We start from the raw sequence: 53,524 nt of genomic DNA on the forward strand, positions 1-53,524 counted from the left end.
TCGGCGGCGTGGCAGGGCGAGTCGGGTTCGGTGGCGGCCGATTTCCTCGACCGGCATTGTGCTACCGGCGCGGCGGTGGCCCGCGCGCTGCATGCGGCTGTCGCGGCCTGCGAGACGTTGCGGGACGGACTGGGCCGGTTGATCGATGAAAAGGTCAGCGCGGCAATGTCAATCGACGGCCGCCGCGCTGGTGAGCGGCCGGCCTGGCTGGCGGCCGCGGCCACCGTGACAAGCGGGGGAGCGGCACGCGACGAGGCGGTTGAGGTGGTCACCGCGCAGATCACTCCGTATGTCGACGCCGACATCCGTACCGAATGGGTGGCCGCGATGCGTTCGACGACGGCATCGGTGACGGCCGCCTACGACGACGCGATTCGCCAATTGAGTTCCTCTCCGGCAGTGCATTTCGATGTTCCTGGACAGTTCGGCGGGCCGCCGATTCCAGCGCCCCCTGCGGTACCGTCCGCTGCGGCGCCTGCCGCTGTGGCAACGGTGCCCGCTGCGGCGATGCCTGCCCCGTCGGCGACGCTGCCGCCGCCGGTTGCCGAGCCCCTGCCGGCGCCCGCACCCGAGCCACTGCCACCGCCAATGGGCACCGGGTCAGCCCAACCGGTTCCGCCGGCGGAGTCGCCGGCAGGGATGGCGGCCATGCCCGACGCCGCAGGAGGGCTGTCCGGCCTGGTGGGCCAGATCGCCGACCTGCTCGGCGGTCTGTTCGACGGGTTGCCGGACACCGCGGTCAACGACGACGTGCCCGGGTTCGACGACCCGGTGGAGCAAGACGAGGACACGCCTGACGATGACGTCGTCGACCCCGACACCGAAGAGGATGTGCCCGAAGAGATTCCGGTCGCCGAGGAAGCGGCTGCCGAGGAACCGCAGCCGGTCGAGGAGCCGCCAGTCGCTGCTGTCGCGCCACCGCCTCCGGAACCCGAACCGCTGGCGGCCGAGCAACCCGAGCAGCCCGAGCAGCCCGACGAGCAGCCCGACGAGCAGACACCGTGTGAGATCGCCGCCGACGAACTAGCGCAGGTCGGCCAGTGACCGCCGAGCGTCCCGCCGTGCCCGCGGCCCAGCGTCGGCTGCTGCGCCCGGCCGACGAACAGCGGGCCGCGCGCCCACCGGTGATCAGGGCAGCAGCTGCTGCAATTCCTCGACCCACCTGATGTATTCGGCCGGGTCGGTGGTGGTGGGGGTTGCCAGCAGAGTGGTCACCCCGGCCTGGGCAAAAGCGGCGATGCGTTCCTTGACGAACCCTCGCGGGCCGATCAGGTTCACCTGGCGCACCAGCTCGTCGGGCACCGCGGCGATCGCCTCGGCCTTGCGCCCGGACAGGAACAGGTCCTGGATGTGGTCGGCCACTTCGCCGTAGCCGTACCGGGTGGCCAGCTTGTGGTAGAAGTTCTGGCCCCGTGCGCCCATCCCGCCGATATAGAGCGCCAGATGTGGCTTGGCCCAGTTGAGTCGTTCCTCGACGTCGTCGCCGATGGCCAGCGACACCCCGACCATCACGTCGAGTTCACCAAGTGTGCTGTCGCGCTTGGCTTTTCCGGTCCGCAGTGCGTCACCCCAGACGTCGTCGGCCTTCTCGGGGTAGAAGAACACCGGCTGCCAGCCCTCGGCGATCTCCGCCGTCAACTCCACGTTCTTGGGTCCCAGTGCGGCGATGGTGATCGGAATCCGCTCGCGCACCGGATGATTGATGATCTGCAGTGGCTTACCCAGCCCGGTGCCCCGGTCGGCCGGCAGCGGGATCTGGTAGCTACGGCCCTGGTGTTGCACGCGCTCGCGGCGCCAGACCTGGCGGCAGATGTCCACGACCTCGCGGGTGCGGCCGAGTGGGGCGTCGAACGGCACCCCGTGAAAGCCCTCGACCACCTGCGGGCCGGACGTGCCGATGCCGAGCCGGAAGCGGCCGTCGGACACGAAGTCCAGACCGGCGGCCGTCATCGCCAGCAGCGACGGGGTACGGGTGTAGATGGGGAAGACGCCCGAGCCCAGTTCGATGGTCGAGGTCTTGGCCGCCAGATAGCCCAGCTGGCTGACGGCGTCGAACGAGTAGGCCTCGGCGACCAGGGCGATATCCACCCCGGCCTTCTCCAACACCACGATGTGCTCGACGGCCTCGCGGAAGCCGCCCGAATAGTCCAGAAAGATCCCGGTACGCATCCGAAAGGTATATCACCAACCAGTTGGTTGGGTGACATCGGCTCTACTTGAGCAGCGCGACGATCTGCTCTTCGGGCGTCACCGGCGGCGCCTCGGGATCGAGCGCCTCGGTCTTGGGCAACACGGCCTCGGGATCGGCGAACTCCTTGTAGTCCTTGTCGCCGGTCAGGTGATAGAGCAGGAAACCGGTCAAGAGCGCTCGCGCCGTCTTCTGGGTCCGTCGATCCGAACCCGGCAGGCCCAACGCCCCGGCGAACCGGCGCTTCTCCGCCAGCCCGGCCGATTCGGCCTTGCTGACGATGCGCAGCACCGACCCCTTCCAGGCGCCGGCGAGGTCCAGGGCGTCGGTGCGCAGCGACTGCGCGTCATCGGGCGCGCTGAGCACCAGGCCAGGCGTCTTCAGCGACGCTGCGGCCTCCTTGGCGGCAGGCTTGGTCACCGACGGGAAGAGCGCCGCGACGGCCTTGGGTGCGCTCGCACCCGCCCCGGACAGACCCGCGGCGGCGAACACCGCCGCCGAACCTCCGACGCCATGCCCGGCGACCCCCAGTTTGGTGGGGTGCACGCTGATCTGGCCGGGACCCAGCCGCACCCCGGTGATGATGTCGAGAGTGGTGCCCAGGTCGAACGCCAGGTTCAGCACCGAGGGCGCCACGCCGCGCTCGGTGTTCGGTGCGGCGGCGACGATGCCCCACGACGCGAGATGTTCCAGCGTTTTGAGGTAGTGGTCGACATCTGTGAGCCAATCGTGGCCGAAGGCCACACCGGGCAGATTGAAGCCCGACGCGGGGGTGTAGACGGTGCCGGCTAACCCGGCAAAGGCCAGGTCACCGCGCAGAACCTGATGTCGACCACGGCGCGTCAGCGCCGCGAAGAGCTTGCGTGTCCTGGCCACCCCACGAACCTAGTCCACTGAGGTGGCCCCGCTGCTGCACTACCCTGGATGACCATGTGCGGAATCGTGGCCTACGTAGGGCATCGCCCTGCCCGCGGTGTCGTCGTCGATGCCCTGCGGCGCATGGAGTACCGCGGCTACGACTCGTCCGGGATCGCCCTGCTCGACGGTGACGGCGGCCTGACTGTGCGCCGCCGCGCCGGCCGGCTGACCAACCTCGAGGAAGCGCTGGCCGAAACCGAACCGGACGCGCTGGCCGGCGTCGCGGGCATGGGCCACACCCGCTGGGCCACCCACGGCCGGCCCACCGACCGCAACGCCCACCCGCACCGCGACGCGGCCGGCAAGTTCGCCGTCGTCCACAACGGCATCATCGAGAACTTCGCCACCCTGCGTCAGGAACTCGAGGCCGATGGTGTGGAGTTCGCCAGCGACACCGACTCCGAGGTGGCCGTGCACCTGGTCGCCCGCGCTTACGCCCACGGCCCGACCGCGGGCGACTTCGAGGCATCGGTGCTCGCGGTGCTGCGTCGGCTGGAGGGCCACTTCACCCTGGTCTTCGCCCACGCCGACGACCCCGGCACCATCATCGCCGCCCGCCGGTCCACCCCGTTGGTGGTCGGGATCGGCGACGGCGAGATGTTCATCGGCTCGGACGTCGCCGCGTTCATCGAGTTCACCAGGGATGCCGTCGAGCTCGGTCAGGACCAGGCCGTGGCCATCACCGCCGACGGATACCGGATCACCGACTTCAACGGCGCCGATGACACCGCGAATGCTCGTGAATTCCACATCGACTGGGATCTGTCGGCTGCCGAAAAGGGTGGCTACGAGTACTTCATGCTCAAAGAGATCGCCGAGCAGCCGGCCGCGGTCGCGGACACCCTGCTCGGCCATTTCGTCGACGGCCGCATCGTGCTCGACGAACAGCGCCTCTCCGATCAGGAGTTGCGCGAGATCGACAAGGTGTTCATCGTCGCTTGCGGTACGGCGTTCCACTCCGGGCTGCTGGCCAAGTACGCGATCGAGCACTGGACCCGCCTGCCGGTGGAAGTGGAACTGGCCAGTGAATTCAGATACCGGGACCCCGTTCTGGACCGCGGCACACTGGTGATCGCGATCTCCCAATCCGGTGAGACCGCCGACACCCTCGAAGCCGTCCGGCACGCCAAGAGCCAGAAGGCCAAAGTCCTGGCGATCTGCAACACCAACGGCAGCCAGATCCCGCGCGAAGCCGACGCCGTGCTCTACACCAGGGCCGGACCCGAGATCGGGGTCGCGGCCACCAAGACGTTCCTGGCCCAGATCGCCGCCAACTACCTCGTCGGTCTGGCGCTGGCGCAGGCCCGCGGCACCAAATACCCCGACGAGGTCGAGCGCGAGTACCACGAGCTGGAGTCGATGCCCGACCTGGTGGCTCGCACGCTCGACCACCTGGGCCCGATCACCGAGCTGGCGCAGCGATTCGCGTCGGCGCCGACCGTGCTCTTCCTGGGCCGCCACGTCGGCTACCCGGTGGCGCTCGAGGGTGCGCTCAAGCTCAAGGAACTGGCCTACATGCACGCCGAGGGCTTCGCCGCCGGTGAGCTCAAGCACGGCCCGATCGCGCTGATCGAAGAGGGCCTGCCCGTCATCGTGGTGATGCCGTCGCCGAAGAACGCGGCAACCCTGCACGCCAAGCTGCTGAGCAACATCCGGGAGATCCAGGCCCGCGGAGCGGTCACCATCGTCATCGCCGAGGAGGGTGACGACACGGTGCGCCCGTACGCCGACCACATCTTCGAAATACCGGCGGTGTCAACGCTTTTCCAGCCGCTACTGTCGACGGTCCCGCTGCAGGTGTTCGCCGCGGCGGTGGCGCGGGCCCGCGGCTACGACGTCGACAAGCCGCGCAACCTGGCCAAGTCGGTCACGGTCGAATAGGCCGGTGTCGTCTGTCAATCGACTGTGCGCTGATGGCATCGAGTGTGCGCCAGGGGCGGAGTTTCATCCGAATTCCCGCCCTCAATGCACAGTCGGATGGATGAATAGCCTGTCGGAGTTCGCCGCCAACGCGCGTCCAGCACGTAACCTTGGTGCCGATGCGGCACTACTACACGGCCGACGCAATCCGCGCCGCCGAGGCGCCTTTGCTGGCCAGCCTGCCCGATGGTGTGCTGATGCGTCGTGCCGCCTACGGGCTGGCCACCGCGATCGGCGCCGAACTGCGGGCCCGCACCGGGGCGCTGGCCGGTCGCCAGGTCTGCGCGGTCGTCGGATCGGGTGACAACGGTGGTGACGCGTTGTGGGGGGCGACATTGCTGCGCCGCCGTGGTGTGGCCGCGACCGCCGTCCTGCTGAATCCCGAGCGCACCCATGCCAAGGCGCTGGCGGCGTTTCGTAGCGCCGGTGGCCGGCTGGTGGAGGCCGTGCCGCCCGCGGCGGATCTGGTGATCGACGGGGTCGTCGGCATCTCGGGCAAGGGCCCGCTGCGCGAGGTCGCCGCCGGGGTGTTCGCCGCCGTCGAGGCCGCCGGCATTCCGGTGGTCGCAGTCGACATTCCCAGCGGCATCGACGTGCAGACCGGTGCGATCACCGGGCCCGCGGTGCGTGCCGCGCTCACCGTCACCTTCGGCGGCCTCAAACCCGTGCACGCGCTGGCCGACTGTGGCCGGGTAGTGCTCGTCGACATCGGATTGGACCTGCCGCTCACCGAGCTGTTGGGTTTCGAGGCCGCGGACGTCAAGGCCCGCTGGCCGGTCCCCGGCGTGCATGACGACAAGTACACCCAGGGCGTCACCGGCATCATGGCCGGTTCGTCCACCTATCCCGGTGCCGCGATCCTGTGCACCGGGGCCGCGGTGGCAACGACGTCGGGCATGAAGCGCTACGCCGGCTCCGCGGCGGCCGAGGTGGTGTCGCACTGGCCCGAGGTGGTGGCCGCGCCCAACCCGCACGCCGCGGGCCGGGTACAGGCCTGGGTGGTCGGGCCCGGTCTCGGCACTGATGAAAAGGCCTTCGGCGCTTTGACTTTCGCGCTCGGTACGGCTCTTCCGGTGGTGGTCGACGCCGACGCGCTGACCCTGCTGGCCGCCCAGCCGGACCTGGTGTCGGGTCGTAAGGCACCGACGGTGCTGACCCCGCACGCCGGTGAGTTCGCCCGTCTGGCGGGGTCGCCGCCCGGCGAGGACCGGGTGGCGGCCACCCGCAGGCTTGCCGACGCGTTCGGGGCCACGGTGCTGCTGAAGGGCAATGTGACCGTCATCGCCGACTCGTCTGGAAACGTTTACCTGAACCCGGCTGGCGGGTCGTGGGCGGCAACGGCAGGATCCGGTGATGTGTTGTCCGGCATGATCGGTGCGCTGCTGGCCTCCGGTCTGCCGCCCGGGGAGGCCGCTGCCGCGGCGGCATTCGTGCACGCCCGCGCCGCCAACGCATCGGCCGCCGACCCCGGGCCGGCGCCGGTGCCCACGTCCGCCTCGCGCATCCTCGCCCACATTCGTCAAGCCATCGCAGGACTGTAGAAAGGACCACTGTGCCCCACGTCAAATACCGTTCCCCATCGATCGCACCGGCCTACACCGGGCGGCTGTCCACCGACCCCATCCCGTCGTTGCGGTTGCCCGACGAGGCGATGGAACCCTCTGCGGCATACCGGTTCATCCACGATGAGCTGATGCTCGACGGCAGCTCCCGGCTCAACCTCGCGACGTTCGTGACGACGTGGATGGACCCCGAGGCCGAGAAACTGATGGCCGAGACGTTCGACAAGAACATGATCGACAAGGACGAGTACCCGGCCACCGCTGCCATCGAGTCACGTTGTGTGGCAATGGTTGCCGACCTGTTCCACGCCGAGAACCTGCGCGACGACGACGCCTCCACCGCAGTCGGAGTGTCGACGATCGGATCGTCGGAGGCCGTGATGCTCGGCGGGCTGGCGCTGAAGTGGCGGTGGAAGGCGCGCGTCGGGGACAAGTGGAAGACCCGCACCCCCAACCTGGTGATGGGCTCCAACGTCCAGGTGGTGTGGGAGAAGTTCTGCCGCTACTTCGAAGTCGAGCCGCGTTATATCCCGATGGCCGAGGATCGCTACGTCATCACCCCCGAGCAGGTGCTCTCCTACGTCGACGAGGACACCATCGGCGTGGTCGCCATCCTGGGCACCACCTACACCGGTGAACTCGAACCGATCGCCGAAATCTGTGCGGCCCTGGACGAACTGGCGAAGGACAAAGGACTCGACATCCCGGTACACGTCGACGCCGCCAGCGGTGGCTTCGTGGTGCCGTTCCTGCACCCCGATCTCAAATGGGACTTCCGGCTGCCGCGGGTGGCCTCGATCAACGTCAGCGGCCACAAGTACGGATTGACCTATCCCGGTATCGGATTCGTGGTGTGGCGCAACGCCGATTGTCTCCCCGAAGAGCTGGTGTTCCGGGTCAACTATCTCGGCGGTGACATGCCGACGTTCACGCTGAACTTCTCCCGGCCCGGCAATCAGGTGGTCGGCCAGTACTACAACTTCCTGCGCCTGGGCCGAGCCGGCTACACCCATGTGATGCAGTGCCTGTCGAGCACCGCGCGCTGGCTGTCCGATCAACTGGCGGGTTGTCAGCATTTCGAGGTGATCTCGGACGGCTCCGCGATCCCGGTGGTGGCGTTCCGCCTCAAGAATGGCTTCGACTACAACGAGTTCGACGTGTCGACAGCGCTGAGGTCCTACGGCTGGCAGGTGCCCGCCTACACGATGCCCGAAGGGGCCGAGGACATCGCGGTGCTGCGAGTGGTGGTGCGCGAAGGATTCTCCGCCGACCTGGCGCGCTCGCTGTGGGAGGACCTCAACGCGGTTCTCACGCACATGGATGCGATCAAGCCCGGCGGGTACTTCACCCAGGAACACTTCGCACACTGATGGCCGACTCAGACGCTGCAGCACTACGCGCCAGCCGTGCCGATTGGGCGGCCCAGCACCTCGCGACCTACCTCGACAGCGGTGGCACTCAGGGACACGTCCTCGACCTGAGCGATGTCGGTGGTCGGCACTTCACCACTCATTGCCTGATCCGCTATACCGGCCGCAAGTCGGGTCAGCGCTACGTCAAGCCGCTGATCTACGGCAACTTCGGCGGTGAGATCGTGATCGTCGGATCGAAGGGCGGGGCCGACAGCCATCCGGCGTGGTACCTGAACATCCAGGCCTGCGAAACGCTGGAGGTACAGATCGCGACACAGGCGTTCGAGGCCTCGTGGCGTGAACCGGAAGGCGATGAACGGCATCAGGTGTGGGAGTACATGTGTCACCTGTATCCGCCGTACATCAGCTATCAGCAGTCGACGAGTCGACGCATTCCGCTCGTCATGCTGAATCCGCTCACGCCCACGGCGATCTTCAGCGCACCCGCTGATTAGCCGGGTCGTAGATTGCCTTGAGCGACACGGTGATCGGGTAGGTGTCGCCGCCGACGTTGACAGCGTAGGAGCCTGCCCGCACCCAGTCGGGGGTGACGACTGCGTCGTCCGGGGACCGGACGTACCCCAGCCCGACGCACGCGCCGGTGGTGGCACCCCACGCGGCCGAACTGACCTGTCCGGCAACGGCACCGTCGCGCAGGATCAGCTCACCGCCCCATAGCATCGGCTCTGCGGAATCGACGGCGAAGCTGACCAGCCGCCGGCGCGGCCCCTGCGCCTTGGCCTTCTCCACCGCAGCGCGCCCGAGGAAGTCGATGTCGGAGGAGAGCTTGCAGGCGAACAGCAGGCCCGCCTCGACGGGATTCTCGCTGGGGGTCAGTTCCCGGCCGAACGCCCGATAGCCCTTCTCCAGCCGCATCGATTCGATGGCGTAGTAGCCGCCGCGGGCGATGCCGAGCCGCTCGCCGGCCGACAACAGGTCCTCGTAGACACCGACCGCGAACTCGGCGGGAACGTAGAGTTCCCAACCCAGTTCGCCGACGTAGGTGATTCGGGTGGCCCGCACCGTCGCGTAGCCCAGCGAGATCAACTGGCTGGTGGCGAACGGGAAGGCGGCATCGGACAGGTCCGCGTCGGTGAGGCCGGCCAGCAGCTCGCGGGATTTGGGGCCCATGACCCCGAATACCGCCATCGACGACGTGACGTCCACCAACTCGGCGTGTGCCCGGGCCGGCAAGTTCTTGCGGATGTGGTCCTTGTCCCGCTCGGTGGTGGCCGCACTGCTGACGATCAGGTACTCCTGCGCCCCGGTGCGGGTGACAGTGACATCGGACTCGTAGGTGCCGCGCTCGTTGAGCATGCCGGTGTACACCGACTTACCCACCGGCACAGCGACATCGGCAGTGCACAGCCACTGCAGGGCTGCCTCGGCTCCCGGTCCGGCCAGCACGTACTTGGAGAACGAGGTCTGGTCGAAGACCGTGACACCGGTACGTGTGCTGATCTGCTCGGCGGCCGACCACGGCAGCCAGTTCTGCTTGCCCCACGAGTATTCGATCACCGGATCGCTGCCCGGTGGGGCGAAGAAATTGGCCCGCTCCCAGCCCATCCTGCTACCGAAATTGGCGTTTGCCTCGACCAGCAGATGGTGCACCGGTGAGCGGCGGAACGGCCGTGCGGTCGCGAGTTCGCGATTGGGCCAGGGGATCTCGTAGTGCACGCCGAGGATCTCGGCGACCCGGTCGTGCAGCCAGGCGACGTTGCCATTGAACGGAGCGAAGCGGCGGATGTCGACGCCGGTGAGATCGGAGGTGGCCGACCCGTTGACGATCCACTCCGCCAGCGCGCGCCCGGCACCGCCCGCCGAGGCGATGCCCACCGAGTTGAAACCTGCCCCGACGAAGAAGTTCGCGCACTCGGGTGCTTCGCCGAGGATGAACTGGTTGTCCGGGGTGAAACTCTCCGGCCCGTTGTAGAGCTTCTTCAAACCGGTGTGCTCCAGCGCCGGAATCCGGAGCAGCGCATTGTCCATCAGGATTTCGAAGTGTTCCCAGTCCTCGTCGAGCAGTTGGAACTCGAACGGGTAGGGGATCTTGTCGGGGGCCACCCACGGCTTGGCCTCCGGCTCGAAGCCGCCGATGACCAGCCCGCCGACCTCTTCCTTGAAGTAGGTGTAGCCGTCGGGGTCGCGCAGGATCGGCAGGTCGGGATGCACGCCGGTGATGGTTTCGGTGACCACGTAGAAGTGCTCGGCGGAGTACAGCGGAACGTTCACTCCGGCCATCGCGCCGATCGCCTTGGCCCACTGCCCGGCGCAGTTGACGACGACCTCGGCTTCGATGTCGCCGGCGTCGGTGCGCACGCCGGTAGCGCGGCCCCCGGCGGTGAGCACGTCGAGCACCCGGACGTGCTCGACGACTTTGGCACCGCGCTGCCGCGCGCCCTTGGCCAACGCCATGGTCAGGTCGGTCGGGTTGGCCTTGCCGTCGGCGGGCAGCCAGATCGCACCGACCAGATCGTCGGTTCGCATCACCGGATAGCGCTCGAAAGCTTCGTCGGGGCTGAGCAGTTCGCAGTCCAGCTGGTAGGCGGCCGCGTTGGCGGCGGTGCGGCGCAGCTGCGTCATCCGGTCCTCGGTTCGGGCCACCGTCACGCCGCCGCACTGCTTGTAGCCGGCGCTGAGCCCCGTCTCGGCCTCCAGCTCGGCGTACAGCTGGGTGGAGTACTGCACCAGCCGGGTGCCGCTCTCCGACGCGCGCAGCTGACCGACCAGACCCGCTGCGTGCCAGGTGGTTCCACACGACAGCTGACCTTGCTCGAGCAGCACGACATCGGCGCGGCCGAGCCTGGTCAGGTGGTAGGCGACGCTGGTGCCGATGACGCCGCCCCCGATGATGACGATCTGGGCGCGGTCGGGCAGCTCTTGGGTCGGCATGAGTTCCTATCGGTCGTCAGTCGGATGCTTGTGCGTCGGCGAGCAGTCGGGGAAAGTCGGGGCCGCGGAACTCGGCGATCGCCGACTCGTAGCGTTCCATCGCCCATTCCCAGAAGTCGAAATCCAAAGAGCTGGAGCCATTCTGGATGCAGCCCCACAGGGTCCACCCGTACTTGCCGATGATTCCCTGCAGTCGGGCCCGCGCCGTCTTGTGGCGTAGCCGGCGGCCGTAGTACATCGTGACGAGTTCGTCGAGCTGGTCAGTGGACAGCCCGCACTCGGCCCCGATGTTGCCCAGCTCGAAACACGGATCGTTGTTGCCGGAGTACTCGTAGTCGATCAGCCAGACCTTCTCGCCGGTGTCGACGAAGTTGCCGGCCAGCAGATCGTTGTTGCAGGGCACGGTGAGGTGCTCGGACGGGCCGAGAATCCGCTTCACGGCATGGAATTCGCGGGTGTAGTACAGGTAGTCGGTCGGGATCCGGAAGCCGCGCTCCTGCACCACCTTCAGGTAGGCGGGCTGGCGTTCGAACATGTCGAACCGGTCGCGGAAGCGCGGTCCGGCATGCAGGGCCCGGCAACCCGCCGCCACCCGCGCCAGTACATCGGGTCGCTGCAGGTCGGCGTTGGTCAATGTGGTGCCCTCGAGGAACCCGACCAGCAGGATCCCCAGATCGGGGCGGTAGTCGATCACCGGCGCGCCGACACCGGCCTGCTCGGCGGCCTTGCTGTTGACGTACTCGTTGTCGCGGTCGATGCCGAGAAGGTTCGTCGCGTTGACGCTGCACCGGGCGACGTACGTTCCGGTCGCCGTGGTGATCTTGATGTTGCGATTGGTCAGGCCGCCGGAGAGTTCCTCGAGTTGGCGCGGCCGTCCGGCCAGGACCGGCAATTGGTCCAGCAGTGCATCCAGTTCCGGATCAGACAGGAACGGCATACAGACATCCTCGCGCCGGAACGGGCATCGCGTCTAAAAGACTAGACTATTGGACTGTGCCGGAACCAATGCTTGCCCATGCGGTGATGTCGGACTGGGCCACCGCCGCGCGCCCGGCCGTGATCTTCGATTTCAACGGGACGCTCTCCGATGACGAGCCGATCCTGTTCCGCATCTTCAGTGAGCTGTTCAGCGCCCATTTGGGCTGGTCGATGACCCAGCAGGACTACGACAGCCAGCTTCTGGGCCACAGCGATCGCGAAATCGTCGAGAAGGCGCTGGAGATCACCGGCGTCGAGCGTGACGTCGACGCGCTGCTCGAACTGCGTAAGGGGCGCTACCGCGAACTGGTGGCCGACGACAACCCGATCCAGCCTGACACGGTGCGGCTAGTGCAGCTTCTCGCCGAGCACGGGGTGCCATTGGCCATCGTCACCGGAGCCCAGCGCGACGACGTCCGCGCCGTCCTGGCAAGCAGTCCGGTCGGTGAGCTGATCGGCGTCGTGGTCGCCGAAGAGGATGTCACCCGCGGCAAGCCGGACCCGGAGGGATTCCTTACCGGCGCTGCTCAACTCGATTGTGCGCCAACCGACATCGTGGTCTTCGAGGATTCGGTGCCCGGGGTGCGGGGCGCACTCGCGGCGGGTATGCGCTGCATCGCCGTCGGTGTGGCGCCCAGCGCCGAGCTGACCGCGGTCGCTCCGGTGATGATCCCGCGGCTGTCCGCCGACGTCGTCGAGCATGTACTGCCCTTGCTGCGGGCCTAAGAGGCCGGCGAGCTCTCCACCTCGGCGTCCGGACCCCGGTCCACGCTGGACTTCACCCGGATGCGGGTGCGGTCGGAGCGGAAGAAGTCGTGGGAGAACTCCACCGGCACGCCATTGCGGTCGTACGCGGTCCGCGTCACCACCAGCAGCGGGTCGCCGACGGCCACCCCCAGCAGCTCGGCCGACGACTCGGACGCCGAGGCGGCCTCGATGTGCTCGTCGGCCGAGAACACCGGGGTGTCGAAGTTCTCGGCCATCAGCGTGTACACCGACCCGGTGAGATCGGAGGTCAGCAGGCGCGGAAACCGGGCCGCTGGCAGGTAGGTCTCCTCCAGCAGCACGGGAGTGTTGTTGGCTGAGCGGATACGGATGATCTCGTGCACCGGAGCACCGCTTTTGAGCCGCAGCGCGTGCCGGACATTGGCGGTCGGCTGCCGGGTCAGGGCCCGGATCACCCGAGCGCCGGCGGCCAGGTCGAGCCGGCGCAACTGCTCGGTGAAGCCCGGCAGCCCGGTGTGGTCGAACTCCAGGCGGGGCGTCTCGACGAAATTTCCCCCGAAGCGGCCCCGGCTGCGGCGGATCAGCCCCTTGGCCTCGATGGCCGCCAGCGCCTGCCGCAGCGTCATCCTGCTCACGCCCAGCGCACCGGCGATCTCGACCTCGGAGGGCAGCTTGTCACCGGGCGACAACCGGCCGGAAACGATCAGTTTCTCCAGCCAGACCGAGATCCGGGAGTGTGCAGGCTGCTCGGACGGGCCGCCGAGGTCCGGCCGCGTCGCCAGCACTCCGTCGTCCATCGACAGCACCCGCATTCCGATGACTCTACCGTCCCCGCGGCGACGAAATAACAGGTCAGCGCCCTATGCGGGCTTCTGCGCCGGCTTCTGGGACAATTGGCGGCGGTGACATGAACATGCACACGACATCGTTGACCCCGTCGACGCACACCCAGGCTTCCGGTCCAGGCGCCGAAGCGCTCGTCGATCTCGGGGCGATCGCCCACAACGTGCGCGTTTTGCGTGAGCACGCGGGATCGGCCCAGGTGATGGCGGTCGTCAAGGCCGACGCGTACGGCCACGGCGCCACCCAGGCCGGCCGCGCGGCAATCGCTGCCGGCGCGGCCGAGCTCGGCGTCGCGACCATCGACGAGGCGGTGGCGCTGCGCGACGGCGGCATCACCGCACCCGTGCTGGCCTGGCTGCATCCGCCCGGCACCGACTTCGCCCCGGCGCTGTCGGCCGATGTCCAGGTCGCGGTGTCGTCGGCGCGCCAGGTCGCCGAAGTGCTCGACGCGGTCGAGCGGACCGGGCGCACGGCCGAGGTCACCGTCAAGGTCGACACCGGGCTCAACCGCAACGGCGTCAGTATCGCCGACTTCCCGGCGGTGCTGAGCGAACTGCAGCGCGCCGTCGCCGCCGATGCGATCCGCCTGCGGGGCATCATGTCGCACCTGGCCAACGGCGACTCTCCGGATGATCCGCTCAATGACCTTCAGGCGCAGCGCTTTACCGACGTGATCGCTGAAGCACGCAGGCGCGGAGTCGAATTCGAGGTTGCCCACCTGTCGAACTCGCCATCGGCGATGACACGACCGGATCTGGGTTTCGACATGGTCCGACCCGGCATCGCCGTCTACGGCCTCAGTCCCATCCCGGAACGCGGCGACATGGGCCTGCGCCCGGCGATGACGCTGAAATGCGCGGTGACGATGGTCAAACCGGTCAAGGCCGGCGACGGGGTGTCCTATGGACACACCTGGATCGCTGAGCGGGACACCACCCTGGCGCTGCTGCCGATCGGCTATGCCGACGGGCTGTACCGTCCGCTGGGTGGCCGGATCGACGTGCTGATCAACCGCAGGCTGCGTCCCAGCGTCGGGCGGGTGTGCATGGACCAGTTCGTCGTCGACCTCGGCCCGGGGGAGCCCGACGTGAGCGAGGGCGACGAGGCAATCCTGTTCGGCCCGGGCACATCCGGTGAGCCGACCGCCCAAACATGGGCCGATCTGCTCGGCACGATCCACTACGAGGTGGTCACCAGCCCGCGCGGGCGAGTGGTGCGTACGTATCGGGAGGCCGACGCCGGTGGGCAGTGATGGCGAGAAGGACCCCAAGCGCGCTCGCGGGATCGACGAAAGGTTGGTCCGCCGCGCCGAGAAGAGCGCGGCGAAGCTGGCCCGCAAGGCCGACAACCCCGGTCTCGGCGTCGGCAGGAAGGCCGGATTGCTCGCCGGAATGGCCGGGCTGAGCGCGGTCGGCACTGTCGCCGGGGTATCGATGGCCCGCGCATTGGGACACCGTTCCTACATCCAAGACGCCTACCAGGGCGAGGATTTCGGGCTGCTCGAAGCAGATCGCGGCTGTGTGATCACCACGCCGGACGGTATCCCGTTGGTGGTGCGCGAGGTCGGACCGATCACCGCCCCGCTGACCGTGGTCTTCGCCCACGGGTTCTGTCTGCGAATGGGGTCATTTCACTTCCAGCGCGCGGCGCTGGCGGCCCGCTGGGGCGATCAGGTCCGCATGGTGTTCTACGATCAGCGCGGCCACGGCCAATCCGGCCCGGCCCCGGTCGACACCTACACCGTGACCCAGCTGGGCCAGGATCTGGAAACCGTTCTGCAAGTGATGGTTCCGCGCGGCCCGATCGTCCTCGTCGGGCATTCGATGGGCGGCATGACGGTGCTGTCACACGCCCGCCAGTTCCCCGAGCAGTACGGCAGCAGAATCGTCGGTGCGGCGCTGATCTCGTCGGCGTCCGAAGGGCTGTCCCGCTCACCGCTGGGCGAGATCCTGCAGAACCCCGCACTCGAGGCCATGCGCTTCGCCGCGCGCTACGCACCGAAGCTGGTGCACCGCACCCGAGGCGCGGCCCGGTCGGTGATCCGCCCGATCCTGCGCGCTGCCTCCTACGGCGACGACCACATGAGCCCGCGCGTTGTGGCGTTCTCCGAGGAGATGATTCACGACACTCCCATCGCCACCCTGGTCGAGTTCCTGCACGCGCTGGAAGTTCACGACGAGAGCGCGGCGTTACCCGTCCTGGCCCGCATTCCGACGTTGATCGCCTGCGGCGACCACGATGTGCTGACCCCGATCGTGCATTCAGAGGAAATGGCTGCGGTGTTGCCGAACAGCGAATTACTGATCGTCGGCGGAGCAGGACATCTGGTGCAGCTCGAACAGCCCGAGCTGATCAATGACGCGCTGGTGCATCTGGTCGAGCGCGCGACCCCGTCGAAACTGATCGCGTTCGCCCGCCGGCTCAAGGACCGAGCCCGTGGATAGGACGCAGGTGCGCAGCGGCACGATCGAGTTGCCGACCGTCGAGGACACCATCGCGCTGGGCGAGCAGCTGGGCCGACAACTGCGCGCCGGCGATGTCGTCGTCCTCTCCGGGCCGTTGGGGGCCGGAAAGACGGCTTTCACCAAGGGGATTGCCCTCGGCATGGATGTCGAGGGGCCGGTGACCTCGCCGACGTTCGTGCTGGCCCGTGTGCATCGGGCGCGCCGGCCGGGGCGGCCCGAACTGGTGCATGTCGATGTCTACCGGCTGCTCGAACACACCGGTGCCGACCTGCTGGCCGAACTGGATTCGCTGGACCTCGACGCCGATCTCGACGACGCGGTGGTGGTGGTCGAATGGGGCGAGGGCCTGGCCGAGCGGCTCTCCCAGAACCATCTCGACATCACGCTGACCCGAGACGCGGACAGCGATGTGCGCACCGCGACCTGGCAGTGGAACCACGAATGATCCGCAACGTCTTGGTCATTGACACCGCGACACCGGCCGTCACCGCTGCGGTGGCGGTCCGTGACGGCGGCGTCGAGGTGACCGGAGAGCGGATCACCCTGGATGCGCGGGCCCATGCCGAGACGCTGACGCCCAATGTGGTGGCGGCAGTCGCCGAGGCGGGGCTGACGATGGCCGATCTCGATGCGGTCGTCGTTGGTTGCGGCCCGGGGCCGTTCACCGGTTTGCGGGTCGGCATGGCGACCGCCGCGGCGTACGGCCACGCGCTGGCCGTGCCCGTCTACGGTGTCTGCAGCCTGGATGCGATCGGGGTGCTGACCACCGGTGAGGTGCTGGTGGTCACCGACGCCCGCCGCCGCGAGGTGTACTGGGCGCGGTATCACGACGGCGTGCGCATCGACGGCCCGGACGTCGCCGCCCCCGCCGACGTGCCGGTCGGTACGGCCGGTGCCGTCGCGGGATCACCGGATCACGCCGCCCTGTTCGCCCTGCCGGTCGTCGAACCCGCGTACCCGACCGCGGTGGGTCTGGTTGCCGCCGTTGCAGATTGGTCCGCCGAACCCGCCGCGCTGGTGCCGTTGTATCTGCGCCGCCCCGACGCCAAGACGCTGGCCGAGCGGGGAGTCTTGCGGTGAACGTTCACTACGGTCCGATGCACGAGACCGACGCCGCCCGCTGCGCCGAACTGGAGAACCAGCTGTTCGACGGTGACGACCCGTGGCCGGATTTCGCGTTCGTCCGTGAGCTCGCCGCCCCGCACAACCGCTACGTGGCTGCCCGGGTGGACGACAAACTGGTCGGCTATGCCGGCATCTCCCGCCTGGGCCGCAAACCACCGTTCGAGTACGAAATCCACACCGTCGGTGTCGATCCCGCCTACCAGGGGCACGGGATCGGGCGGCAGATGATGACCGAGCTGCTCGACGCGATCGGCCCGGACTCGGTGGTGTATTTGGAGGTCCGCACCGACAACGAGCCGGCGATCGCGCTGTACGCCAGCCTGGGCTTCAAGAAGGTCGGCGTGCGTAAGCGTTACTACCGGGTCAGCGGCGCTGACGCCTACACGATGCGACGGGATCCCGTGAAGTGATAATTCTGGCCATCGAAAGCTCTTGTGACGAAACAGGAGTCGGCATCGCGCGGCTGGACGACGACGGCACCGTCACGCTGCTGGCCGACGAGGTGGCCTCCAGTGTCGACGAGCACGCCCGGTTCGGTGGCGTGGTTCCGGAGATCGCCTCACGCGCGCACCTCGAAGCCCTCGGCCCGACGATGCGCCGCGCGCTGCAGACCGCGGGCATCGGTACGCCCGACATCGTCGCGGCCACCATCGGGCCGGGGCTTGCCGGGGCGCTGCTGGTCGGAGTGGCCGCGGCCAAGGCGTATGCCGCCGCGTGGGGGGTGCCGTTCTACGCCGTCAACCACCTCGGCGGACATCTGGCCGCCGACGTCTACGACCACGGTCCGCTGCCTGAATGCGTTGGCCTGTTGGTGTCCGGCGGACACACCCACCTGCTGCACGTGCGCTCACTGGGTGAGCCGATCCTCGAACTCGGCAGCACCGTCGACGACGCGGCAGGGGAGGCCTATGACAAGGTGGCCCGGCTGCTGGGCCTGGGCTATCCGGGCGGACGGCCCCTCGACGAGCTGGCCCGGACCGGTGACCGCGACGCAATTGTCTTCCCGCGCGGCATGACCGGCCCGCGTGACGAGCCGTTCGCGTTCTCCTTCTCCGGGCTCAAGACCGCGGTGGCCCGCTACGTCGAACGCCATCCCGACGCGCCGACCGCCGACGTCGCCGCGGGATTCCAGGAGGCCGTCGCCGATGTGCTCACCGCCAAGGCGGTACGGGCGGCGAAGGGGCTCGGGGTGTCGACACTGCTGATCGCCGGCGGGGTGGCCGCCAACTCGCGGCTGCGCGAGCTGGCCGAAGAACGTTGTGCGGCAGCGGGTTTGACGCTTCGCATTCCGCGACCACGGTTGTGCACCGACAACGGAGCGATGATCGCCTCGTTCGCCGCGCACCTCATCGCCGCCGGAGCGTCGCCGTCGCCGCTGGACGCCCGAAGCGATCCCGGCCTGCCGGTGCTGCGCGGTCAAGTCGCGTAATCGCCACGTTCCCGGCGCGAACCGGCGAGACTTCCTCCCGTGCACTACGACCTGCGTCTGCGTCCCGCCCAGCCGGCCGCCCCGGCGGCCGATGCGTTCACCATCCACCGCTCCGGTGTACCGCCGACACCAGGCCGCGACGGGCTGACACTGGCCTACGTCCATGAGGGAATCGGCGGCTATCCCTTGCTGTTATTGCACGGCTACCCGGAGACCAAGCGGATCTGGTGGCGCAACATCGCTGCGCTGGCGGCGGCCGGGTTCGAGGTGATCGCCCCCGACCTGCGCGGGCACGGCGACTCCGACCTGTCCCAGGACGACGTCTATGACATCGCGGCCTACAGCCGAGACGTCTACCTGTTGGTCCACGACATCCTGGGCCACGAGCGCTGTGGCGTGGTCGGCGGCGACGTCGGCGGCGCGGTCGCGGTGGATCTGCTGCACCGGTACCCCGGGTTCGTCGACAAGCTGGTCTTCTTCGACACCGTGCCGCCGCTGGTCTTCGACGACTACGTGGCCGCGGGGATCGACCCGGCCGCCATCCTGAGCGACGGGCCGACCGGCGACTACCGGCAAAGGCAAGGCGAAACCCCCGATGAACTGGCCGCCGAGTTGGACACGATCGACAAACGGCGGCGCTACATCGGCGAGATGTACGGCCACCGGCTGTGGGCCTCACCGGGCACGTTCAGTTCTCACGACGTCGACTTCATGACCGAACCCTGGGACAGCGAGGAGCGGCTGCGAGCGGGCTGGGCCGTCTACGGGTTGGCCTACGGCAGGCCGTTCAGCGAGCCGCCGATCATGGACCGCAAGGTCGAGGTGCCGACGCTGATCCTCTACGGCATGGATGACAACGTCGTCGGCCCCGAGTTCGTGCACCTGTGCGAGGTGGCTTTCACGAACCGCACCGGACCCGTGGTGCTGCCCGGAGCCGGGCACTTCCTGCAGTGGGAACGCGCCGATCTGTTCAATGCCCTGGTCATCGCCTTTTTCGGGGACCTGCGCGTCCGCCACGAGCGCCGAACTCGAGCGCCGGCGTCCGCTCTGGGCGAATCCGCAGCGGGCCACCCTTGAGTGCTAGCACTCGCATGTATAGAGTGCTAGGTGGCTTGCGGACACACCCCCTGTGCCGGCACCCGCGACGACGGCGCGAGGGCATGGACGTATGCCGAACACCTGGTATTTCCAACTGGTCCGGGCACAGGCCCCGGCCCGCAAGTGAACTAAGTGGAGGACTCCATCGTGGCCGTGAACATCAAGCCACTCGAGGACAAGATCCTCGTACAGGCCAATGAGGCCGAGACGACCACCGCATCCGGTCTGGTCATCCCGGACACCGCCAAGGAGAAGCCGCAGGAAGGCACCGTCGTCGCAGTTGGCCCCGGCCGCTGGGACGAGGATGGCGAGAAGCGGATTCCCCTGGATGTTGCCGAGGGCGACACCGTCATCTACAGCAAGTACGGCGGCACCGAGATCAAGTACGGCGGCGAAGAGTACTTGATCCTGTCGGCCCGCGACGTGCTGGCGGTCGTCAACAAGTAGCAGTCGTGAACCGCCCCGGAGATCCCCGTAATTCGTGCGGGCGGCCTCCGGGGCGGAACGCGCTGGAACGAAGTCAGGACTGATATATGAGCAAGCAGATTGAGTTCAACGAGACTGCGCGCCGGGCCATGGAAGTCGGCGTCGACAAGCTCGCCGACGCGGTCAAGGTGACGCTGGGCCCGCGTGGTCGCCACGTGGTGCTCGCCAAGGCATTCGGTGGCCCGACGGTCACCAACGACGGTGTGACCATCGCCCGTGAGATCGAGCTGGAGGATCCCTTCCAGAATCTCGGCGCACAGCTGGTGAAGTCGGTGGCCACCAAGACCAACGACGTCGCCGGTGACGGCACCACCACGGCCACCGTGCTGGCACAGGCCATCATCAAGAACGGCCTGCGCAACGTCGCGGCGGGTGCCAACCCGATCGCGCTGGGCGCGGGCATCGGCCGGGCCGCGGACGCCGTGTCCGAGGCGCTGCTGGCGGCGGCCACTCCGGTGGCCGGCAAGACCGGCATCGCCCAGATCGCCACTGTCTCCTCGCGTGACGAGGAGGTCGGCGAACTGGTCGGCGAGGCGATGACCAAGGTCGGCACCGACGGTGTCGTCAGCGTCGAGGAGTCCTCGACGATGAACACCGAGCTGGAGATCACCGACGGTGTCGGTTTCGACAAGGGCTTCATCTCCGCCTACTTCGTCACCGATTTCGATTCGCAGGAGGCCGTCCTCGAGGACGCGCTGGTGCTGCTGCACCGCGACAAGATCAGCTCGCTGCCCGACCTGCTGCCGCTGCTGGAGAAGGTGGCCCAGGACGGTAAGCCGCTGCTGATCGTCGCCGAGGACGTCGAGGGTGAGGCGCTGTCGACGCTGGTTGTCAACGCAATTCGCAAGACGCTCAAGGCCGTCGCGGTCAAGGCGCCGTTCTTCGGTGATCGTCGCAAGGCGTTCCTCGACGACCTGGCGGTCGTGACCGGCGGCCAGGTGGTCAACCCGGACGTCGGCCTGCTGTTGCGTGATGTCGGGCTCGAGGTACTGGGTACCGCGCGTCGCGTCGTGGTCAGCAAGGACTCCACCGTCATCGTCGACGGCGGCGGTTCCGCCGATGACATCGCGGGCCGCGTCAAGCAGCTCAAGAGCGAGATCGAGGCGAGCGACTCCGACTGGGACCGCGAGAAGCTGCAGGAGCGGCTGGCCAAGCTGGCCGGCGGCGTCGCGGTGATCAAGGTCGGCGCAGCCACCGAGACCGCGCTCAAGGAGCGCAAGCACCGGGTCGAGGACGCCGTGTCGGCGGCCAAGGCCGCGGTCGAGGAGGGCATTGTCGCCGGCGGCGGCAGCGCCCTGGTGCAGGCCGGCAAGGCGCTCGATTCACTGCGGGCATCGGTGTCCGGCGACGAGGCGCTCGGCGTCGAGGTGTTCGCCTCGTCGTTGTCGGCCCCGCTGTTCTGGATCGCCACCAACGCCGGCTTCGACGGGGCCGTCGTGGTCAGCAAGGTCGGCGAATTGCCTGCCGGACATGGCTTCAACGCCGCGACGCTGGTCTATGGCGACCTGATCGCCGACGGTGTGATCGATCCGGTCAAGGTGACCCGCTCTGCGGTGCTCAACGCCGCGTCGGTGGCCCGGATGGTGCTCACCACCGAGACGGCGATCGTCGACAAGCCGGTTGAGGTCGACGAGCATGCCGGCCACGGTCATCACGGTCACGCGCACTAAGTAGTTCTCTGCCGAGCAGACACAAAATCCCCCATTTCCTCGCTGAAATGGGGGATTTTGCGTCTGCTCGCACCCGGTCCTGTTGGGCCGGGGGTGTTTTCGTGTGGGCGTGATCAGCGGGCCTGGCTCGCCACTTTGGCTCGAACATTCAGTGCATACGCGCTCAGCACGATCCGCCTATATTCGAAACATGCGACGGTTGGACGTTGAACCAGACGGGCTGGGCTTGCTCGCCCGTCACTGCGACGCTCTTGCTGCAGATCTCGTGGCTTCGCGAGCTCCGCAGTCGACCCTGCCAGCGTTCCAAGCGACTGCAGGCGCAACGCTGACGCTCCAAACCAGCATATTGACGGTCAACAGTGTGATGAATTCACGTCTCTTGTGCACCGCAACTGCGTTGATGAACAGCCAGGCGGGCTTCCTGCAGAACGAGGCAGCTTCGTCGGACAGGTTGACCGCTACCGATACGACCCCGGGGATGTGACATGCCCTCGGTGTCGTCGGTATCGCCGTTGCCGACCCTCTCGCAGTTGGAATCCTGGGACACCGAACACCTGACGACAGCGGCATCCCACTGCACCAATACCGCAGCAGGATGGGAAGCGACCTTCGACGACATCAACCGGCGGATGGCTATGCCGGCGGGCGCGCCGTGGGGTGGCGTGGCCGCTGAGGCTGCCATGCAGCGCGCCCTTGCCGATCGGATGGTTGCGATCGGCGCTGCTGATCAACTGCACGCGGTTGCACAGGTGGCCCGCCTCGGTGCCATGGACATCGCATTCGCCAAGACGCAGGTCCTCGCGGCGGTAAATCATGCTACCGAGGCGGGATTCACCGTGGCCGAAGATCTGTCAGTGTCCCATCCTGGGCCGCTCACTGTTGGTACAGCCGTGGCAATTCAGGCTCAGGCACAGTCACATGCAGCCGAAATTCGCTCTCGTGCAGCAGAACTGACCGCGCTTGATCGCAAGCTAGCTGACCAAATCAATACCGCTGCATCTGCGGTCGCGAAGACCTCCTTCGGTGTGGAGCCGTTGAGTTTCGGGCCAAATGACCTTCCCCAGAGTCCGGCCGACGCTCTTGGTGTTCACGACGCCGAGGACGTACATCGGATCGTCGACCCGCTCCCACCAGGCGCGAACAAAGGGGTGAAAGTTGTTGCCACGCCGGCAGAAATACGTGGATTGTTCGGAATCTTAACTGAAAATGCAGTGCCTGCGCCGCCGTCAACGTATCCGGGTGACCGAATGATGTTGCCTGACGGAACCATCATCGGGTACCGCCCCAACAGCGGCTGGGGTGGCCCGACTCTCGATATCTTGAATCCGGATGGATCCAAGATGTGGGACGTGCACCTCGCCGAGAAGCCGAAGTTGCCTATGCCAGAGCCCTTGCCGGCACCCGCACCTGCGCCTGTGCCGGCCCCGGCACCCTCGCCAATAGCGATACCTTCACCAGACGCTCCCGGACTTCCTGACTTCGGAACACCTAGTCTTCCGCCTCCTGAGGATCCGGGCATTATCGGCGGGATCGGCGTTCTCATCTTGGGCGGGCTGTGGGAAGCCGGCAAGTGGGTCTTCAGCCCGTGATGGGATCAGCACAGGACATATCGCCTGAGTGGCAGCGTATTTCGAGTGCACCCTCCGTCGTTCATGCGGTCGCGCACCACGTGTCCGGTCTGCACGTCGTACCCAGGGAAGAAGTTTCCAGTTGGGGCATCAGGTTGCAGGTGCCCACCGGTTGGCTGACCGGCCGCTACATCGGCGAAGATCCCAGCCAGCCATGGCGAGTCGCGGTCTGCGGGCCGCAGCCCGACGGTGGCTGGGATGCTTGCGAGACGATCGCGGTTTTCAGGTTCACCGGCATTCTGCCTGTAGGTATCCTCCTGGCGAGTGCGGATCGGACGCTGCAGGCTCTAGAGGCCGTCGACAGCACAACAGCTGCTATCGGAGAGTCCGAATGCGCGCATGCCTGTGGCGCTCGTAGTAGTGGCTTTTTCAGCGCCGTCGGCTTGTGGGTTTGGGGGCAGTACAGCTACTACCTCTCCAATCCTGACCCCTGTGGGCGGACGCTGCTCGTTCAACACTGTCTATTCGCGGAAGCCGGCCGGCAGGCTGAGTTGGCCGAGGAGATCCAACTGTTGACCAACGCGGTACAGGCGACGTCCTTCGTCGGGAACGCCGACTTATGAATCCGATTGCGAAGCAAGCCATTCTGCGTTGAGCTTCTCAGCTACCGGCCGGCCTCTGTCGGTCAGATCCAACCAGACGGCCCAGCCCCAAGTGTTGGCGTCGTCGAAGTTCTTGACATAGACATCATCTATACGAGCGAGGGCCGCTGACAGGGGCACATTCCACGGGGCGAATGTGCCGCCAGGACCGGTCGTGTCGCCCAGGACGAACAACCCTTCCGCAACGAGTTCGGTGATGAGATCGACCACCTTGGACTGGATAGTTGCAGAAGGTTGACCCTTGTGCTCGTTGCTCACATACCAGTGGATTCGCTCGAGTGGCACCCAGTCGATGAGGCCATTCTCAAGGACATCGTTACGTGCCGTCATCGCCTGCGTCCTCGCTTGGATTGAGCTGAAGCCACAAGGATACTGACTGTTGATCCCTGCATCGACACCGCTGGGGCCTGTACGTAGTATCCGCACCACGGGGGTCGGCTAGCTGCCGTTTCGCGGGGCCGAAACTTGTCATACCTCACTGTCATGATGTCGTTATGTCCTCGACCGCAGTGCTCAGTTCCAAGGAGCGGCTGGAGGGGTTGTTCGAGGAGTTGGCGGAGTTGGCCGGTCAGCGTAACGCGATTGATGGGCGGATCGTGGATCTCGTGGCCGAGATCGATCGTGACGGGATCTGGGGTAATACCGGTGTCCGCTCGATTCCGGCGTTGGTGGCCTGGAAGCTGGGCACCTCCGCGGCCAATGCCAAAGCGATTTCGGCTGTCGCGCAACGGGTTGCGGAGTTCCCCCGCTGCGTGGCGGCCTTGCGGGAGGGTCAGCTGTCGGTGGATCAGGTCAGCGTCATCGCCGAACGCGCCGCCGAGGGTTCTGATGAGCACTACGCCCAGCTGGCGTCGGTGGCCTCGGTCAGCCAACTGCGCACAGCGGTCAGGTTGGAGCCGCGATCCACACCGAAATCAGGTCCTCCACCGGATCCGCCACGCTCGATCACCAAGTCACACGGCGAGGACTCGACCAGCTGGCGCATCACCCTGCCCCACGACGAGGCCGCGACCTTCGACGCAGCCCTGCAATCACACCGCGACGCACTGGTCGCCGACTACGACAACGACCACGACGCCGACGGCTCGGAGAACGCCCCACCGTTGCCGAACACGGTGGACGCCTTCATGAGCCTGGTCGAAGCCGGCTGGGACACCGACGTGGCCCGCCGCCCGCACGGGCAACGCACCACCGTCGTGCTGCACGTGGATGTCGAACAGCGCGTCGCAGCATTGCATGTGGGCCCGCTGCTGACCGACGGCGATCGCCAATATCTGACCTGCGATGCCACCTGCGAGGTCTGGTTCGAACGCGACGGCCAACCTATCGGCGCCGGGCGGGCCACCCGCACCATCAACCGGCGACTGCGCCGCGCGCTCGAACACCGCGACGCCACCTGCGCGATCCCTGGCTGCAACGCAACCCGCGGCCTGCACGCCCACCACATCCAGCACTGGGAAGACGGCGGCCCCACCGAACTGTTCAACCTGGTGCTGCTGTGCCCTTACCACCATCGGGCACACCACCGCGGCGACATCACCATCACCGGACCCGCCGAGCGCCTGACCGTCACCGACAGCGACGGCGACCCCCTCACCTCCGCCTCGCTGGCCCGTCCACCCAACCATCCACCACCGAAGGTCCCACCCTGTCCCGGGCCGATCGGTGAACGCGCCCAATGGAAGTGGTACCAACCCTACGAACCAAAAGCGCCACCAACCGACAACTAGTCGCGAGTCGAGGCGTACTGGAAGTTGAAGAGTCGCCTTCGACGAGCCCGCAACAGCTGGTCGTGAATCAGCTTGTGAAACAAGCTGATCCGCGTTGATCTTCTCGGCCACCGGCCGGCCCTGCTTGGTCAACTCCAGCCGCACTGCCCAGCCTCAGATGTTGCTCTCGTCGAAGTTGTCGATATAGACCTCGCGGATTCGGTCGAGGGCATCGGCCAGGGGCAGGTTCCACGTAACGAATCTGCTGCCCTCGCCGGTCGTGTCGCCAACGACGAACAGCCCCTCCGCAACGAGGTCGGTGATCAGGTCGACCACTTTCGTCTGGACAGCTGAACCCAAGCGTGGATCGGCTCTGCCGCGTGATCCTCAATGTTGGGCTCGGTAGGCGAGACGCCCGCATACGCTGCCGATGGAACCGCGAAAAGGGGGAAGCATGCGCCGAACAGCTCTGTTGCGTCGCGCTCCGGCCGGGCTTATTGCCGCTGCGGTCGCGATAACGCTCGCCGCGCCGACGAATGCCGATCCGCTGGACCCCATTCCCGGAGAAGGGTTCTTTCTCGTCGGCCCTGACATCGCGCCGGGCCTCTACAACACCAGCGGGTCGGCGTCACCGTGGGCGATCTATATCAACGATGTGCCGACGCAGGATTCGATGTGCGTGTGGTTCACCTACAGCACGCCGGACACGAACAAGGACCACGTCGTCGCGACCAATATGTCCATCGGCCCGATGATGGCCAATATCAATTCGACGGTGAAAGCCTTCCAGTCACACAACTGCGAACCCTGGACTCGGGTGACCTGACATGAGTAGGACGACGGCGGCCGCCGTCTGCCTGATCTTCAGCGTTGGCTTCACCGCACCGGCGGCCAGCACTGCCGATCCCTCGAGCCCGCCGCCGGGCGGCAGTTCGGTGACGCTGGCGGACCTGCTGTCGGCCCCGGTTCCCGCACTGTGTCAACACGATCCGGGCAATCTGGTGAATGGCATACTGCCACAGCAAGATTCGCATCGCGGACCGGTGATGATCGCCAAGAGAAGCGGCCAGCCCGAAACTCCCTACAAGATCGCCTTCGGCAGTCTCACCGGCGGCGACAACGTCGATGCTGCGATGGTGACGGACTGCGGCGCCGGCGGCGTGCCCTGGTCAGAGACCGTTCAGCTCTACACGGCCGGGCCGACGCGATTGGGTGGAGTCGACCTCGGCGACATCACCCATAGCCGCGAGGTGGTTACGGATCTCTCAATCAGCGATGGCCTCGCGCACGTCACCTGGTTGGCCAACGCACCCGGTGACGCCGAGTGCTGTCCCTCGATTGCTATGGCCGGCGATCTGCGTTGGGACGGTCTGACTGTGAGCATCCAGAACGTCCGCAGACTCAACTGATCACACCAGCGACGTCGAGATGTCGATCTCCGACGTCAGCGTCTGGTGCACGGGACAACGTTCGGCGATCGCCAGAAGCCGTTCGCGCTGGTCGTCGTCGAGGTCGCCCACCAGTGTGATGGACCGGTCGATATGACTGATGAAACCTTTCTCGGTCTCGCATTCGGCACAGTCCTCGGCGTGGATGCGTGTGTGCCGCAAGCTGACCTCGACCCGCTCCAGCGGCCAGCCCTTCTTGTTCGCGTACATCCGCACCGTCATCGAGGTACACGCCCCGAGGCCGGCCAATAGCAGGTCGTAGGGCGTCGGTCCGGCGTCATCGCCGATCGGCAGCGGTTCGTCGGCGAACAGCCTGTGCTGCCCTGCGGTGATCTGCTGCGTGTAGGTGCCCGCGCCGGTTTCACCCACGGTCACGATGCCCTCGCCGGTAACGGATGTCGTCATAGCTGCATCCAACACGACCTGGACGGAAGGCCCGTGACCGAACGCCGGGAGCTTGCGCGATCTGGACCGAATTTTGACAAATTTCTCAATTCCGCCGGACTTCCCAATAGCCTGCTGGCTGACAGTGCAATGGAAACGGGGGACTCTCGTGATTCGACCTATCGGACTGCTCGTCGCCTCTGCCTTCGGCGTCATCGCCATCGGCGTCGCCGCACCGGTGCACGCAGAGCCGAGCGCGCCGTTCAAGAACTGCACCGCCGCGAAGGCGGCCGGGTACTGCGACATCACCCAAGACAGCCCGCTCTACACGCCGAGTCAAGACCGAGACAGCGATGGCTATGCCTGCGAGTGCTGACGGATCGTTTCGCCGTGTACATCGAGCCTCCGCGCTGGTTTCTGACCGCGCACTGCCCTGCCTGCGAGGAAGGCGAACTGGAGTTCAGCACCTGTCCAACATGTGGGTTGGTCGTTCTCATATGTAATGAGCTCAACGACGTTGTCGGCATTTCCGGTCAGAAGTGCGGTCCGGTCCTCAGCTATGGGTGCCAGCAGACCTGCCAGAACTGCCGCATCAGCACGTATTACGACTTTCGTCGCTCGTCGTCCGAGGAGATTCGCGCGCTCGGGTTCCGCTATCCGGACGACTATCGCTGAACGGCGGTCGCGTCCCTACGGCGCCGTCGGCTGAACCGACACCAGCCGGTACGTGCCGGGCGCGGCATCGTCAGGGGAGAACCGGACCAGCAGAACATCCGGGGGGAATTGCGTTGCAAGCTCATTCAGCGTTCTGGGCATGAAGACCCGGGACTTGGCATTGCCGTACCAGCCGGGATCTGACGGGTCGACGCTGAGACCCGCGACGCTGTCGATATTGCTGTCCCACTGCTGAACGGCATCGGGCAACGGAGCGCTGAACCCGGCTGACTTCTGGTACGCATCCAGTTGTCCTGCAAGCGTTATCGCCGCACCGCCACCGGCCGGGGCCCCGGTGATCGTCCCGTTGATGACATCCGCGGTCACCGACGCGAGGCGCACGGTGCACACGTTGTCGACGACGGTGGCCGGCGCGCAGAAATCGGGCAGCGGGTCGGCCTGCGCCGGTGCGGCATTGAGCATGGCTGGCAGCGCGAAGGCGAAGACAGCCGCGCACGCACGCATCGACATCATGAAATGTATTCGGCCGCAGAGGCCCAGGAGTTACGTGTCATCGGCCAATGCCTCACTCAGCCGGCGGGTCACCGCAGCCAGCTGCTCACCCATCCGGGTGACGTCGGCGCCGCTCATCGGCTCCGCGCTGGGCACCAGGCTGATCATCAGCGAGATCCGCGAATCCGGTCCGAGAATCGGGGAGTCGACATGGCTCACCGTGTAGGTCTCGTCCGGCGCGAGGCTGGCTGGGAACCACTCCTCCTGGTGTATCAATTCATCGGTCAACGCCAGCGCCAACTGACTCAGGCGCGTCGAGCGAACCTCCGCGCTGCGCACGATCAACGCCAACTCCTGCAGGCGCAAATCTGGCAGCAGGTGCAGCCCCACCGCGTAACCCCGTTGCGTCGCATGGGCTATCGCCTCCCGGTAGCGATCGCGCACATCTTCGGGCAGCGTGGCGAGCCACCGCTCGCGGGTCTCCGGGCCACTCCACGCGACCGTCGACGCCCCGTACGGCGGGCGGTGCGGGAACTGGGTACCGATCGGCATCGGATGACCGCCACCGTGCACGCTGCGGATCTGATCGACGACCGTCGAATGGTCCTCGTCCACCGAAAACGCCACACAGTGCGCGCCCGTCGCCGCCGAGAGCTCGGTCATCGCCGAGCGGGCCAGCACCAGCGCCGGATAGCGTCCCGCCGCCTCCCGGCCGAGACGAACCATGGCCGGGCCGAGGTGGTAGGTCTTGCGAACCGGGTCGCGCAGCAGCCACCCCGCCCGTGCCAGCTCCGACAGCATCGAATGGCAGCTGGCCTTGTGCACGCCCAGCTGGCGTGAGACCTCGGCCAGTGTCACCCCGCGACTCCCATCGCCCGCCAGATGCTCGAACAGGTTCACCACCCGTTCAGTCTGCGGCGAAGGGCGGGGAGCCATGGGTGTGATGGTCGCATAATGCGACTCCTTGCGGTGTTATAAGCGACCATGTGACGATGGCCACAATGAACGACCTTCGAGGCAAAGTCGCCGTCGTCACCGGGGGCGCGGGTGGGATCGGCCGCGCCATGGGCAGGCGGTTCGGCCAGGAAGGCATGAAGGTCGTCCTCGCCGACGTCCTCGCCGAACCGCTCGGCGAAGCAACCCAGGCATTGACCGACGATGGCATCGACGCCATCGGCGTCGTCACCGACGTCACCGACTATTCGTCGGTCGAAGCCCTCGCCAAACAGACGCTCGACCGCTTCGGCGGGGCGCACGTGGTGTGCAACAACGCCGGCACCGGCGCGGTCTCCGAGGGCTACATGTGGGAACACGACCTCGCCGACTGGCGCTGGGGCATCGATGTCAACGTGCTCGGCGTCATCCACGGCATCAAGGCCTTCGTGCCCATCCTGCTGGAACAGGGCGAGGGGCACGTGGTCAACACCTGCTCGGGCAACGGCGGAATCGCGCCGATCGCCAGGGGCGCGATGGGCGGACCCGCCACCGCGGTCTACCCGATGACCAAGGCCGCGGTGCTCTGCCTGACCGAGAGCCTCTACACGCACCTGGAGATGACGGGGACCGGGGTGTGCGCGCACGTGCTGTTTCCCGGCGGCTTTCTGAACACCGGCATTTGGGAGTCCTGGCGCCATCGCCCGGAGCAGTACGCCGCGACCCAGGAACGTCACACCCCCGATCAGACCCTGGCCAAAGTGGTGGACCGGTTCGAATCTGCCGGTGTGCACATCGAATTCACGCCGCTGGAGACGGTCGCCGACCAGGTCATCGAGGGAATCCGGGCCGACAGTTTCTGGATGATGGGCCCGCCCGCGCCGTCCGATCAGGTCGTGGCCAAGAAGGCGGCATCGATCCTGGGTCGTGGCGAGCCCGACTACCTGGTTGACGTCCTCGGCAAGGCCGCCGAGAACGCCTCGGATTCCGAAGGAGGAAAGCGTTGAGCACCAACACCGTTCGGTACGGCCCGCGCCCACCCGAAGCCCGCGTCGACCATGAGATCGACGCCACGAAGGCGCCCATCGCCACCGAAGCCGTCACCGTCACCTACCTCACCGATCCGGACATCGTGGCGGCCGTACTGCCGAAGCCGCTGGAGCCGGCGGCCGAGCCGCTGGTGCGGATTCAGCTTCAGCGGGTGCAGATCGAGGGCAGACCGCCGTTCGGCTCGGCAGTCTTCTCGGTCACCGCCCGCCACGGCGACCTGGCCGGCGATTACCCGCTGTTCATGCCCCAGTCGACCGAGCAGTCGGTCACCGGTGGCCGCGAAACCTTCGGCGAGCCAAAGAAACTAGCCGATATCGCGGTCGACCGTGACGGTGACAGCGTGAGCGCCTCGGTCGCCCGGCTGGGGTATCCGCTCATCACGGTCACCGGCCGCATCAGTGGGCCTGCGGAACTCCCGCCCGACCAGATGAACACCGAGTTCTATTTCAAGTTCCTGCGCGCCCCCGACGGCGGCGGCATCACCGACCCCCACCTGGTCTACGGCGAATACCACCGCCACTACGAGCTGCTCGAAAGTATCGACGGCACCCTCGAACTGGGGGAGTCGCCGCTGGACCCGGTGGCCGATATCGTTGTCCGCGAGATCAAGTCGATCACATGGTGTCGTCGACGTACCGTCCAGGTCGGGCGGATCGCGGAACGGGTGCCGCAGGACTGGCTGTTGCCGTACGTGCACCAGCGCTATGACGACGTGGCCCTGCTCGCAGCCCCGAGGCCCGAGCCGTCACGGGTCTAGCGCATGGACCGCTACACCGTCATCTCGGCGGACTGCCACGCAGGCGCCGACCTGCTCGACTATCGCGAGTATCTCGATCCGGCTTTCCGGGACGAATTCGACAGCTGGGCAGCGACATACGTCAACCCGTTCGCCGACCTCGCCGACGCAGACGCCGAACGCAACTGGGACAGCGACCGTCGCAACGCCGACTTGGATGCCGAGGGCGTCGCGGGAGAGGTCATCTACCCCAACACCATTCCGCCGTTCTTTCCGTCGTCGAGTCTGGCCGCGACCCCGCCGGAGACCGCCAACGAGCTCGAACTGCGCTGCGCCGGACTGCGTGCGCACAACCGCTGGCTGGCCGACTTCTGCTCCCTGTCACCCGAGCGGCGTGCCGGAGTGGGACAGGTCATGCTCCAAGACCTCGACGAAGCCATCGCCGAGATCAAGCGGATCGCGAAACTCGGTCTGCGCGGCGGTGTTCTGCTGCCCGGAATCCCGCCAGGGGCGGCCATCCCGCAGCTCTACGCCGAACACTGGGAGCCCCTGTGGGCGGCGTGCGCCGAGGCGGGCGTCGTGATCAACCACCACGGCGGCAACGCCGGACCGAGCCCGCTCGACGGATGGGGCAGCTCGTTCGCGATATGGGTGTACGAGACGCACTGGTTCGCCCACCGGGCGCTGTGGCACTTGATCTTCAGCGGTGCCCTGGATCGCCATCCGGATCTCACCGTGGTCTTCACCGAACAAGGCGCCGGGTGGATCCCGGCCACCCTCGACTCACTCGACGTCGCTGCGGCCCGCTACGCGCGCGAGGGCTCGGCGATCGCCCGCTTCGCCGGCCCCACCGCCGGATCGCTGAGTCGCAAGCCCAGCGAGTTCTGGGCCCGGCAGTGCTACGTCGGTGCCAGCTTCATGCGGCCCGTCGAGTGCGCCGAGCGTCACGACATCGGCGTCGACCGCATCATGTGGGGAAGCGACTACCCACATCTGGAAGGAACCGGATTCTTCACCCGAGAAGCTTTGCGCTACACCTTCTCCGGCGTGCCACCCGAAGAAGTGGCGGCCATGCTCGGCGGCAACGCGGCAGCCGTCTACGGCTTCGACCTGGCAGCGTTGCAACCCCTGGCCGATCGCATCGGCCCGACGGTGGCCGAAGTCGCCGAGCCGCTGACCGAGGTACCCGCTGGTGCGAGCAGCACCGTCTTCGAGCCCGACCCCATCCGAACCTGGTAAGTGAAAGGCCCGCCGTGACCGACGTAGACCCGTACCTGATCATCTCCGCAGACACCCATGCCGAGCTTCCCACCGAGATGTACCGCGAGTACGTCGATCCCGAATACCGCGAGGATTTCGAGGTCTACCTCGCCGAGAAACTCGCGGCCTCGCAGGCCGGCGGGTTCATCGACGAAGAATTCGCGCAAGCGTGGTTCGCCGAACACGGCGAAGGTATCGCCGGCGGATGGGACGTCAGGCAGCGAGACAAGGAACTCGACGGCGACGGGGTCGCCGGCGAGGTGATCTTTCCCGACGCCGACGCGGTGACGGGCGTCGCGGGCGCTCCGTTCGGCGCCGGCCTTGGCCAGTCGGGCGATATGGATCCGGGCCGTGCGATGGCCGGGGCGCGGGCGCACAACCGGTGGCTGGCCGAACTGTGCAGTCACAGCCCCGAGCGCCGCGCCGGGGTGGCGGTGATCCCGATCCTCGCCGACGTCGACGCCGCGGTCGCCGAGATCAAGCGCTCAGCCGACGCCGGTCTACGCGGCGGCATCCTGATCCCGGTGCTGTGGGGTGACTACCCGCCGTATCACGATCGTCGCTACGACAAGGTCTGGGCCGCTTGTCAAGACCTGAACATGCCGGTACACACGCACGTGGGTCCGGCCCCGAGCGCTGACTACGGACAGCACCTGGGCATCTACACGACCGAGGTGCGCTGGTGGGGTGCCCGGCCACTGTGGTTTGCCTTGTGGGCGGGCGTATTCGAACGGTTCCCGAAGCTGCGCTGGGGAGCCACCGAGTGCGGTGCGTTCTGGGCCAATGATCTGTTGTGGCTGATGGACACTCGGTTCCTGCGTGAGCACTCGGCGAAGAAGATGAGCAAGCTCCTCGAGGGCGACCTGACGATGCCGCCTTCGGAGTACTTCGACCGGAACTGCTTCATCGGGGCCACCACCACCGAGCGCCGGGAACTGGCGCGCCGCTACGAGATCGGGGTGCCGAACATTCTGTGGGGCAACGACTATCCCCACCCGGAAGGTACCTGGCCGAACACCCGTAAGTGGCTCCGCCACACGTTCTGGGACATCCCGATCGACGAGACCCGGCAGATGCTGGGGCTGGCCGCCGCCGAGATCTACAACTTCGACCAGAAAGCTCTCGCGCCGCTCGTCGCCCGCATCGGCCCCACACCCGCGGACCTGGGCCAGGACGACTCGGTCAGCATCCCCAAGTGGGAGGCGGCTCGCCACGCCGGGCGTCATTGGATGACAGAAGCGGAACCGATTCCCGACCTCGTGGAGAACTGAGGATGGAACACGCTGGGCCACTGAGCGGTATCCGCGTTCTGGAGTTGTCGATCGCGTTGACCGGCCCATACATCGGTGCCCTCTTCGCCGATCAGGGTGCCGACGTCGTGAAAGTGGAGCGTCCCGATATCGGCGACATCATGCGGTGGATCGGCCCGAGCGTCAACGGGTTGAGTGCGGTCTTCCGGGTCTGCAACCGCGGCAAGCAGTCGATCGCCGTCGATGTCCGCACCGACGCCGGCCGGGAGATCGCGCTCGAACTGGCTGCGCAGGCCGACGTCGTCATCCAGAATTTCCGTCCCGGCGTGGCACAGCGGCTTGGCCTCGGGTACGACGACGTCGTCGCGATCAACCCCGACGTCGTCTACCTGTCGCTCACCGGATTTGGCGAAGTCGGGCCGTACCGCGACCGCAGCGCCTACGACACGGTGATCCAGGCCTACGGTGGTGTCGCGTCCAGCCAAGCCGCACCGGGTGTCGGGGAGCCGATATTCCTGCAGCAGGTGGTTGCCGACAAGGTCACCGCGCTGTATGCCAGCCAGGCGGTCACCGCTGCCCTGTTGGCGCGTGCCAATGGCCGTGGCGGACAGCATGTTCACGTCTCGATGGTGGACGCTGTCGTGTCGTTTCTGTGGGCCGACGCCACCGGCAACGAGGTACTGCTCGATTGTGATGGTTCACAGCCGTCGAGTTTCACCTCCGGCTTCAAGCCCTTCCGGTTCATCGACGGCTGGGGTGTGGTGACTCCCATCTCGGATTCCGATTTCACCGGAATGTGCCGTGCACTGGAGGCTCCCGGATCGGACGATCCGCGGTTGGCAACCGCCGACCTCCGAAATCAGCACCGGCCGTTGATGGCTGAGGTGATGGCGTCCTGCTATGCGGGCGCCGAGAAACTGACCGTCGAAGAGGCCACGGCGCGCTTCGAGGCCGAGGATGTGCCCTTCGCCATGATCGTGCCGCCCAGCGAACTTCCCGACGACCCGCACGCGATCGAGATGGGGTTGTTCGTGGAAGCCGACGATCCGGTGGTGGGACGCACCCGCATCCCGAGGCATCCCGCTCTGTTCGATTCCACGCCTGCTCAACTGGCCGGGCCCGCGCCGGCTTTGGGTCAGCACACCGCGGACGTGTTAGGTCAGCTGGGGCGTTCGCATCAGGAAGAGGAACTGCGGGAGGCGCGCATCATCGCGGGCTAGTCGCGGCGGCCGTTCAACAGTCCGGCCGAGGCGAATTTCAGTCCGGCTCGCAGCTCGTCGAGGCTGATGGGGTCGTCGGATTCGATGTAGCGCATGGTCGTTGCCACGGCCATGTTGAAGAACAACCACGCCAACGCGCTGGTGCTCAGCTCGTCGCGGTACTGACTTCGGTAGTGGGTCATGTGCAGTCGTGTCATCGCCAGCAGAGTGGCATTGAGTCCGGAGACGTTCTCGAAGGTGCGGACGTGCTCGGGGTGTTCGGCGATGTAGCGGATCAACCGGCGGTTCGCGATGGTGAAGTCGATGAGCATGTCGATCGACGACTCCATCGCGGACTCTGGGCGCTCCAACGTGTTGGCCCGCAGCATCTCCTCGATCGCCGGCGCCTGCTCGGCAGCCAGCAGTTCGATCGCGGCGTTGATCATCTGGTCTTTGTTCGCGAAGTATTGATAGATCGACCCCTTGCTGATGCCGGCTTTGTCCGCGATCAGGTTCGTGGTGATCTCCTCTGGCGCGTGCTTGCGCAGCAATGACGCCGTCGTTGAGACAATTTTTGCGACCATCTCGCGGGAGCGTTCCTGCTGTGGCGCCTTCCGGCGCTCTGACCTGGGCTTAGCAGTACTCACGACTAGCTCCTGACGCGACTTGAATGCGACCTGACAGTCAGGTTAGCGTCTGGCCAGTCGATAGGGAGGGTCACACATGACCGCCACACCGGATGTCGATATCCGACCATTCACCGAAGACACTGGACCGATCGAACTCGTTCCGCCGGATTCGCTGACCGCCGAGCACACCGGACACTGGACGTTTCTCATCCTCGAGGGCGCGGCGTTCATGATGCAGGCCATGCACCCGGTCATCGCGGAGGTCACCGGCAGGTACTCCGCGGCGTTCCACGGCGACCCGGGTGGCCGTGCGATTCGCTCTGTCGACTCCGTCCTGCGCTGGACGTACGGCGGCGCCGAAGCCGCCGCCGAGGGCGATCGCGTGCGTGACCTCCACAAGCCGATCACGATGAAAAGCGCCGAAACCGGCAGGCAGATCAGCGCTTTGAATCCGGAGGCCTATCAATGGGTCATCGCCACCGGCTACATCGTCAACGCTCGAGCGGGACGGCTGATGATCGGCCGTGAGTTCACCGACGCCGAAAAGGACGAGCTGCTTCGTGACAATCGCCGGTTGGCTCGACTGCTCCACGTACCGATGCGCGGTTACCCCGAGACTCAGCAGGAGATGGCCGATTACTACGAGGCGATGATCGACACCCTGCAGGGCACACCGCAGGCGCTGTCGTTGATCCACGATCTGCAGACCGGCAAGGTCGAGGTGCCACCGTCCACGCCCAGGCCGGTGGCGTCCTTGATCGGGACCGCGTTCAAGCCCGCCCTTCGGTTGAACTATCTGTCGATCGTCGGACTGCTGGATCCACGGCTTCGGGACAAGCTCGGTGTCACCTGGAGCGCGGCGGAGGACCGTCAGCTCACCCGCCGGTACGCGGCGATCCGGACCGCGTATCGCGTGCTCCCCGAGCGGCTGACCTACTTCCCGCTGGCCTATCACGCGCGTAAGCACCACAAGTGCCTGGAGAAGATGAAGCAGCGTCAGCAGAAGTCGTTCGCCTACAACCTGCCGAAGTAGGCGATGGCTGTCGAATCGGATTCTGCGCCACCACGGTTCCGCGTCGTCCTGGCCGTCAAGTTGTCGGATTTTCTAATTCCGATTAGCCGTTGATTGTCGGCTGCCTAGACTCCGCTAGTGTCGTGCGTCATTAATTAGTTTACAGTATGGGATGATGGTGTATGCCGTCATCCGCACTGGAGATCAGTCCTGAAGATCGTGTGACGTTGGAGTCGTGGACTCGATCCTCGACGGTGTCTGCCGGCCATGTCGAGCGGGCGCGGATCGTACTGGCTGTGGCCGATGGCGCCGGTACTTCGGGTGCGGCACGGCAGGTAGGTGTGTCGCGGCCGACGGTGATCAAGTGGCGGGATCGGTTCGCCGCGTTCGGTATTGACGGACTTGCAGACGAGGCGCGCAGCGGGCGGCCCAAGACCGTCGATGACGCGGCGATCCTGGCGGCCACGCTGGAGCCACCACCGGAATCGTTGGCGGTCACGCACTGGTCGAGTCGGCTGCTGGGCCGCCACCTCGGTGTCGGGGATGCCACGGTGGCCCGGGCGTGGCGACGCTACGGGATCAGGCCCTGGCGCCGCGAGACGTTCAAGTTTTCCACCGATCCTGAATTGGAGGCCAAAGTTCGTGACGTGATCGGCTTGTATCTGAACCCGCCCGAGAAGGCGATCGTGTTGTGCGTGGACGAAAAGTCCCAGATTCAGGCCCTCAATCGGACCCAGCCGATCCTGCCGATGCGCCCGGGCCTGCCGGAGAAGGCCACCCATGACTATCAGCGCAACGGCACCGCCACCTTGTTCGCCGCGTTGGAGATCGCGACCGGAAAGGTGACCGACCGCTGCTATGAGCGGCACGGCAAGGCTGAGTTCTTGGACTTCCTCAAAGCGGTCGCACGGGCGTACCCACGACGGCGGTTGCATGTGGTGTGCGACAACTACCACACCCACAAGCACGTTGACATCAACGCGTGGTTGGCCAAGAATCCGCGGGTGACACTGCATTTCACCCCGACCTCGGGGTCATGGCTGAACCTGGTCGAGGTGTTCTTCTCGATCATCACCCGCCAGGCCATCCGCCGCGGTTCATTCAACAGCGTCAAAGAACTCATCACAGCCATCGGTGCATTCATCGACGGCTGGAACCAACGCTGCCACCCGTTCGTGTGGACCAAGACCGCAGACGAAATCCTGCCTCACACCCGTAAACCAAATTCAGACGCGCGACACTAGTGCCGATTCGATCCCAGCTCGAGTTTGTCAAAACGTTCGCTCCGACGATGCTTGCCGCTTTGTCCGCTGACACGGCGCACATGATCGCCCGGCGGGTCCGCCGCACACCGATTCCCGCCGGTGTCGCGATCACCGATTTCGACCCGCTCGATCGGGAGATGGCCGCCGATCCCTACCGCTATTACCGGGCGCTCCTGGCCGGACCACCGGTTCACTTCAACCAAAGTCGCGACATCTACATCCTCAGCCGCTACGAGGACGTGCGGGCCGGGGCCCGGGCTTCTGAGATCTTGTCCAGCGCCGACGGCATCGCCCACAGCCGGATGCGCGCGGACAACCTTCTGACGGTGGATCCGCCCGGGCATACCGCGATGCGCAAGCGGGCCCAGCCTGCGTTCACCCGCGGAGCGTTGCAGTCCTGGCAAGCGGTGATCGAGAGGTTGTGCCAGGAGCACACGGCTGCTCTCTTCAGCGGTCAATCGGTGGACGTCGTCAAGACGCTCGCTGAGCCGTTGCCCACGGCAATCATTGCCCACCTGCTCGGCATTGCCGATGACGATTTGGCCGCGTTCAAAGAATGGTCCAACGAAACCGTTCGGTTGGCGTCAGCGAATGTGTCGCTGTCCGGGTTACGGCAGGCCGGGGCCGGCATGCGCGCGGTCGGACGCTTTCACGAGTATTTCAGCCGAAAGCTCAAGCGCGGTGAGTTGCTCAACGAGGACACGGTTTTGGGAAGACTGGTGGCCAACTCCCACGTCGGCCAGCTCAGTAGCGACGAGCTGTTCTTCTTCTGCATGCTGTTGTTGCTTGCCGGCAACGAGACCACCACCAACATGCTGGGCACCCTGTTTCTCACGCTCTCGGCCAATCCCGACCAACTGCGACTGCTGCAGGCTCAGCCCGAACTCGTTCCCAGCGCCATCGAGGAGCAGCTGCGCTTTTACTCACCGATCCAAGGTCTGTACCGCACCGCGCGCTCCGACTACGACGTGGGCAATGCGACGATCCCCGCTGGGTCGCGGGTGTTGCTGCTGTGGGGGGCAGCCAACCGCGACCCGCGCCAGTTCGACGATCCTGATCAGTTCCGCGTCGACCGCAACCCCACCGGACACCTGGCGTTCGGGTCTGGCGTCCACCTCTGCCTGGGTGCTCACCTGGCCCGGTTGGAGGGCCACACGGTGCTTCGGGAAATCGTCGATCACGTCGATGGCATTGAGATTCTCGGCGAACCTCGCTGGCGGACGAACCCGACGCTTCGAGGACTCGAAAAGCTGAACGTCCGATTGACGCGCCGCCACACAGCCGCCCAGACGGCGTCGTTGGCGGACGCTCCGGTATGAGCATCGTGGCAAGCCGGTAACAGCAGTGAGATGCTCCGCTTCGGGGGAGAATCCGTTGGTATGTCTCCCTCGACACCCGTGGCCGATGCCGCACTGGCAGTGGCCACCCGGTTCTACACGCCGGCGTTGTTCAACCACTGCGCGCGTTCGTATCTGTGGGGCGTGAATTACGCTGCCGCACAGGGTATTATCTACGACGACGAGCTCTACTTCGTCTCGGCGATGCTGCACGACATTGCGCTGACCGATCCGTTCGACAGCCACCGGGTGGACTTCGAAGAAGCTGGCGGTGACCTGGCCTGGGTGTTCGGGGTGGCCGCCGGGTGGCCGACGGAACGGGCGGCGCGGGCCGAGGAGATCATCGTGCTGCACATGCGCGATGACGTCCCCGCCGGCGTCGATCCCGAGTCGCATCTCCTACAGGTAGCCACCGCTTGGGACGTCGCCGGACGACGACCGGAGGCGTTCTCGTCGGAGGCCCGCGCGGAGGTGCTCGCCAGTTATCCCCGGCTGGGATTCGGCGAAGAATTCTTGGCCTGCTTCGAAGATCAAGCGCGGCGCAAGCCGAAAGGAACTGCGGCAGCCGCCGTCGCGAGCGGCGGTGCCGCACGAATTTGGGCGAACCCGCTTGACGGGTAGGAATACGCGACGACAGTCCGCCCGTTGGAGACAACGTGACTGAGCGAATCATCGAACTTCTACAGCGAAACCTTCAAGAAGTATTCGGCGAAGGTGACGCAACACGGCGGCGTGCAGCCATCGAGGAGTTCTACACCGACGACTGTGTCGTGCACACCCCCGACGGAGTGTTGGTCGGCCGCGACGCCGTCGATAACTTCGCCGGTGAATTGCGCGCGACCCATCCGGATTTCGTCTACACAGACCGGGGCGAGCCCGCGGTTCTCCACGATGCCGGGCTTCTGGCGTGGGGCTCAGGCCCGAAGGGCGAAGCGGCGGCGTACACCGGACTGGACCTCATCCATGTCCGCGACGACAAGATTGCCGTCCTGTACGTCTTTCTCAATCCCCAATTGTCCTAGGGTCGCGAGTATTGCCGTCAGCGCGTCGGAGTCGCTCGCTCCGACGGCAGGTTGTCCTGGCTGACTGCCCATGAGGCGAGCAGCTTGAGCCCGTCGGCGGTGGGGGTGCCCGCGGCGGCGGTATAGATGTTGAGCTGTAGGCCGGGCTCGGACGGCAATTCCATGGCCTCGAAGTCCAGGTCCAGTTGTCCGACCACCGGGTGGCGCAGCCGCTTGCGGCCCGACCGGTGGAACCGGACGTCCTGTGATGCCCAATGTTGGCGGAAAAGCTCACTGCGCGTGGATAGTTCGCCCACCAGGGAGATGAGGTCCTCGTCGTGCGGATTGCGGCCTGCTTCCATGCGCAGCATCGCTGCCGCATCGCGAACAACCTGGTCGTAGTCGACGAAGAATTCTCGGGCTGCGGGATTGAGGTAGACGAAACGGGTGGTGTTGGCCGGTCGGCGCGGATGGGCCAGCACGGGGGCGTACAGCGCGCGGGCCAACTGATTCATCGCGAGCACGTCGTGACGGCCATTGCGAATCCACGCGGGCGCGTCGGTGATGGCATCGAGGACCTGCTGCAGTACGGGACGCACGGTCGCGGCCACCTTGGGTTTGCGCCGCCGGCCTGTCGGACCGGATTCGCGAGCGAGCGCGAACAGGTGTTCGCGTTCGGCATCGTCAAGTTGCAATGCCGAGGCCAACGAATCGAGAACAGTGTCCGATGCCCCGGACAGATTGCCGCGCTCCATCCGGATGTAGTAGTCGATCGAGATCCCGGCGAGCAGTGCGACCTCCTCGCGCCGCAACCCTTTGACCCGGCGGTTCCCGCCGTAGGCCGGCAATCCGGCCTGCTCGGGGCTGATGCGGGCACGACGCGAGCTCAAGAACTCGCGCACCTCGCGGCGCATGTCGATCGTGCCCATCGCTTCACGGTAGATCCGTTCGGCCGCGACTGGGGGGCACTGCCGATACCCCGAACGGCCGACCCTGCCCGGAGCACAGGCAGGCGACCTAGGGTCGAAACCATGCGAGCAACCGTCATGTACGAAGCTGGCGACGTGCGCGTCGAGAACGTGCCTGACCCCGTCCTCAAGGATCCCACCGATGCGATCGTGCGAATCACCCGTGCGTGCATCTGCGGCAGCGATTTATGGCCGTATGCGTCCATGCCGCACAAAGACGGCGGACGCCGGATGGGTCATGAGTTCATCGGCATCGTGGAGGACGTCGGCGCCGACGTTCTTGGCTTGAAGCGCGGGGATCTGGTTGTCGCTCCGTTCGTCTGGGCGGACAACACCTGCGACTTCTGTCTGGAAGGCCTGCAGACGTCCTGCCGCCACGGCGGGGGGTGGGGTGCGCGCGGCGTCGATGCCGGTCAGGGCGAAGCCGTCCGAGTGCCGCAGGCGCAGGGCACGCTGGTGAAGCTTCCGGTCGCGGCGGATTCGGCGCTGATGCCGTCGCTATTGACGTTGTCCGACGTATTGTGCACCGGGCACCACGGCGCGGTGACCGCTCGGGTACGGCCGGGGTCGTCGGTCACCGTCATCGGTGACGGCGCGGTCGGGTTGTGCGCAGTGCTGGCCGCCAAGCGCCTTGGCGCCGAGCGGATCATCCTCAACGGTCGCCACACGGACCGCACCGACCTGGGGCGTGACTTCGGCGCAACCGATGTCGTGGCCGAGCGTGGTGACGAAGCCGTGGCGAAGATCCGCGAACTCACCGGTGGGGACGGAACACACGCCGTCATCGAATGCGTCGGCACCGAGCAATCGCTTGTCAGCGCTGTGGGCGCTGTCCGCGACGGCGGATTTGTCAGCAGGCTTGGAGTATCTCAATATCGGCAAGTGCCAATGGGATTCGACACGATGATGCGTAACATCACCCTCACCGGCGGAGCCGCGCCTGCACGCGCCTACATCGAGGAGCTCATGCCCGACATCCTCGACGGCGCCATCGAACCCGGCCGGGTCTTCGACCGCGTCATCAGCCTTGACCAGACACCTGACGGCTACCGCGCGATGGCCGACCGCCGAGCGCTGAAAGTCCTTATCCAGCCCTAGAATCAGGAGTACTCGACCATGAAGCACGTTCATCTACGCGGCCTGGACGTCGCCCGTATCGGCCTCGGCGCGATGGGCATGTCGTTTGCGTTTACCGGCGCAGGTAGCGACGACGCCGAGTCGATCCGCACGATTCACCGCGCGATCGAACTCGGAGTGACGCTGATCGACACCGCAGAGATCTACGGTCCCTACGTCAATGAAGACCTCGTCGGGCGCGCGCTCAAGGGCCGGCGCGACGACGTCGTACTGGCCACCAAGTTCGGCATGATCTCTCACGCCGGGGCGGGCCAGGGCCACCTCGACAGCAGTCCGGCCAATATCCGTACGGCCGTTGAGGGTTCGTTGCAGCGGCTCGGCACCGACCGGATCGATCTGTACTACCAGCACCGGGTCGATCCGAATACGCCCATCGAAGACACCATCGGCGAACTCGCCGATCTGGTGGCCGAGGGCAAGATCCGGCACATCGGGCTCTCTGAAGCCGGAACCGCAACGATCCGGCGCGCCAACGCCGTTCACCCGATCACTGCGCTGCAGTCGGAGTATTCGCTGTGGACCCGCGACCCTGAGCCGGAAATTCTGCCGCTGCTGCGTGAGCTCGGCATCGGCTTCGTGCCCTACTCGCCGCTCGGGAAGGGCTTCCTGACTGGAACGATCCGCTCGACCGACCAATTCGACAAGACCGACTTCCGCGCCACCAACCCGCGATTCACCGGCGAGAACTTCCAGCGCAATCTGGCCATCGCTGATGAGGTGGCGGCGATCGCCGCCGAGGTCGGCGCCACACCGGCGCAGGTCGCGATCGCCTGGCTGCTCACCAAGGGTGACGACATCGCGCCGATCCCGGGCACCAAACGCGTTGCGCGGCTGGAAGAGAACGTCGGCGCAGATTCCGTCGAGCTGACCGCCGACCAGGTCGCGAAGCTCGACGGCCTCACCCCTGCTTCGGGCGACCATCACACCGAGGCACAGATGGAGATGATCGGGCGCTAGCCTGCGCCCGCCGACGACCACACCCCTGAACGAGTAGTCGACTACGCGTTTCTGGCCGATTGTCATCGGCCGGGGACGTAATGATGGTGACACCGCCGACAATTTGCTACCGTCGCGCGAAGCGTTCATTCAGTCAGCGCAAAGGCTTGTGATAGCGGCCTGGCACGGTGCTAGACCATGCGAAACGGGGGTTTCGGTGTCGATTTCCAAAAGTGGCCTACGCGTCGGTGCGGCAGCATTTCTGCTCGGGTTGGGGCTGGCCGGCCCGCAGGCGCTCGGGCTTGCGAACGCCGACGGCGCTGCCTCCGATGGCGGTTCCGCGTCAGCCGGCCCCGCCAGAGCGAACAGCGGTGTGGCCGGGCATGCGCGGCGGTCCACGACTGCCTCTCGTGCCGCCGGGGTGAAGCACAAGGTTGTGCCGGCGGCGAAGCCGCCTGCGGCGACGATGGCCGCCGGGACATCCAAGCCGATTACCAAGGCGGTTGACACGGTCAGCGGGACGGCCACACCGAACAAGACCGTTGGCGCGAATGGGAATTCCATTCAAGATTTCTTCGGTGGCATCGGCTTGCTGATACGGCGTTCGTTCTTCAACGAGGCGCCGCGGGTCAAGCCGGTCCAGATCAGCGGACAGACCATCGGCGTGGTCACCGGAACGATCGCTGCGGTCGATCCCGAGGGGGACCCGATCACCTACAGCCTGCAATCGGGACCGACATACGGCTCCGTGGTGCTAGGACCGGGTGGCACCTACACCTACACTCCCGGCGCCGGCTTCGACGGCACCGACTCGTTCATCGTTGCGGCAAAGGATGTCGGATTCCACATCAATCTTCTTAATTGGTTCCGACCCCTGAGCACCCGAGCGGTGGCTCAGGTCGAACAGAATTTCACGCCCCCGCCGAAGTGCACGACCACGTGTGTGACCTTCACGTTCACCTACGGTACGGGCGCGGACTGGTGGACGCCCGAGGCTCGCGCCGCACTGCAATCGGCGGCAGACACCTTGTCGTCCTACCTGGTGGTCACCTCGCCGGTCAATGTCGCGTACAACGTGGCGGCCGACGACCAAACGGTCGAGGTGGGTGGTGACGGCGGTTCAGCGCTGGCCACCGGCACAAGCTCGTTCTATGCCGGAACTGAGCTGTTCGACGACACGGTCGTCCAACACAAGATCATCACCGGCGTCGATCTGAACGGCCAAGTCGCCGACGGTGATATCTGGTTTTCTCCCACAGCCCCGTGGTCCTTCGGCGGCGAGGTCGCCTACGATCAATTCGACTTCGAGTCGGTGGCCATGCACGAAATGTTGCACACCCTGGGATTCATTTCTTCGGTCCGAAAACCAGGGTCGAATCCCGCTTACGGCGTTACGCGCTCGGTATACGACGGTTTCATCGTCACCAAAACCGGCGTGCACCCGATCTCCGACGACGGTGTGTGGAACTACGACTACGACTACTACCTGACCGGCGACGGCTGGATCAACCCTGGCGTCGAATACGACGATGGCGGCCTCTACTTCGGCGGGGCGAACGCCGTCGCGGCGTACGGCGCGTTGGTGCCGCTCTATACACCAGGTGCGTTCTCGGCAAGCTCGCTCTCACACCTGCAGAATCCTGACCGGGCCCAATTCACCGGCCATGGAGCTTATCTCATGGGTAATGCCGCGCAGTGGGGCTTGGTCGACAGGATCAGCCCCGTCGAGCTCGCGATCCTGGCCGACCTCGGTTACACAGTGGTTCCCGGCTACAGCGTCGTGGTGCTGTAGGCCGCTCAAACAAGCGTCGCTGGAGGCAGTTTCGACGTCACGATGTCGGCGGCACCGGTATAGAGCAGTCCGGCCAAGTACATCGCGAGGTCCTCGGTCACCTTGTCCAGGGGCTCGTCGAGATACTTGTTGATCGCCTTGGCGAAGGGGATGTAGCCGATGGCATCCCCGCCGAGGTCGACGATTTCGTCATAGATCTGGGCCTTGTTGTGTGTGGCGACCGCATATACCAGCTGAGCAAGATCGACCGCGGTGCTCACCGCGGCCAGCACATCGTTGACCACCGGAATCCACCCGAAGGCGAGATTGACGTTCTCCCAAGCCTTCTCCCAGAACGGATCGTTACCGCTCTTGTACTCCCATTCATCGTGGGAGTAGGTGGTGACGGGAACTTCCCTGCTCAAGCCGCTCAGGTTGCCCGCCGCATCCTCGGCTATCACCAGATAGCGATAGGTCGTGTCAGCGTCCAATTCGTCATCGACATAGGTCGCTTTCCCGGTGCCGTCATACGACAGGGTTGTGATCTGGATGTCGTCACGGAAGATGTCGTATTGAACAATTCCTACGTTGTCGGTACCACCGATTACGGTGAGAATGACGGAGTGGTCGGTGACGCCTGATGTCCTGATCACGGGCGCCGTGGGGGGAGTTACGTCTCCGGTCGGAGGCGGAGGTGGTACCGGGAGGAAACTCTCCGGCAGCGTCGTCAGCGAGTCCGGGATCGCGTTGTCCCGGAACATCATGACGTAGGTTTGATATTGGATCGCGGTCGTGCTGTACCCCAGTACGATGGGACCGTAGTCCTGCGCGTGCGGTGCGATGTCCCCGATTTGCATTGGCTTGGCCGCGATCGCGGTGCAGGAGTCGTAACTGCACCCCATCACTCCATCGTCATTGGTGTCTTGGGTGACGAACACCACCGTGTACGGCGTGACGTCGGAACACGAACCCCCGCATTGAAAGTCGGCAAATGTGCCGATGTGATCGAGCTTCGTTCCGGCGTAGGCCTGGTAGTCATAGTCGAACGTCGTGTCGGACCATTCGTAAGAGTCGACGAACGCCGGATTGCCACCCCAGAGGAAGTGGAGAACCTGACCGTCGGCCCCCACCAGATCGTTATAGGACGGCGGGTTCAGTGCGTCAGCGGGGGTCGCTGCCGCAGCCGTAAGGTCGGACGGTGAGCTGGGGCTCACTTTGACGCCGAATTCCTTTCGCGCCCAGGCGAGCACGCTGAGGAGAATGGGGTTGTCGCGGGGAGCGGCCGGTACTCGTGGCGCATGCGTTGCTGTCGACTTCGTCCGCCGTGTGGAGGCCAGGCCAGATGGAGGCGTCGACGTGCCGGTCGCCGTGACTGCTGCGGTTGCTTTCGAACTCGCTTTAAGCCGTGTGGCTTTTGTTCCCGTGCGGTGGCCGACCTTCTTGTCGGCGGCTTTGTGACCCGCCGGTGGGCCGCTGATGGAGGACTCCGGATCAGCATTGGCAACCCCTGGTGTGTTAGCTAGAAGCAGCCCGACGCCGAGCGCTACGGCCAGCCCTCCAATTCGTCCGATGTACCGGCTGTGACCATTTCCAAGTGAAATTGCGCCTCGTGCCATGCCCGCCCCCGTCGGTATCACAAATGACATCTGTGGATGCTAGGTCGTTGCCAGCGATGTCCTAGCTAGTTCGTAGCGAGAACGCTAACTCACTCCAGGAGCTGGCGACCTCAAACAACAGCCAAACGAGTAGAGGTTTCGTCAATTACAAGTAGTCTCGCTGGGCGTACCACCGGGATCATCGGTTCGATGACACGTCCGACGACTACCACGCCGCGCCATGGCCGGCCGCGAAGCGATGAAGGTGCTGATTCAGCTACGAGAGTTGCTTACCTGTCGACTCATCTCGGCCGCTGGGTGGCACGCGATCAAGATCGCCCAGCTTGTGCTGTGTGACCGTTGCTGCCATCGGTTGCCGCCGGGACTTGTCCTGAAGTCGAACGGTTTGGACGCACTGGTCGCGAGCAATCGGGTCTCGTCCCGTGACTTCACCGGCGGGTGGCTTCGGTGCGGGCGGCGGATCGGCGACTTTTGATGCTTTGCTGCATCGGCCTGTCGAGTTCCTTGTTGTTGCTGTCACGTGATTTGCGCGAAAAGCGAGTAGTCGACTACGTGCTCCACCAGCTACGTCGTCACGTTAGTCTCTGCATTTGACGCTGGCGATAACTTTGCCGACGTCCCATGGGATATGGCAGACGGGGGTTTCGGTGTCAATTGTCAGTTGTGGGGTGCGCGTGGGGGCGGCCGCTTTCTTGTTGGGGCTGGGGTTAGCAGGTCCGCAGATGCTTGGTGTCGCCAGCGCTGATAGCGATGGGCATGCGGGTTCGGCAATTTCGGCCAAATCCGCCGGCGCTGCTGGGCCCGCTAAACATTCGGCGGCTGCAGCGACCGGCCGCAAAGCCACGGCGAGTGCACGGCCCCCTGTGGCGAAGCGTTCGGCCATCGCCGTTCAGACTCGGCGAGCTGCCGCTACCGTCGAGAGTGCGCCCTCTGCGGTTGTTCGCAGGGCGGTTGGCGCCCGGCCCACGTCACCACTGAAGACAACGGCAAATGCGACGGGAAACCCGATCCTGGATTTCTTCGACGGGATTGGGTTGGCGATCCGCCGCAGCCTTTTCAACCAGGCACCAAAAATCAAACCGGTCCAGATCAGCGGGCAGACGATCGGGGTGATCACGGGCACGATCGACGCGGTGGACCCGGAGGGTGATCCGATCGAATACACCGTGCAACGCGCTCCAGCCTTCGGCATGCTCGTGTTCAGACCGGACGGAACCTATACCTATACTCCGGGTGCCGGATTCGATGGAACCGACGAATTCGTTGTGACGGCACGAGATACCGGCATCCATATCAACCTTCTCAGTAACCCGTTGACGTGGTTCAGCGGGCGGAGCACCCGCGCGGTGGCTCACGTCGAGCAGGATTTCACCCCGCCGCCGCGCTGCACGACCACATGCGTAACGTTCACCTTCAACTATGGCGAGGGTGCGGATTGGTGGACGCCCGAGGCCCGTGCCGCGCTACAGGCGGCGGCGGACGCCGTGTCGTCGTATTTGGTGGTCACCACGGCGGTCAACATCAACTACGACGTCAGCGCGAGTGGGGAGGTGGTTGATCCGAATGAATTTGGATCAGCGCTCGCCACGGGCATCAGCACCTACGTCCCCGGGAGTGGCGTGTTTCACGACACAGTGGTGGCGCACAAGATTCAAACGGGCGTCGATCTCAACGGTGAATCAGCGGACGGACAGCTCTGGTTTCGAACCTCGGAGCCATGGTCTTTCGGCGGCATCCTCGCCAGTGACCAATTCGACTTCCAATCCGTGGCATTGCACGAATTGGGCCATACCTTGGGCTTTATCTCTTCGGTGCAGGCGCCAGGTTCCAACCCGAATTACGGGGTAACGCGCACCGTGTACGACAGCTTCATGGTCACCAGCACCGGTGCGCACCCGATTTCCGCAGACGGTTGGTGGAATCCCCGCTACGACTGGAGCGAGACCGGGAGCTTCGGCATGGACGAGACCGGGGCCTACGTCGAAGGTGGCCTGTACTTCGGCGGAGCCAACGCAGTCATCGCCTACGGCGGATTGGTTCCGCTCCATACCCCGGGGGAATTCGAACCGGGTACTTCGCTATCGCACCTCGCGTTTCCTGATGGGTCGAGCATATTCGGAGGCAGCGATGCGCAGCTCATCATGGCCGCCTCGTCGGTGTACGGAAAGACCCAGCGGCTCAGCGCCGTTGAGCTCGGGATCCTCGAAGACCTCGGCTACACAGTGCTCTCCGGTTACGCCGACATCGTGCTCTAGACTGAGTTCGAATCGCTTGTGCTGCAGCGACCTATCCGCTTGGGTCGGATGCCAGTTCGACAGACGAAGTTGTCTCGGCCGGGACACCACGATTCTGGACGCCCCGTCGACGATCAGCAGATCCAGCAGATGTTCCTGACGGGCAGACCTGGTACATCGGCGCACCCGCGCACATAGGGCAGTAGATCGGGCGCGCGAAGGTTGCCACATCGGGTCGGCGAGCGCAGTAAAGTGCTGCTCGTGGTCAGTGTGTTCGCCGGCGCCCGAGGTCGCTGGCTTGCGGTGGCGGCATCGGTCGCCGTCGCTACGGCCATGTTCTACGCCCAGAGCACCGAGAAGCACGCCGGCGTTGCCGCGCCTGCGGTTTCCCCCGTAGGCCAGACCGCGGCGATACCCGAAGCCGGCCGCGTCGCGCAGCCGACCGAAGCCGAATTGCTGGCCGCGAGTGCACCCGTCTCCGCAGCCGATTTCCAGCTCGCACTGCCGCGTGGCCTCGCGCCCGAGCAGGGTTTGCAGGTCCACACGATCTGGGCCGCCCGGGCCATCAGCGTCATGTTCCTCGAGATCAAGACGATCGGCGGCTACCGCCAAGACCCGTTGCCGTGGCATCCCAACGGCCTGGCGATCGACGTGATGATCCCGAACTATCACACGCCGGAGGGCATCGAGCTCGGTAATCAGATCGCCGGATTCGCGCTGGCCAACGCGAAGCGATGGGGAGTGCTGCACGTGATCTGGCGCCAAGGCTTCTACCCGGGCATCGGAGCACCGAGCTGGACCGCGGACTACGGCAACGAAACCGCCAACCACTACGACCACGTCCACATCGCCACCGACGGCGGCGGATATCCGACCGGGCGGGAAACGTACTTCCTCGGATCGATGCGCTCAGAGCCCGCCTAACTAGGATGAACCACGTGCTGCGGACTCTGGGTGCCCGCCTGGCGGTGTTGGTGGTTGTCGGCTTGGTATCGCTCACCGCGCTGACGGCCTGTGGCGGATCTCCGATGCGGCCCTCGACGGCCCCTCCGGTCGACTCCAAAGAGGCCGCCGGAGCGCCCCTGCCCCAGGATGCGCCGGGGGCGCCGCCGGTGGTACAGCGTGATGTGGTCAAGACGGCGGCGATGACGATCTCGGTGGCCCAGCCGGCCGAGGCCGCCGACAAGGCCGCCGTGCTCGTCGCGAACGTGAACGGGCGCGTCGACAACCGCTCGGAGGATGCGGGATCGGGCACCGGGCGAGCGCGTTCGTCGGTGGTCCTGCGGGTTCCCGCCGCCAAACTCGACGACGTGCTGGCCGAACTCAAGGCGTTGGGCACCGTCGAACACGTCGAGATCACCTCCGACGACGTCACGGCGCAGCGCGTCGACCTCGACGCCCGGATCAAGGCACTGCAGACGTCGGTGGACCGGCTGCTGGGCATCATGCGCGACGCCAAGGACCCCGACGCACTGATCAAGGCCGAGGGTGCGCTCTCGGAGCGCCAGGCCGAACTCGACAGCCTTCGCGCCCAGCGCGAGGCGCTCGGTGACCAGATCGACTACAGCACCGTCAACGTCACCTTCCTCGCCGAGAAGATCGGTGGTCCCGCGCCCACCGAGTACCGCGGTTTCTTCGGGCAGATCGAACGCGGTTGGGACGGCTTGGTTTCCGTGGTCGGCAACCTGGTGCTGTTGTTCGGCCTGATGCTTCCCTGGTTGGCGGTGCTGGCTGTGATCGGTGCGATCGGCTACGGCGTGTTCCGGCTCGCCAGCGCCCGTAAGCCCCAGCCCCAGCCGCAGATCCCGCCGCCCGCCCCGGCAGACAATCCCGCCGAGGACGAAGTCTCACCCAGCTGAGATGGCCACCCGATACGATCGGCCGTGGCGGCGACCCGGCGTCGCTGCGTATGCGCACAGGAGGATCCGGTCGTTCCGGCAGCCCCCGATCACCGTGGTTCCGGCGCCCGCCGACCTGATCAAAGACCATGACGTCGCGGTACCGATGCGCGACGGAGTCACGTTGCGCGTCAACGTCTATCGCCCGCCGGGTACGGGCCCGTTCCCGGTGCTCATGTCGGTACATCCCTACGGCAAGGACAAGTTGCCGCGGCGCACCCGGCGAGGCTGGAAGTTGAGCTTCCAGTTCCGGATCATGAATCAGCCGCAGCCCTTCCGGATCTCGAGCGAAACCGGTTGGGAGGCACCCGATCCGGTTCAATGGGTGGCACGTGGCTATGTGGTGATCAACGCCGACGCGCGCGGAGCCGGCGCCTCCGACGGGGTTGGGTCGCTGCTGTCTGACAACGAGGCCCGCGACGTGTACGACCTGGTCGAATGGGCCGGAACTCAACCCTGGTCCAACGGCCGGGTCGGGCTGCTCGGGGTCTCCTACCTGGCGATCTCGCAGTACAAGGCGGCGGCGCTGCGCCCGCCGCACCTCGCGGCGATCTGCCCCTGGGAAGGGTTCACCGACGCCTACCGCGACTTCATGACACCTGGCGGCATACCCGAGCGTGGCTTCTCGGTGATCTGGACGGCGATCACCCGCCGCAATGCCCGCCTATCCGTCAACCTGGGGGCGCAACGGCAGCAGCATCCGCTGCACGACGCCTGGTGGCAATCCATCACCCCCGACCTGGCTCGCATCGAGGTGCCGATCCTGGCCTGCGCCAGCTTCTCTGACCACAACCTGCACAGCCAGGGCTCATGGCGGCTGATCGAGGCGGCGGGCTCCGCCGAGTGCAGCGCCTACACCCACCGCGGCGGGAAATGGGCCGTCTTCTACGGCGACGATGCGCAGCGCGTCCAGACCGCGTTCTTCGACCGTCACCTACGCGGTCTCGATACGGCGGCACCGCCGCGGGTCCGGCTGGAGGTGCGGGAAAGCCGCGACAAGGTGGTGGCCGTGCGAGACGAACGGGAATGGCCGCTGGCCCGCACCCGGTGGACGCCGCTGCATCTTGGCGACGACGGCACCTTGAACACTTCCGAGCCGACCACGGCGGGCACCGCGGGATTCCGGCTGCGCCGCCAGGGGATTGGGTTCTCGTACCGCTTCGACCGCGACACCGAGCTGACCGGTCCGATGAGCTTGCGGTTGCAGATCGCATTGGACGACGCCGACGACGCGAATCTGTTTGTCGGCGTGGAGAAGTGGAGCGGTGGGCACTATGTGCCATTCGAGGGTTCGTACGGCTACGGCCGGGACCGGATCGCCGACGGGCGGCTGCGGCTGGCGCTGCGGGACTCGCTGGACGCCGCGCGGCCGGTACGACCGGGCCAGGTCGTGGACGCCGACATCGAACTCAGCGCGTCGGCGACACTGTTTCGCGCGGGCGACGAGTTGCGGCTGCTCATCGCGGGCCGCTACCTCGAACCGTTCAACCCACTCTTCGGGCACATGCCGGCGCGCTACGCACCGAGCCGCCGGGGACGCGCCGTCGTGCACTGGGGTCCGGGCGCCTCGACGCTCACGATCCCGGTGATCCCTGGATGACAACACCGCCGGCTCGGCGTTGGGTCGATCAGGTACCCACAACGATCTCTGGAGGTTCTCATGCGAATCGCGGTAGCCGGCGCGACCGGAAACATCGGTGCTCGTACGGCCGCGGCCCTCGAACGCGCCGGGAACGACGTCGTGCGGATCAGTCGCTCATTGGGCGTTGACCTGCTCAGCGGCGAGGGGTTGGATGCGGCGTTGGAGGGTGTCGATGCGGTGGTCGACGCCATCAGCGCACCGCCCGTGGGCCCCGACGAGACCCGTGAGTATTTCGCAACGACGACGACAAACTTGCTCGCAGCCGAGCACCGTGCCGGCGTGCGCCACCACGTGCTGCTTTCGATCGTCGGCCTGAACAGAACCACCGGTGGTACCGCCCACTACGAGGGCAAACGGGCGCAGGAACGGCTGATCGAGGCGGGGCAGGTGCCGTGGACGATCGTCCCGGCCACCCAGTTCCACGACTTCGCCGCGATGGCGGCCAGCTGGACCGAACAGGACGGCGTTGCTCTCATCGCCCCACTGCTCGTGCAACCGATCGCGCCGGACGATATCGCGGCGGTACTCGCCGAGATCGCCGTCGGGGAGCCGCGGGGCCGCTACGTCGATGTGGCCGGTCCGGAGACCCAGGATCTGGTCGATATGGCGCGGCGCACGCACGCCGTCCTGGGTCACTCGGTGAAGCTGGTGCCGACGTGGTCGGGTCCGTTGGGACCGGAGTTGGCGGGCAATGTGCTGCTTCCTGGCGACGGCGCACGAATCGCCGCGACAACATTCGAACAATGGCTGGCGGCCGGCGCGCGCTGAGGTCGTCGGGCGTCTGACGACCGGAAGAGGCCCATCCCGCGCCGGGATGGGCCTCTTCTGATGTTTGCTCTTACTTCAGGCGGTGCGACGAATTCCGCGCTTGAGGGTTGCGTCCAGCAGAGTGGTGTACGAGTCGGACCTGATCAGCGGTACCGGCGTGTCGTAGCCGGATGAATGAAGGTCATCGCGTGATTCTTCGAGAGACCCGCGAAAGTCACTCGAGCAAAGGAAT

Annotated in this window: 53 protein-coding genes (1 of these 53 running past the window's edge); 40 read left to right on the forward strand and 13 right to left on the reverse strand. The window is 66.0% G+C overall.

The genetic code is table 11. The features are described from left to right. Nucleotides 1–1,044: the 3' portion of a hypothetical protein gene (locus HPC46_RS10340; RefSeq protein WP_179469385.1), read on the forward strand. It extends 258 nt beyond the left edge of the window; 1,044 of the gene's 1,302 nt are visible here — the last part of the coding sequence; its start codon lies off the left edge, out of view; the stop codon is at nucleotides 1,042–1,044. Between the two features lie 84 nt (nucleotides 1,045–1,128). On the opposite strand, the gene HPC46_RS10345 is transcribed toward HPC46_RS10340, so the two are convergent. Both HPC46_RS10345 and HPC46_RS10350 read right to left on the reverse strand, forming a co-directional pair. Continuing rightward, nucleotides 1,129–2,169, reverse strand: coding sequence for an LLM class F420-dependent oxidoreductase (locus HPC46_RS10345; protein ID WP_179469387.1), 1,041 nt, complete (start codon nucleotides 2,167–2,169; stop codon nucleotides 1,129–1,131). A gap of 43 nt (nucleotides 2,170–2,212) precedes the next feature. Further along, a complete protein-coding gene (locus HPC46_RS10350) occupies nucleotides 2,213–3,064 on the reverse strand; it encodes a dienelactone hydrolase family protein (protein WP_179469389.1) in 852 nt (283 codons plus the stop codon). 54 nt (nucleotides 3,065–3,118) lie between these two features. On the opposite strand from HPC46_RS10350, the gene glmS reads away from it, so the two are divergent. The 4 genes from glmS to HPC46_RS10370 all read left to right on the forward strand — a co-directional run bounded on the left by glmS (nucleotide 3,119) and on the right by HPC46_RS10370 (nucleotide 8,455). Continuing rightward, complete coding sequence (gene glmS, locus HPC46_RS10355) at nucleotides 3,119–4,987, forward strand: glutamine--fructose-6-phosphate transaminase (isomerizing) (protein ID WP_179469510.1); 1,869 nt, start codon at nucleotides 3,119–3,121, stop codon at nucleotides 4,985–4,987. A gap of 158 nt (nucleotides 4,988–5,145) precedes the next feature. Then, nucleotides 5,146–6,567 carry an NAD(P)H-hydrate dehydratase gene (locus tag HPC46_RS10360; protein ID WP_179469391.1) on the forward strand — a complete coding sequence of 474 codons (1,422 nt, stop codon included), beginning with the start codon at nucleotides 5,146–5,148 and terminating at the stop codon, nucleotides 6,565–6,567. Between the two features lie 11 nt (nucleotides 6,568–6,578). Then, the gene (locus HPC46_RS10365; protein ID WP_179469393.1) at nucleotides 6,579–7,958 is read left to right on the forward strand and encodes a glutamate decarboxylase; all 1,380 of its coding nucleotides are present in this window, start codon (nucleotides 6,579–6,581) and stop codon (nucleotides 7,956–7,958) included. Then, on the forward strand, nucleotides 7,958–8,455 hold the full coding sequence (locus HPC46_RS10370) for a nitroreductase/quinone reductase family protein (RefSeq protein WP_179469395.1): 498 nt from the start codon (nucleotides 7,958–7,960) through the stop codon (nucleotides 8,453–8,455). The genes HPC46_RS10365 and HPC46_RS10370 overlap by 1 nt, the downstream gene beginning before the upstream one ends. On the opposite strand, the gene HPC46_RS10375 is transcribed toward HPC46_RS10370, so the two are convergent. Together HPC46_RS10375 and HPC46_RS10380 are read right to left on the reverse strand one after the other, a co-directional pair. Further along, nucleotides 8,436–10,892, reverse strand: coding sequence for a GcvT family protein (locus HPC46_RS10375; protein WP_179469397.1), 2,457 nt, complete (start codon nucleotides 10,890–10,892; stop codon nucleotides 8,436–8,438). The two genes, HPC46_RS10370 and HPC46_RS10375, sit on opposite strands and share 20 nt — an antisense overlap. A 16-nt stretch (nucleotides 10,893–10,908) precedes the next feature. Then, entirely contained in the window at nucleotides 10,909–11,829 is a 921-nt protein-coding gene (locus tag HPC46_RS10380) for a phosphotransferase (RefSeq protein WP_179469399.1), read from the reverse strand. Between the two features lie 56 nt (nucleotides 11,830–11,885). Between HPC46_RS10380 and HPC46_RS10385 the strand changes: the two genes are divergently transcribed. After that, complete coding sequence (locus tag HPC46_RS10385) at nucleotides 11,886–12,596, forward strand: HAD family hydrolase (protein WP_325096618.1); 711 nt, start codon at nucleotides 11,886–11,888, stop codon at nucleotides 12,594–12,596. On the opposite strand, the gene HPC46_RS10390 is transcribed toward HPC46_RS10385, so the two are convergent. Next, the gene (locus tag HPC46_RS10390) at nucleotides 12,593–13,408 is read right to left on the reverse strand and encodes a GntR family transcriptional regulator (RefSeq protein WP_179469401.1); all 816 of its coding nucleotides are present in this window, start codon (nucleotides 13,406–13,408) and stop codon (nucleotides 12,593–12,595) included. The genes HPC46_RS10385 and HPC46_RS10390 overlap by 4 nt on opposite strands. A 95-nt stretch (nucleotides 13,409–13,503) precedes the next feature. Here HPC46_RS10390 and alr point away from each other — a divergent pair, with 95 nt between their 5' ends. From alr to HPC46_RS10445, 11 genes are all read left to right on the forward strand, one after another. Continuing rightward, entirely contained in the window at nucleotides 13,504–14,691 is a 1,188-nt protein-coding gene (gene alr, locus HPC46_RS10395) for an alanine racemase (protein ID WP_179469403.1), read from the forward strand. Between the two features lie 139 nt (nucleotides 14,692–14,830). Next, the gene (locus HPC46_RS10400) at nucleotides 14,831–15,883 is read left to right on the forward strand and encodes an alpha/beta fold hydrolase (RefSeq protein ID WP_179469514.1); all 1,053 of its coding nucleotides are present in this window, start codon (nucleotides 14,831–14,833) and stop codon (nucleotides 15,881–15,883) included. Then, a complete protein-coding gene (gene tsaE, locus HPC46_RS10405) occupies nucleotides 15,876–16,349 on the forward strand; it encodes a tRNA (adenosine(37)-N6)-threonylcarbamoyltransferase complex ATPase subunit type 1 TsaE (RefSeq protein WP_179469405.1) in 474 nt (157 codons plus the stop codon). The genes HPC46_RS10400 and tsaE overlap by 8 nt, the downstream gene beginning before the upstream one ends. Then, on the forward strand, nucleotides 16,346–16,984 hold the full coding sequence (gene tsaB, locus HPC46_RS10410) for a tRNA (adenosine(37)-N6)-threonylcarbamoyltransferase complex dimerization subunit type 1 TsaB (RefSeq protein ID WP_179469407.1): 639 nt from the start codon (nucleotides 16,346–16,348) through the stop codon (nucleotides 16,982–16,984). The genes tsaE and tsaB overlap by 4 nt, the downstream gene beginning before the upstream one ends. Before the next feature lie 17 nt (nucleotides 16,985–17,001). Continuing rightward, a complete protein-coding gene (rimI, locus tag HPC46_RS10415) occupies nucleotides 17,002–17,439 on the forward strand; it encodes a ribosomal protein S18-alanine N-acetyltransferase (RefSeq protein ID WP_179469516.1) in 438 nt (145 codons plus the stop codon). Then, nucleotides 17,436–18,458 (forward strand): tRNA (adenosine(37)-N6)-threonylcarbamoyltransferase complex transferase subunit TsaD, encoded by a 1,023-nt coding sequence (gene tsaD, locus HPC46_RS10420; protein WP_179469409.1) that lies wholly within the window; start codon nucleotides 17,436–17,438, stop codon nucleotides 18,456–18,458. Before rimI ends, tsaD begins: the two co-directional genes overlap by 4 nt. 39 nt (nucleotides 18,459–18,497) lie before the next feature. After that, on the forward strand, nucleotides 18,498–19,535 hold the full coding sequence (locus tag HPC46_RS10425; RefSeq protein ID WP_179469411.1) for an alpha/beta fold hydrolase: 1,038 nt from the start codon (nucleotides 18,498–18,500) through the stop codon (nucleotides 19,533–19,535). A 165-nt stretch (nucleotides 19,536–19,700) separates the two neighbouring features. Further along, entirely contained in the window at nucleotides 19,701–20,003 is a 303-nt protein-coding gene (groES, locus tag HPC46_RS10430; RefSeq protein WP_036421278.1) for a co-chaperone GroES, read from the forward strand. An 86-nt stretch (nucleotides 20,004–20,089) separates the two neighbouring features. Then, complete coding sequence (groL, locus tag HPC46_RS10435) at nucleotides 20,090–21,712, forward strand: chaperonin GroEL (RefSeq protein WP_179469413.1); 1,623 nt, start codon at nucleotides 20,090–20,092, stop codon at nucleotides 21,710–21,712. 485 nt (nucleotides 21,713–22,197) lie between these two features. Then, nucleotides 22,198–23,301: a hypothetical protein gene (locus tag HPC46_RS35495; RefSeq protein WP_179469415.1), complete on the forward strand. Its 1,104-nt coding sequence runs from the start codon at nucleotides 22,198–22,200 to the stop codon at nucleotides 23,299–23,301. 80 nt (nucleotides 23,302–23,381) lie between these two features. Next, complete coding sequence (locus HPC46_RS10445) at nucleotides 23,382–23,903, forward strand: hypothetical protein (protein ID WP_179469417.1); 522 nt, start codon at nucleotides 23,382–23,384, stop codon at nucleotides 23,901–23,903. Here the strand turns inward: HPC46_RS10445 and HPC46_RS10450 are convergent. Next, nucleotides 23,898–24,272: a hypothetical protein gene (locus HPC46_RS10450; protein WP_179469419.1), complete on the reverse strand. Its 375-nt coding sequence runs from the start codon at nucleotides 24,270–24,272 to the stop codon at nucleotides 23,898–23,900. The genes HPC46_RS10445 and HPC46_RS10450 overlap by 6 nt on opposite strands. Nucleotides 24,273–24,436: 164 nt before the next feature. Between HPC46_RS10450 and HPC46_RS10455 the strand changes: the two genes are divergently transcribed. Next, a complete protein-coding gene (locus HPC46_RS10455) occupies nucleotides 24,437–25,672 on the forward strand; it encodes an HNH endonuclease signature motif containing protein (protein ID WP_179469421.1) in 1,236 nt (411 codons plus the stop codon). Between the two features lie 153 nt (nucleotides 25,673–25,825). On the opposite strand, the gene HPC46_RS10460 is transcribed toward HPC46_RS10455, so the two are convergent. Further along, nucleotides 25,826–26,011: a hypothetical protein gene (locus HPC46_RS10460; protein WP_179469423.1), complete on the reverse strand. Its 186-nt coding sequence runs from the start codon at nucleotides 26,009–26,011 to the stop codon at nucleotides 25,826–25,828. Nucleotides 26,012–26,105: 94 nt separating this feature from the next. On the opposite strand from HPC46_RS10460, the gene HPC46_RS10465 reads away from it, so the two are divergent. Further along, nucleotides 26,106–26,477, forward strand: coding sequence for an Rv1352/Rv1906c domain-containing protein (locus tag HPC46_RS10465; protein ID WP_179469425.1), 372 nt, complete (start codon nucleotides 26,106–26,108; stop codon nucleotides 26,475–26,477). Between the two features lies 1 nt (nucleotide 26,478). Next, the gene (locus HPC46_RS10470) at nucleotides 26,479–27,060 is read left to right on the forward strand and encodes a hypothetical protein (protein ID WP_179469427.1); all 582 of its coding nucleotides are present in this window, start codon (nucleotides 26,479–26,481) and stop codon (nucleotides 27,058–27,060) included. On the opposite strand, the gene HPC46_RS10475 is transcribed toward HPC46_RS10470, so the two are convergent. After that, nucleotides 27,061–27,504 (reverse strand): OsmC family protein, encoded by a 444-nt coding sequence (locus HPC46_RS10475; protein ID WP_179469429.1) that lies wholly within the window; start codon nucleotides 27,502–27,504, stop codon nucleotides 27,061–27,063. It lies immediately after the preceding gene. A 148-nt stretch (nucleotides 27,505–27,652) separates the two neighbouring features. On the opposite strand from HPC46_RS10475, the gene HPC46_RS34700 reads away from it, so the two are divergent. Both HPC46_RS34700 and HPC46_RS10485 read left to right on the forward strand, forming a co-directional pair. Beyond that, a complete protein-coding gene (locus HPC46_RS34700; protein ID WP_325096619.1) occupies nucleotides 27,653–27,859 on the forward strand; it encodes an excalibur calcium-binding domain-containing protein in 207 nt (68 codons plus the stop codon). A gap of 14 nt (nucleotides 27,860–27,873) precedes the next feature. After that, a complete protein-coding gene (locus HPC46_RS10485) occupies nucleotides 27,874–28,158 on the forward strand; it encodes a hypothetical protein (RefSeq protein ID WP_179469433.1) in 285 nt (94 codons plus the stop codon). Nucleotides 28,159–28,173: 15 nt separating this feature from the next. Here HPC46_RS10485 and HPC46_RS10490 read toward each other — a convergent pair whose 3' ends face one another. Further along, the gene (locus HPC46_RS10490) at nucleotides 28,174–28,662 is read right to left on the reverse strand and encodes a hypothetical protein (RefSeq protein ID WP_233716343.1); all 489 of its coding nucleotides are present in this window, start codon (nucleotides 28,660–28,662) and stop codon (nucleotides 28,174–28,176) included. 39 nt (nucleotides 28,663–28,701) lie between these two features. Continuing rightward, on the reverse strand, nucleotides 28,702–29,586 hold the full coding sequence (locus HPC46_RS10495; RefSeq protein WP_179469437.1) for an IclR family transcriptional regulator: 885 nt from the start codon (nucleotides 29,584–29,586) through the stop codon (nucleotides 28,702–28,704). A 65-nt stretch (nucleotides 29,587–29,651) separates the two neighbouring features. On the opposite strand from HPC46_RS10495, the gene HPC46_RS10500 reads away from it, so the two are divergent. The 5 genes from HPC46_RS10500 to HPC46_RS10520 are packed head-to-tail and all read left to right on the forward strand — an operon-like array spanning nucleotide 29,652 to nucleotide 35,099. Beyond that, nucleotides 29,652–30,590: an SDR family NAD(P)-dependent oxidoreductase gene (locus tag HPC46_RS10500; RefSeq protein ID WP_218893971.1), complete on the forward strand. Its 939-nt coding sequence runs from the start codon at nucleotides 29,652–29,654 to the stop codon at nucleotides 30,588–30,590. After that, the gene (locus HPC46_RS10505) at nucleotides 30,587–31,390 is read left to right on the forward strand and encodes an acetoacetate decarboxylase family protein (RefSeq protein ID WP_179469441.1); all 804 of its coding nucleotides are present in this window, start codon (nucleotides 30,587–30,589) and stop codon (nucleotides 31,388–31,390) included. The genes HPC46_RS10500 and HPC46_RS10505 overlap by 4 nt, the downstream gene beginning before the upstream one ends. 3 nt (nucleotides 31,391–31,393) lie before the next feature. Continuing rightward, a complete protein-coding gene (locus HPC46_RS10510) occupies nucleotides 31,394–32,608 on the forward strand; it encodes an amidohydrolase family protein (protein WP_179469443.1) in 1,215 nt (404 codons plus the stop codon). Between the two features lie 14 nt (nucleotides 32,609–32,622). Continuing rightward, nucleotides 32,623–33,900 carry an amidohydrolase family protein gene (locus HPC46_RS10515; protein ID WP_179469445.1) on the forward strand — a complete coding sequence of 426 codons (1,278 nt, stop codon included), beginning with the start codon at nucleotides 32,623–32,625 and terminating at the stop codon, nucleotides 33,898–33,900. A gap of 2 nt (nucleotides 33,901–33,902) precedes the next feature. Continuing rightward, nucleotides 33,903–35,099, forward strand: a complete 1,197-nt coding sequence (locus tag HPC46_RS10520) for a CaiB/BaiF CoA transferase family protein (RefSeq protein ID WP_179469447.1) — start codon at nucleotides 33,903–33,905, stop codon at nucleotides 35,097–35,099. On the opposite strand, the gene HPC46_RS10525 is transcribed toward HPC46_RS10520, so the two are convergent. Continuing rightward, nucleotides 35,096–35,662, reverse strand: coding sequence for a TetR/AcrR family transcriptional regulator (locus tag HPC46_RS10525; protein WP_179469518.1), 567 nt, complete (start codon nucleotides 35,660–35,662; stop codon nucleotides 35,096–35,098). The two genes, HPC46_RS10520 and HPC46_RS10525, sit on opposite strands and share 4 nt — an antisense overlap. Before the next feature lie 139 nt (nucleotides 35,663–35,801). Between HPC46_RS10525 and HPC46_RS10530 the strand changes: the two genes are divergently transcribed. The 5 genes from HPC46_RS10530 to HPC46_RS10550 all read left to right on the forward strand — a co-directional run bounded on the left by HPC46_RS10530 (nucleotide 35,802) and on the right by HPC46_RS10550 (nucleotide 40,343). Beyond that, on the forward strand, nucleotides 35,802–36,740 hold the full coding sequence (locus HPC46_RS10530) for an oxygenase MpaB family protein (RefSeq protein ID WP_179469449.1): 939 nt from the start codon (nucleotides 35,802–35,804) through the stop codon (nucleotides 36,738–36,740). A gap of 161 nt (nucleotides 36,741–36,901) precedes the next feature. Further along, the gene (locus HPC46_RS10535; protein ID WP_179469451.1) at nucleotides 36,902–37,963 is read left to right on the forward strand and encodes an IS630 family transposase; all 1,062 of its coding nucleotides are present in this window, start codon (nucleotides 36,902–36,904) and stop codon (nucleotides 37,961–37,963) included. A gap of 59 nt (nucleotides 37,964–38,022) precedes the next feature. Then, the gene (locus tag HPC46_RS10540) at nucleotides 38,023–39,303 is read left to right on the forward strand and encodes a cytochrome P450 (protein ID WP_233716344.1); all 1,281 of its coding nucleotides are present in this window, start codon (nucleotides 38,023–38,025) and stop codon (nucleotides 39,301–39,303) included. Nucleotides 39,304–39,363: 60 nt separating this feature from the next. After that, nucleotides 39,364–39,942: an HD domain-containing protein gene (locus HPC46_RS10545; protein ID WP_179469453.1), complete on the forward strand. Its 579-nt coding sequence runs from the start codon at nucleotides 39,364–39,366 to the stop codon at nucleotides 39,940–39,942. 35 nt (nucleotides 39,943–39,977) lie between these two features. Then, nucleotides 39,978–40,343 carry a nuclear transport factor 2 family protein gene (locus HPC46_RS10550; RefSeq protein WP_179469455.1) on the forward strand — a complete coding sequence of 122 codons (366 nt, stop codon included), beginning with the start codon at nucleotides 39,978–39,980 and terminating at the stop codon, nucleotides 40,341–40,343. Between the two features lie 17 nt (nucleotides 40,344–40,360). Here HPC46_RS10550 and HPC46_RS10555 read toward each other — a convergent pair whose 3' ends face one another. Beyond that, nucleotides 40,361–41,251: a helix-turn-helix transcriptional regulator gene (locus HPC46_RS10555; protein ID WP_179469457.1), complete on the reverse strand. Its 891-nt coding sequence runs from the start codon at nucleotides 41,249–41,251 to the stop codon at nucleotides 40,361–40,363. Between the two features lie 102 nt (nucleotides 41,252–41,353). Between HPC46_RS10555 and HPC46_RS10560 the strand changes: the two genes are divergently transcribed. The 3 genes from HPC46_RS10560 (at nucleotide 41,354) to HPC46_RS10570 (ending at nucleotide 45,155) form a co-directional block, all read left to right on the forward strand. Beyond that, nucleotides 41,354–42,388, forward strand: a complete 1,035-nt coding sequence (locus HPC46_RS10560) for a zinc-binding dehydrogenase (protein WP_179469459.1) — start codon at nucleotides 41,354–41,356, stop codon at nucleotides 42,386–42,388. Between the two features lie 18 nt (nucleotides 42,389–42,406). Beyond that, entirely contained in the window at nucleotides 42,407–43,384 is a 978-nt protein-coding gene (locus HPC46_RS10565) for an aldo/keto reductase (protein ID WP_179469461.1), read from the forward strand. A 196-nt stretch (nucleotides 43,385–43,580) separates the two neighbouring features. Continuing rightward, on the forward strand, nucleotides 43,581–45,155 hold the full coding sequence (locus HPC46_RS10570) for an Ig-like domain-containing protein (RefSeq protein ID WP_179469463.1): 1,575 nt from the start codon (nucleotides 43,581–43,583) through the stop codon (nucleotides 45,153–45,155). Between the two features lie 5 nt (nucleotides 45,156–45,160). Here the strand turns inward: HPC46_RS10570 and HPC46_RS10575 are convergent, their stop codons facing one another. Beyond that, nucleotides 45,161–46,384 (reverse strand): hypothetical protein, encoded by a 1,224-nt coding sequence (locus HPC46_RS10575; RefSeq protein ID WP_179469465.1) that lies wholly within the window; start codon nucleotides 46,382–46,384, stop codon nucleotides 45,161–45,163. Nucleotides 46,385–47,397: 1,013 nt separating this feature from the next. Between HPC46_RS10575 and HPC46_RS10580 the strand changes: the two genes are divergently transcribed. From HPC46_RS10580 to HPC46_RS10600, 5 genes are all read left to right on the forward strand, one after another. Beyond that, nucleotides 47,398–49,005 carry an Ig-like domain-containing protein gene (locus HPC46_RS10580; RefSeq protein ID WP_179469467.1) on the forward strand — a complete coding sequence of 536 codons (1,608 nt, stop codon included), beginning with the start codon at nucleotides 47,398–47,400 and terminating at the stop codon, nucleotides 49,003–49,005. A gap of 234 nt (nucleotides 49,006–49,239) precedes the next feature. Continuing rightward, nucleotides 49,240–49,908 (forward strand): VldE C-terminal domain-containing protein, encoded by a 669-nt coding sequence (locus HPC46_RS10585; protein ID WP_218894001.1) that lies wholly within the window; start codon nucleotides 49,240–49,242, stop codon nucleotides 49,906–49,908. A gap of 104 nt (nucleotides 49,909–50,012) precedes the next feature. Continuing rightward, a complete protein-coding gene (locus HPC46_RS10590; RefSeq protein ID WP_179469522.1) occupies nucleotides 50,013–50,843 on the forward strand; it encodes a DUF4349 domain-containing protein in 831 nt (276 codons plus the stop codon). 1 nt (nucleotide 50,844) lies between these two features. Further along, the gene (locus tag HPC46_RS10595; RefSeq protein ID WP_179469471.1) at nucleotides 50,845–52,482 is read left to right on the forward strand and encodes a CocE/NonD family hydrolase; all 1,638 of its coding nucleotides are present in this window, start codon (nucleotides 50,845–50,847) and stop codon (nucleotides 52,480–52,482) included. 60 nt (nucleotides 52,483–52,542) lie between these two features. After that, nucleotides 52,543–53,292 carry an SDR family oxidoreductase gene (locus tag HPC46_RS10600; protein WP_179469473.1) on the forward strand — a complete coding sequence of 250 codons (750 nt, stop codon included), beginning with the start codon at nucleotides 52,543–52,545 and terminating at the stop codon, nucleotides 53,290–53,292. Nucleotides 53,293–53,524: the final 232 nt, after the last annotated feature.

Origin of the sequence: Mycolicibacterium vinylchloridicum, assembly GCF_013404075.1 — a bacterium.
In the GTDB taxonomy this organism is placed as follows: Bacteria; Actinomycetota; Actinomycetes; order Mycobacteriales; family Mycobacteriaceae; genus Mycobacterium; species Mycobacterium vinylchloridicum.

Bases quoted from the DNA above. Each gene is read 5' to 3' on its own strand.
- tsaB (WP_179469407.1), top strand. From the start codon at position 16,346: ATGATCCGCAACGTCTTGGTCATTGACACCGCGACACCGGCCGTCACC.
- HPC46_RS10595 (WP_179469471.1), top strand. From the start codon at position 50,845: ATGGCCACCCGATACGATCGGCCGTGGCGGCGACCCGGCGTCGCTGCG.
- HPC46_RS10465 (WP_179469425.1), top strand. From the start codon at position 26,106: ATGCGCCGAACAGCTCTGTTGCGTCGCGCTCCGGCCGGGCTTATTGCC.
- glmS (WP_179469510.1), top strand. From the start codon at position 3,119: ATGTGCGGAATCGTGGCCTACGTAGGGCATCGCCCTGCCCGCGGTGTC.
- HPC46_RS10525 (WP_179469518.1), bottom strand. From the start codon at position 35,662: ATGGTCGCAAAAATTGTCTCAACGACGGCGTCATTGCTGCGCAAGCAC.
- HPC46_RS10490 (WP_233716343.1), bottom strand. From the start codon at position 28,662: ATGCGTGCGTGCGCGGCTGTCTTCGCCTTCGCGCTGCCAGCCATGCTC.
- HPC46_RS10545 (WP_179469453.1), top strand. From the start codon at position 39,364: ATGTCTCCCTCGACACCCGTGGCCGATGCCGCACTGGCAGTGGCCACC.
- HPC46_RS10500 (WP_218893971.1), top strand. From the start codon at position 29,652: ATGAACGACCTTCGAGGCAAAGTCGCCGTCGTCACCGGGGGCGCGGGT.
- HPC46_RS10600 (WP_179469473.1), top strand. From the start codon at position 52,543: ATGCGAATCGCGGTAGCCGGCGCGACCGGAAACATCGGTGCTCGTACG.
- groL (WP_179469413.1), top strand. From the start codon at position 20,090: ATGAGCAAGCAGATTGAGTTCAACGAGACTGCGCGCCGGGCCATGGAA.
- HPC46_RS10390 (WP_179469401.1), bottom strand. From the start codon at position 13,408: ATGCGGGTGCTGTCGATGGACGACGGAGTGCTGGCGACGCGGCCGGAC.
- HPC46_RS10535 (WP_179469451.1), top strand. From the start codon at position 36,902: ATGCCGTCATCCGCACTGGAGATCAGTCCTGAAGATCGTGTGACGTTG.
- HPC46_RS10475 (WP_179469429.1), bottom strand. From the start codon at position 27,504: ATGACGACATCCGTTACCGGCGAGGGCATCGTGACCGTGGGTGAAACC.
- HPC46_RS10400 (WP_179469514.1), top strand. From the start codon at position 14,831: ATGGCCGGGCTGAGCGCGGTCGGCACTGTCGCCGGGGTATCGATGGCC.
- HPC46_RS10530 (WP_179469449.1), top strand. From the start codon at position 35,802: ATGACCGCCACACCGGATGTCGATATCCGACCATTCACCGAAGACACT.
- HPC46_RS35495 (WP_179469415.1), top strand. From the start codon at position 22,198: ATGCCCTCGGTGTCGTCGGTATCGCCGTTGCCGACCCTCTCGCAGTTG.
- HPC46_RS10345 (WP_179469387.1), bottom strand. From the start codon at position 2,169: ATGCGTACCGGGATCTTTCTGGACTATTCGGGCGGCTTCCGCGAGGCC.
- HPC46_RS10450 (WP_179469419.1), bottom strand. From the start codon at position 24,272: ATGACGGCACGTAACGATGTCCTTGAGAATGGCCTCATCGACTGGGTG.
- HPC46_RS10360 (WP_179469391.1), top strand. From the start codon at position 5,146: ATGCGGCACTACTACACGGCCGACGCAATCCGCGCCGCCGAGGCGCCT.
- HPC46_RS10380 (WP_179469399.1), bottom strand. From the start codon at position 11,829: ATGCCGTTCCTGTCTGATCCGGAACTGGATGCACTGCTGGACCAATTG.
- HPC46_RS10560 (WP_179469459.1), top strand. From the start codon at position 41,354: ATGCGAGCAACCGTCATGTACGAAGCTGGCGACGTGCGCGTCGAGAAC.
- HPC46_RS10520 (WP_179469447.1), top strand. From the start codon at position 33,903: ATGGAACACGCTGGGCCACTGAGCGGTATCCGCGTTCTGGAGTTGTCG.
- HPC46_RS10590 (WP_179469522.1), top strand. From the start codon at position 50,013: ATGCGGCCCTCGACGGCCCCTCCGGTCGACTCCAAAGAGGCCGCCGGA.
- HPC46_RS10370 (WP_179469395.1), top strand. From the start codon at position 7,958: ATGGCCGACTCAGACGCTGCAGCACTACGCGCCAGCCGTGCCGATTGG.
- rimI (WP_179469516.1), top strand. From the start codon at position 17,002: ATGCACGAGACCGACGCCGCCCGCTGCGCCGAACTGGAGAACCAGCTG.
- HPC46_RS10470 (WP_179469427.1), top strand. From the start codon at position 26,479: ATGAGTAGGACGACGGCGGCCGCCGTCTGCCTGATCTTCAGCGTTGGC.
- HPC46_RS10565 (WP_179469461.1), top strand. From the start codon at position 42,407: ATGAAGCACGTTCATCTACGCGGCCTGGACGTCGCCCGTATCGGCCTC.
- alr (WP_179469403.1), top strand. From the start codon at position 13,504: ATGAACATGCACACGACATCGTTGACCCCGTCGACGCACACCCAGGCT.
- HPC46_RS10555 (WP_179469457.1), bottom strand. From the start codon at position 41,251: ATGGGCACGATCGACATGCGCCGCGAGGTGCGCGAGTTCTTGAGCTCG.
- HPC46_RS10495 (WP_179469437.1), bottom strand. From the start codon at position 29,586: ATGGCTCCCCGCCCTTCGCCGCAGACTGAACGGGTGGTGAACCTGTTC.
- HPC46_RS10455 (WP_179469421.1), top strand. From the start codon at position 24,437: ATGTCCTCGACCGCAGTGCTCAGTTCCAAGGAGCGGCTGGAGGGGTTG.
- HPC46_RS10510 (WP_179469443.1), top strand. From the start codon at position 31,394: ATGGACCGCTACACCGTCATCTCGGCGGACTGCCACGCAGGCGCCGAC.
- HPC46_RS10375 (WP_179469397.1), bottom strand. From the start codon at position 10,892: ATGCCGACCCAAGAGCTGCCCGACCGCGCCCAGATCGTCATCATCGGG.